The organism is Nocardia sp. AB354, from assembly GCF_049538315.1.
Lineage (GTDB): Bacteria > Actinomycetota > Actinomycetes > Mycobacteriales > Mycobacteriaceae > Nocardia > Nocardia nova.
In genome coordinates this window covers 288358-338942 of sequence record NZ_JBMVFU010000007.1, presented here as the reverse complement: position 1 = coordinate 338942, position 50585 = coordinate 288358, and the positions used below count along the sequence as shown (strand labels likewise).

The 50585-nt window shown below is 67.9% G+C and carries 48 protein-coding genes (1 of these 48 running past the window's edge); 23 read left to right on the top strand and 25 right to left on the bottom strand.

Going from position 1 to position 50585, the window contains the following annotated elements; genetic code table 11:
- Positions 1 to 221 precede the first annotated feature (221 nt).
- The 9 genes from ACPCUW_RS13360 to ACPCUW_RS13320 all read right to left on the bottom strand — a co-directional run bounded on the left by ACPCUW_RS13360 (position 222) and on the right by ACPCUW_RS13320 (position 10787).
- Positions 222 to 1070: an NlpC/P60 family protein gene (locus ACPCUW_RS13360; protein ID WP_423425061.1), complete on the bottom strand. Its 849-nt coding sequence runs from the start codon at positions 1068 to 1070 to the stop codon at positions 222 to 224.
- Positions 1071 to 1108: 38 nt separating this feature from the next.
- Positions 1109 to 3574 (bottom strand): hypothetical protein, encoded by a 2466-nt coding sequence (locus ACPCUW_RS13355; protein ID WP_423425060.1) that lies wholly within the window; start codon positions 3572 to 3574, stop codon positions 1109 to 1111.
- Positions 3571 to 6093, bottom strand: a complete 2523-nt coding sequence (locus tag ACPCUW_RS13350; RefSeq protein WP_423425058.1) for an ATP-binding protein — start codon at positions 6091 to 6093, stop codon at positions 3571 to 3573. Before ACPCUW_RS13350 ends, ACPCUW_RS13355 begins: the two co-directional genes overlap by 4 nt.
- Positions 6094 to 6612, bottom strand: a complete 519-nt coding sequence (locus ACPCUW_RS13345; protein ID WP_063010445.1) for a hypothetical protein — start codon at positions 6610 to 6612, stop codon at positions 6094 to 6096.
- Entirely contained in the window at positions 6609 to 6869 is a 261-nt protein-coding gene (locus ACPCUW_RS13340) for a hypothetical protein (protein ID WP_030517937.1), read from the bottom strand. The genes ACPCUW_RS13345 and ACPCUW_RS13340 overlap by 4 nt, the downstream gene beginning before the upstream one ends.
- A gap of 17 nt (positions 6870 to 6886) precedes the next feature.
- Positions 6887 to 7846, bottom strand: coding sequence for a conjugal transfer protein (locus ACPCUW_RS13335; RefSeq protein WP_423425057.1), 960 nt, complete (start codon positions 7844 to 7846; stop codon positions 6887 to 6889).
- A gap of 119 nt (positions 7847 to 7965) precedes the next feature.
- On the bottom strand, positions 7966 to 9114 hold the full coding sequence (locus ACPCUW_RS13330; RefSeq protein ID WP_423425055.1) for a GAF domain-containing protein: 1149 nt from the start codon (positions 9112 to 9114) through the stop codon (positions 7966 to 7968).
- Between the two features lie 254 nt (positions 9115 to 9368).
- Positions 9369 to 10262, bottom strand: coding sequence for an ROK family protein (locus ACPCUW_RS13325; protein ID WP_063010441.1), 894 nt, complete (start codon positions 10260 to 10262; stop codon positions 9369 to 9371).
- Between the two features lie 48 nt (positions 10263 to 10310).
- A complete protein-coding gene (locus ACPCUW_RS13320) occupies positions 10311 to 10787 on the bottom strand; it encodes a hypothetical protein (RefSeq protein WP_146100964.1) in 477 nt (158 codons plus the stop codon).
- Between the two features lie 282 nt (positions 10788 to 11069).
- On the opposite strand from ACPCUW_RS13320, the gene ACPCUW_RS13315 reads away from it, so the two are divergent.
- The 3 genes from ACPCUW_RS13315 to ACPCUW_RS13305 all read left to right on the top strand — a co-directional run bounded on the left by ACPCUW_RS13315 (position 11070) and on the right by ACPCUW_RS13305 (position 13836).
- Entirely contained in the window at positions 11070 to 11777 is a 708-nt protein-coding gene (locus tag ACPCUW_RS13315) for a MerR family transcriptional regulator (RefSeq protein WP_030517942.1), read from the top strand.
- A gap of 50 nt (positions 11778 to 11827) precedes the next feature.
- Positions 11828 to 13333, top strand: coding sequence for a phosphatase PAP2 family protein (locus ACPCUW_RS13310; RefSeq protein ID WP_423425053.1), 1506 nt, complete (start codon positions 11828 to 11830; stop codon positions 13331 to 13333).
- 83 nt (positions 13334 to 13416) lie between these two features.
- Entirely contained in the window at positions 13417 to 13836 is a 420-nt protein-coding gene (locus ACPCUW_RS13305; RefSeq protein ID WP_146100734.1) for a DUF6508 domain-containing protein, read from the top strand.
- On the opposite strand, the gene ACPCUW_RS13300 is transcribed toward ACPCUW_RS13305, so the two are convergent.
- Genes ACPCUW_RS13300 through ACPCUW_RS13290 form a run of 3 tightly spaced genes read right to left on the bottom strand, consistent with a single transcriptional unit; the run spans position 13833 to position 16947 of the window.
- Positions 13833 to 14636 carry an SDR family NAD(P)-dependent oxidoreductase gene (locus ACPCUW_RS13300; protein WP_423425051.1) on the bottom strand — a complete coding sequence of 268 codons (804 nt, stop codon included), beginning with the start codon at positions 14634 to 14636 and terminating at the stop codon, positions 13833 to 13835. The genes ACPCUW_RS13305 and ACPCUW_RS13300 overlap by 4 nt on opposite strands.
- Positions 14633 to 15574: an alpha/beta hydrolase gene (locus ACPCUW_RS13295; protein WP_423425049.1), complete on the bottom strand. Its 942-nt coding sequence runs from the start codon at positions 15572 to 15574 to the stop codon at positions 14633 to 14635. The genes ACPCUW_RS13300 and ACPCUW_RS13295 overlap by 4 nt, the downstream gene beginning before the upstream one ends.
- Positions 15571 to 16947, bottom strand: a complete 1377-nt coding sequence (locus tag ACPCUW_RS13290; RefSeq protein ID WP_423425047.1) for a flavin-containing monooxygenase — start codon at positions 16945 to 16947, stop codon at positions 15571 to 15573. Before ACPCUW_RS13290 ends, ACPCUW_RS13295 begins: the two co-directional genes overlap by 4 nt.
- 150 nt (positions 16948 to 17097) lie before the next feature.
- Between ACPCUW_RS13290 and ACPCUW_RS13285 the strand changes: the two genes are divergently transcribed.
- From ACPCUW_RS13285 to ACPCUW_RS13275, 3 genes are all read left to right on the top strand, one after another.
- Complete coding sequence (locus ACPCUW_RS13285; RefSeq protein WP_063010429.1) at positions 17098 to 17727, top strand: TetR/AcrR family transcriptional regulator; 630 nt, start codon at positions 17098 to 17100, stop codon at positions 17725 to 17727.
- Between the two features lie 125 nt (positions 17728 to 17852).
- On the top strand, positions 17853 to 18560 hold the full coding sequence (locus tag ACPCUW_RS13280) for a hypothetical protein (protein WP_396930549.1): 708 nt from the start codon (positions 17853 to 17855) through the stop codon (positions 18558 to 18560).
- Between the two features lie 118 nt (positions 18561 to 18678).
- Complete coding sequence (locus ACPCUW_RS13275) at positions 18679 to 19335, top strand: Uma2 family endonuclease (protein WP_423425045.1); 657 nt, start codon at positions 18679 to 18681, stop codon at positions 19333 to 19335.
- Positions 19336 to 19424: 89 nt separating this feature from the next.
- On the opposite strand, the gene ACPCUW_RS13270 is transcribed toward ACPCUW_RS13275, so the two are convergent.
- Positions 19425 to 21500 (bottom strand): ArnT family glycosyltransferase, encoded by a 2076-nt coding sequence (locus tag ACPCUW_RS13270; protein ID WP_423425043.1) that lies wholly within the window; start codon positions 21498 to 21500, stop codon positions 19425 to 19427.
- A 152-nt stretch (positions 21501 to 21652) separates the two neighbouring features.
- Here ACPCUW_RS13270 and ACPCUW_RS13265 point away from each other — a divergent pair, with 152 nt between their 5' ends.
- Together ACPCUW_RS13265 and ACPCUW_RS13260 are read left to right on the top strand one after the other, a co-directional pair.
- On the top strand, positions 21653 to 22600 hold the full coding sequence (locus tag ACPCUW_RS13265) for an erythromycin esterase family protein (protein ID WP_423425041.1): 948 nt from the start codon (positions 21653 to 21655) through the stop codon (positions 22598 to 22600).
- 112 nt (positions 22601 to 22712) lie between these two features.
- Positions 22713 to 23513, top strand: a complete 801-nt coding sequence (locus ACPCUW_RS13260) for a class I SAM-dependent methyltransferase (protein ID WP_423425040.1) — start codon at positions 22713 to 22715, stop codon at positions 23511 to 23513.
- Positions 23514 to 23635: 122 nt separating this feature from the next.
- On the opposite strand, the gene ACPCUW_RS13255 is transcribed toward ACPCUW_RS13260, so the two are convergent.
- Genes ACPCUW_RS13255 through ACPCUW_RS13245 form a run of 3 tightly spaced genes read right to left on the bottom strand, consistent with a single transcriptional unit; the run spans position 23636 to position 27819 of the window.
- Positions 23636 to 25534, bottom strand: a complete 1899-nt coding sequence (locus ACPCUW_RS13255) for a glycosyltransferase family 39 protein (RefSeq protein WP_423425039.1) — start codon at positions 25532 to 25534, stop codon at positions 23636 to 23638.
- 10 nt (positions 25535 to 25544) lie between these two features.
- The gene (locus tag ACPCUW_RS13250) at positions 25545 to 27137 is read right to left on the bottom strand and encodes an ATP-binding protein (RefSeq protein ID WP_423425038.1); all 1593 of its coding nucleotides are present in this window, start codon (positions 27135 to 27137) and stop codon (positions 25545 to 25547) included.
- Entirely contained in the window at positions 27115 to 27819 is a 705-nt protein-coding gene (locus tag ACPCUW_RS13245) for a response regulator transcription factor (protein WP_062963626.1), read from the bottom strand. Before ACPCUW_RS13245 ends, ACPCUW_RS13250 begins: the two co-directional genes overlap by 23 nt.
- Positions 27820 to 28058: 239 nt before the next feature.
- On the opposite strand from ACPCUW_RS13245, the gene ACPCUW_RS13240 reads away from it, so the two are divergent.
- Positions 28059 to 28742 carry a hypothetical protein gene (locus ACPCUW_RS13240; protein ID WP_423425036.1) on the top strand — a complete coding sequence of 228 codons (684 nt, stop codon included), beginning with the start codon at positions 28059 to 28061 and terminating at the stop codon, positions 28740 to 28742.
- Positions 28743 to 28867: 125 nt separating this feature from the next.
- Entirely contained in the window at positions 28868 to 29422 is a 555-nt protein-coding gene (locus ACPCUW_RS13235) for a GNAT family N-acetyltransferase (RefSeq protein WP_104363819.1), read from the top strand.
- Between the two features lie 20 nt (positions 29423 to 29442).
- Here ACPCUW_RS13235 and ACPCUW_RS13230 read toward each other — a convergent pair whose 3' ends face one another.
- Positions 29443 to 29898 (bottom strand): DUF4345 domain-containing protein, encoded by a 456-nt coding sequence (locus ACPCUW_RS13230; RefSeq protein ID WP_064902235.1) that lies wholly within the window; start codon positions 29896 to 29898, stop codon positions 29443 to 29445.
- An 89-nt stretch (positions 29899 to 29987) separates the two neighbouring features.
- Between ACPCUW_RS13230 and ACPCUW_RS13225 the strand changes: the two genes are divergently transcribed.
- Positions 29988 to 30590 carry a TetR/AcrR family transcriptional regulator gene (locus ACPCUW_RS13225; RefSeq protein WP_423425033.1) on the top strand — a complete coding sequence of 201 codons (603 nt, stop codon included), beginning with the start codon at positions 29988 to 29990 and terminating at the stop codon, positions 30588 to 30590.
- A 14-nt stretch (positions 30591 to 30604) separates the two neighbouring features.
- Here the strand turns inward: ACPCUW_RS13225 and ACPCUW_RS13220 are convergent, their stop codons facing one another.
- Together ACPCUW_RS13220 and ACPCUW_RS13215 are read right to left on the bottom strand one after the other, a co-directional pair.
- A complete protein-coding gene (locus tag ACPCUW_RS13220; protein ID WP_423425073.1) occupies positions 30605 to 31357 on the bottom strand; it encodes an ABC transporter permease in 753 nt (250 codons plus the stop codon).
- A 2-nt stretch (positions 31358 to 31359) separates the two neighbouring features.
- Positions 31360 to 32637 carry a glycosyltransferase gene (locus tag ACPCUW_RS13215; RefSeq protein WP_423425032.1) on the bottom strand — a complete coding sequence of 426 codons (1278 nt, stop codon included), beginning with the start codon at positions 32635 to 32637 and terminating at the stop codon, positions 31360 to 31362.
- 65 nt (positions 32638 to 32702) lie between these two features.
- Here ACPCUW_RS13215 and ACPCUW_RS13210 point away from each other — a divergent pair, with 65 nt between their 5' ends.
- Complete coding sequence (locus ACPCUW_RS13210; protein WP_423425031.1) at positions 32703 to 35315, top strand: cytochrome P450; 2613 nt, start codon at positions 32703 to 32705, stop codon at positions 35313 to 35315.
- On the opposite strand, the gene ACPCUW_RS13205 is transcribed toward ACPCUW_RS13210, so the two are convergent.
- Positions 35312 to 35824, bottom strand: coding sequence for a mycothiol transferase (locus ACPCUW_RS13205; RefSeq protein ID WP_030517972.1), 513 nt, complete (start codon positions 35822 to 35824; stop codon positions 35312 to 35314). The two genes, ACPCUW_RS13210 and ACPCUW_RS13205, sit on opposite strands and share 4 nt — an antisense overlap.
- Positions 35825 to 36193: 369 nt before the next feature.
- On the opposite strand from ACPCUW_RS13205, the gene ACPCUW_RS13200 reads away from it, so the two are divergent.
- The 3 genes from ACPCUW_RS13200 to ACPCUW_RS13190 all read left to right on the top strand — a co-directional run bounded on the left by ACPCUW_RS13200 (position 36194) and on the right by ACPCUW_RS13190 (position 39441).
- Positions 36194 to 37402, top strand: coding sequence for a cytochrome P450 (locus ACPCUW_RS13200; protein ID WP_051757032.1), 1209 nt, complete (start codon positions 36194 to 36196; stop codon positions 37400 to 37402).
- 10 nt (positions 37403 to 37412) lie between these two features.
- A complete protein-coding gene (locus ACPCUW_RS13195; protein ID WP_423425029.1) occupies positions 37413 to 38630 on the top strand; it encodes a cytochrome P450 family protein in 1218 nt (405 codons plus the stop codon).
- 103 nt (positions 38631 to 38733) lie between these two features.
- The gene (locus tag ACPCUW_RS13190; protein ID WP_423425027.1) at positions 38734 to 39441 is read left to right on the top strand and encodes a cyclase family protein; all 708 of its coding nucleotides are present in this window, start codon (positions 38734 to 38736) and stop codon (positions 39439 to 39441) included.
- Positions 39442 to 39498: 57 nt separating this feature from the next.
- Here ACPCUW_RS13190 and ACPCUW_RS13185 read toward each other — a convergent pair whose 3' ends face one another.
- Positions 39499 to 39900: a nuclear transport factor 2 family protein gene (locus tag ACPCUW_RS13185; RefSeq protein ID WP_423425025.1), complete on the bottom strand. Its 402-nt coding sequence runs from the start codon at positions 39898 to 39900 to the stop codon at positions 39499 to 39501.
- Between the two features lie 71 nt (positions 39901 to 39971).
- Here ACPCUW_RS13185 and ACPCUW_RS13180 point away from each other — a divergent pair, with 71 nt between their 5' ends.
- Positions 39972 to 40916 (top strand): LysR family transcriptional regulator, encoded by a 945-nt coding sequence (locus tag ACPCUW_RS13180; RefSeq protein WP_423425023.1) that lies wholly within the window; start codon positions 39972 to 39974, stop codon positions 40914 to 40916.
- A 36-nt stretch (positions 40917 to 40952) separates the two neighbouring features.
- Here the strand turns inward: ACPCUW_RS13180 and ACPCUW_RS13175 are convergent, their stop codons facing one another.
- A complete protein-coding gene (locus ACPCUW_RS13175; RefSeq protein ID WP_423425021.1) occupies positions 40953 to 41798 on the bottom strand; it encodes an SDR family oxidoreductase in 846 nt (281 codons plus the stop codon).
- A 157-nt stretch (positions 41799 to 41955) separates the two neighbouring features.
- Between ACPCUW_RS13175 and ACPCUW_RS13170 the strand changes: the two genes are divergently transcribed.
- From ACPCUW_RS13170 to ACPCUW_RS13150, 5 genes are all read left to right on the top strand, one after another.
- The gene (locus tag ACPCUW_RS13170) at positions 41956 to 42855 is read left to right on the top strand and encodes a cation diffusion facilitator family transporter (RefSeq protein ID WP_064902241.1); all 900 of its coding nucleotides are present in this window, start codon (positions 41956 to 41958) and stop codon (positions 42853 to 42855) included.
- Positions 42856 to 42989: 134 nt separating this feature from the next.
- Positions 42990 to 43874 carry a transcriptional regulator CynR gene (gene cynR / locus ACPCUW_RS13165; RefSeq protein WP_423425019.1) on the top strand — a complete coding sequence of 295 codons (885 nt, stop codon included), beginning with the start codon at positions 42990 to 42992 and terminating at the stop codon, positions 43872 to 43874.
- A gap of 99 nt (positions 43875 to 43973) precedes the next feature.
- Positions 43974 to 44297, top strand: coding sequence for a carbonic anhydrase (locus tag ACPCUW_RS13160; protein WP_423425018.1), 324 nt, complete (start codon positions 43974 to 43976; stop codon positions 44295 to 44297).
- 51 nt (positions 44298 to 44348) lie between these two features.
- Positions 44349 to 44819, top strand: coding sequence for a cyanase (gene cynS, locus ACPCUW_RS13155; RefSeq protein WP_423425016.1), 471 nt, complete (start codon positions 44349 to 44351; stop codon positions 44817 to 44819).
- Between the two features lie 38 nt (positions 44820 to 44857).
- Positions 44858 to 45358, top strand: coding sequence for a nucleoside deaminase (locus ACPCUW_RS13150; RefSeq protein ID WP_064911434.1), 501 nt, complete (start codon positions 44858 to 44860; stop codon positions 45356 to 45358).
- Positions 45359 to 45414: 56 nt separating this feature from the next.
- Here ACPCUW_RS13150 and ACPCUW_RS13145 read toward each other — a convergent pair whose 3' ends face one another.
- A complete protein-coding gene (locus tag ACPCUW_RS13145; RefSeq protein ID WP_174554944.1) occupies positions 45415 to 46008 on the bottom strand; it encodes a TetR/AcrR family transcriptional regulator in 594 nt (197 codons plus the stop codon).
- Between the two features lie 254 nt (positions 46009 to 46262).
- Between ACPCUW_RS13145 and ACPCUW_RS13140 the strand changes: the two genes are divergently transcribed.
- Positions 46263 to 47828 carry an FAD-dependent monooxygenase gene (locus ACPCUW_RS13140; RefSeq protein WP_423425014.1) on the top strand — a complete coding sequence of 522 codons (1566 nt, stop codon included), beginning with the start codon at positions 46263 to 46265 and terminating at the stop codon, positions 47826 to 47828.
- A 115-nt stretch (positions 47829 to 47943) separates the two neighbouring features.
- On the opposite strand, the gene ACPCUW_RS13135 is transcribed toward ACPCUW_RS13140, so the two are convergent.
- Both ACPCUW_RS13135 and ACPCUW_RS13130 read right to left on the bottom strand, forming a co-directional pair.
- Entirely contained in the window at positions 47944 to 49470 is a 1527-nt protein-coding gene (locus tag ACPCUW_RS13135) for a flavin-containing monooxygenase (RefSeq protein ID WP_423425013.1), read from the bottom strand.
- 99 nt (positions 49471 to 49569) lie between these two features.
- The gene (locus ACPCUW_RS13130) at positions 49570 to 50196 is read right to left on the bottom strand and encodes a TetR/AcrR family transcriptional regulator (protein WP_063010364.1); all 627 of its coding nucleotides are present in this window, start codon (positions 50194 to 50196) and stop codon (positions 49570 to 49572) included.
- A 346-nt stretch (positions 50197 to 50542) separates the two neighbouring features.
- Here ACPCUW_RS13130 and ACPCUW_RS13125 point away from each other — a divergent pair, with 346 nt between their 5' ends.
- A protein-coding gene (locus tag ACPCUW_RS13125; RefSeq protein WP_423425010.1) for an alpha/beta hydrolase crosses the window boundary here: on the top strand, positions 50543 to 50585 show its start. It continues 737 nt past the right edge of the window; only the first 43 of its 780 coding nucleotides appear in the window; it begins with the start codon at positions 50543 to 50545; the stop codon falls past the right edge of the window.

Here is a 50585-nt window from a genome sequence, read left to right as displayed (position 1 = left end):
CGGAGCCGGACCCGGTGGCGCAGGCGGAGAAACCCCCGGAACAGACGACGACGCCGCTGGAGCATTCCCCCCGGACGGCACTCCCGGGAGCGACGGCGTCACGGCCTTGTCTGGCTTCGACCGTTGTTCCATCGGGCGCAGCGTCCACGGCGTCGTCCCGTCGGACGGCTGCTCCTCGTTCGGCTCGCCGGTGACCCCCGGCTGCACCTCGGCGGGTGATGTCATGCCCCCGCCCCCAATACCCGTTTGACCTGTACGCCCCGGCTCGTCGGAATCGTCTGCTGCACAAGTCTTCCCGTCGTCGCGTCGGCGGTGATCATGGTCCCGTCGCCGAGTGCCACACCGGCGCGAGCCGGCCCGCGCGAACCGTACTCCCAGAACACCACATCGCCCGCCGATGCGGCGGAAAGCTGTACGCGCTGGCCGCAGATCGCCTGACCCGCGAGGGTCGTCGGAAGGATCACCGCGCCCGAGTTGCTGCCGCGGATGGCGTCCGTCGACGTCTGGCAACCGTTCCCGGTGGGGGCGGGTATTCCGTCGAGCGACGTCTTCTCACATCGCTGTGTGGTCGCGGCCACCGACGCTTGGTAGATCACTCCTCGCACCAGTTCGGCCATATCGGCCGCCTCGGAGCGATAGCCCGCGGCGAGCGCACCCGCGCAACGGCCGGCGAAGCCGGTATTGCCGTAAGCCAACTCCGGCATTTGATAGGGCGCCGACTGCATCGGTCCACTCAGGCACGACCGGATCCAATCGGAGACGTCGGTGTCGCTCGGGTCGACGGTCACGCTCCCGTACGGATTGGTGGACGGGATATCCGATGCCGCAACCGTGCCCCCGCCCCCGCACTTCGAGCCGGTGGTGGCCGTGGGCGTCTCACTGGGGTCGTCCCCGATCGCGCTCGCGCATTGGCACTGCAGGTCCGACGCCGACGAACCCGACTGTGCCGCAGTAGGAAACACCGCTCCCATGAGTACTACACCGCACAGCGCGACGACGACCACGAGACCCCAAGCCCACCACGGTACGAATGCCAATGCTGTCCGCAGCCCGTCCGGCCGATTGTTCATCGACAGCCTCCTCACAAGCCTCTCGGTTAATCCGCTGCTCAGCGCATCTGCCGGCCGACGCGGCCCATTTGGCGCCGCCAATTCGGATTGGGTGGGTTGGTACCGGGCGGTTGCGGAGCATTCCAGGGCGTCCGGTGGACTCGAGAAGCCCAGAGATCCGTATCCGCCGCATGGGAAATGACTCGGCGAACCTCTCGAATATTGTGCGGATCCCCCGGGTCGTCGACCAATCGGTCGACCGCTGTGGATACGACACGGGCGTGCTCGTTACCGATCCACATGAGCATGCGGTCGGCACTGGTTTCGTCGATTCCGGCGAGGGCCGGCAGTGTAGATGTGCCGCCGCCGGCAACCAGCTGCAGTTGTTCGATCTGATCCTGACTGGGAGCCGCCATGTATCGCTCGACGAATGCTCGCTCTTGGCCGTAAGCCGCACCACCGTCCAACGTGACACCGCCCGGATTGGCACGCCGGAAGCGGAAGGTCGCTGCCTGTAGGGTCGCCAGGTCCGCTGCCGCCTCTTCGACCGACCCCTCCCCCCGTAGCACACGATTGGCGGAATGCTGGGCGCGCGAGATAGCCGAGACCACATGACCGAGGTGTTTGTCGGTAAGCGTCTCGTCTTCGGCATTCTGCGCGACGATGCCCCAGGAACGAATGGCATTCGACATGATCTGCTCATCGGTGAATCCGGCGCCGAGCATCGCGCCCCACGCATGGTCCAGACCACCGCCGTAATCGAAGATGCCCTGGATGGCCGCTGACGCACCCATGACGGTGTCGATACCGCCCGCGGCCTCGGCGGCTTGCCGTGCCGCGAACGAGTACTGGTGCCGGTTCATGTAGGACTGCGTATACAAACCGTCGGCACCACCGAAGTTCTCCCGGCCCCACACCCCCCACTGCGCGAGTTGCGCCTGACGCTCGGTGCGCGAGAATGGGCGCAGCGGGCTACGCGTGCGTCCCCACATCCATTCGGTGAGCGGCGAATTGCTCACGGTGCTGAAACCGGCCAAGGTTGCCAGCATCGCCGCGCCGCCCAGCTTGTGCTTGGCTCCGGCCTGTCCCATACCCAATGCCGCACCCGAGCCGCCGCCACCCCCGCCACGGGACACCCCCTGCATCGCGAGCGCGAAGCGATTGGCCACCCATTCGTTTCCGCTACTGAGCCCATTGCTCAGCCGTTGGAGCTGGAAGATGGCGATGATTTCCACGATGGCGCCGACGACGAAAATCGCCATCACATCGTTCTGCGCCTCCTTGAACAGGTTTCCCAGAAAGAGAACGTAGACTCCGAGAAATATCGTGTAGCACGCCATGCGTGCGCCCGCGATGAAACCGTCGACGACATTGCGGACCAGGAAGGTCTGAGTCGGACCGTAAACGAATCCGCCTGCGGCGAAACCGAATATCGACATGAGGCCGTGGTAGATGGTGTCCAACGCGGCTTTGATGATCTTCAGCGCCAAGTAGACGGCGAACAGCAGCAGCACGGTGCCCGCGAGCAGGAGGATCAGCCCCGCTCCGATCTGCCCCACGGTCGGCTCCCGGGTGGCATCGAAGGCCGCGCGGTCACAGTTCTCGAGACCGTCTTTCATCCTCTTGTCGCTGCCGGACATGACGGCCGAGGTCCACACCGACTTGCACGCCGGGTTGGTATCCACGACGCGTCCGAAATTCCAGACCTGCAGCGGCCGCCGCGCGAAGTTGTCGGCCAGATCCGACTGCATGTGTGGAACCATGGCCGCGGCATCGGGGCGACTGTTGCCGTTGAGACCTGCGGCCACCGAGATGCCGATGTCCCGTCCTTGGGCCAGCAAGCCGTCGGAGGACAGTACGTCCGCGAGCGGCTCGGCCAGATAGATCGGACCCATGACGGCGATCAGCAGCATGGACACCACCTGCATGGTGGCCTTCGCGTGGAAGCCCCGGACGGTGAACCAAGCGACGAAGAACGCTCCGATCGTGACGGCGACCGCTAGCAGCATGGGTGTGGCGATCTGACCGCTCAGACTGTGGGCAACCCCGTTGAGAGCCCGGCTGAAGAGGTTGAGCCATTCGAAACTGAGGGCGTAGCCGATGAGCCAGATCGCCGTTGTGACGATGACGATCCAGCCGGCGAACTCGAGGCTGATCACGAGGGATATGGCGGTGTTTCCCGGATGCAGGAGACCCCCATGGTTGGTCGCGAAAAGGTAACTCGCCAACTCCGCGCCGGACGAATCGCGCACATGCATCCAGCTCAGTCCACTGTTGACCGAGGACCCCTCCGCATCCCCCTCCCCCGTCTGCGCCGTCGCCACCGCGCCGAGCACCACCGGCAGCACGACCATCACGACGAACACAGCCAGCGCCGAGACACTCCAACGCCGCCGCCGGGTGGCCGACATCCAATTCCAGCATCGGCGGGCCACCGCGCGCGGCTGCCACCGAGCCGGGTCGAAGAATTCGAATTCCCAGTCCGGACCGAACCGGCCGTGCACGGTGCCCGTATCGCCGATCACAGCACCGCCTGTCTCTCCAGTATCGCGCGCTTGGGTGCGGCATTCGGCGTACTGCTGATGGCCTCGGCGCGATCGGGGCGGGCGGGCCCGAGCACCTTGCCGCGACCGATGCGGTTCAACGCGTCTCGCATGAACATCTCGCCGCGCCGCTCCTCGGGCACCTGCCGTCCGGGGCCGATCGGCGGGGAGGTCTCCTCGCGCAGAATCTGGAGCAGGAAGGGCGCCTCGTCGAGGTCCACGCCCAGCCATTCCAGGCTGTTGCGGGCCAGCGTCTCGTCGCGCTGCCGGAAGACGAACCGGTTCGGGATCAGATTGTGCGCCGCGCCCTGGAAGTCGGTGGCCGGATCGTGTGAGGCCAAACCGATCGCGGCCAGATGCTTTCGGCCGTCGCGACTGAAGTCGCTGGTCACCGCGGATCCCACCTGAGTCTGAGTGAAGTGGTGCGCCTCGTCGCCGACGAGCAGCCCGAACCGGCCGTTGTCGGAGAGGAACGCCTCTCGCGCGGTGACGCCCACCAGTTCGTACAGCGCGGTGCCCAGGCGCTTGGTCAGCGGCAACCGGTTGTACAGGTGGGGGGTGACCAGTTCTTCCGCCGTCGGCAGCGCCAGGTTGTGGCTTCGGATGACCGTGGCCGCGGCGTCGAGTCGCAGCGGTCGCAGGCCGGGATCGAACAGGACCGGCACCCGCTCCACGATGGCTCCCAGCCGGGCGGCGAGATCGGCGTACTCCTCGGCACTGCCGTGCTCGTCGCGCAACCGGCACACCACGCGATAGAGATCGAGCAGACTCCGAATGCCGTGCTCGGCAATACCTTTCGGAGTGAGCATGCTGCCGATGAGCGCACCGGCACCGCTGGTGGGCGACAGGTCCAGCAGCGGCAGGATCGAGTCCAGTGCGCGTTCGCCGGCGACACGCGGATCGAACAATCGCAGCGGATCCAGCGACACGGTCGGATTGCTGAGGTCGATGACGACCGCGTTGTCGATCGAGGAGGCGAAATGTTCCCACTCCCCGACCTGACTGCGGTCGATGGCGAGGAACTGCCCGCCCATATCGTGGACCAGCACCGCCATAAGTTTCAGGAAATACGATTTACCCGAACCCAGTTCGCCGGTCACCGCGAACGAGGCCGACAGGTCGTGCAGCGCCGCTTCCATGATGCCGAAGTGAATTGGCTCGAATTGGCCGGAGAGCAAATTGACGCCGATCACCGGACCGCTGTCGTCACCGATCTGACTGGTCGTGAAGGGAACGAAACCCGACCACATATCCGACGGCACGATATGGGCGAAGTCGTCGTAGGCGCGCCGGGGCGGACTGCCCGGAATCATCATGGACCACAGGTCGACCTGAGCGCCGACGGGTGCCGTCATCTCCACCTGAAAGCGTTTGTATCGGCGTTTGAGGGTATTGACCGCATCCATGGTGGTGTCGTGCGAGGAGCTGCCGACCGCGATCACGGTCGTGAACGACACCTCCGATTCGCCACCGTTGACCTCGAAGTGATTGTTGTATTCACCGAGCATCTGCACCTTCGACATCAACGTGTTCTGCGCGAACGACACCTCCTGATCGCGCTGATCCATCTGCTCACCGAGACGGCGCAGATTCTGCTCGTTGTTCTTCAGCACCGCGTCCGCGGGGCGCGTCGAAATTCGCATCGCCCAGTCGATGGTGACGTTCTCCATACCGTCGAGGACGCTGAGGAATTCGCTGCCGCCCGGAAAATTCATCCCGGAGTACGGGAACGAATGGGGGGTCAGGATCGCCTGATAGGACGGCCGGAATTCGAAGTCGGGCTGAACCACCTTGATCACCGGCACGAACGACGGACGCAGGCGGCGGTTGCTGTCGGCCTGGGCGCCTTCGTCCAGGGCCGCGGACCGGAAGACGGCGGCGGTGGCATCGTCGAGAACGCCCGCGCGGGTCGGCGCGACCGGATCGCCGACCGCACCCCGGGACAGATAGTGCTCCCACAGCCACTGGAACAACGCCGCCGGCACCGGCACCGGTTCGAAATCGCCACCGATTCGCGAGAGGATCTCGTTCGCGGTGTCGTCGTAGGCCTCCAGATCGGCGCGTGACAGCGCTGTGGCATCGATCGTGGTGGTGCTGCCGCGCCAGATCCGCGACAGTCCCGACAGTGCCGGACCGCTGGATCCGACGGGTATGGACAGCAGGAAGATCCGGGTCTGCGGCACGATGGCACGCACCCGTTCGTAGGCGGCGACCACCTCGAGCGCGTAATCCTCGCATTCGTCGAGATCGACGCCCTCGACCATCTTGCCCAGCACGTCGATGGTGTTGAGCCGCGCCTGAATTCCCAGCAGGAGCGAGCCGTTGGGCAGGTTGTTGATCAGCGCGTGGTGGGCCGCCTTCACGTCGAACTTGTCACCGGCCTTGCGCAATCCGTAACCGAGCGGATTGATGAAATAGGTCGCGGTGACCAATCCGGCGTGCGTGAATTGCAGGTTGCCCCGAATGGCCGCGGTGGGCTGAATATCTCGCTCGAACGCCATTCAGTGCACTCCTCCTGCCACTGCGCGGCTACCCTCGGCACGAAGCGAAGTGGACTGGGTAGCAAGCAACTCGGCGACATTTCCCGATCCCGGCCGGCCGACCGGCGCGGCCTCGGGCGCCGACCCGTCCGGGAAGATGATGACCACGGATTCCTCGATGAACAGGGTGTGCCGGGCGGATTCGGCGGTGACCGGAAAACCCGAGGCCGACACAGGTTTACGGACGAAGACCAAACGGCCGAACCACATGGCCCGCGAGATCATCCGTACCCCGGTATAGGGCAGCAACCCCAGGCCGAACACCGCCACAATCGTCAGGATCAGCCCCACCACGAAAGTGATCGCCGGATTCACCGGCAGGATCATGGCGAGGACCGAGGTAACGAGAATGACCGCGATACCGCCGGCCACCTGTGGAAGTGTGTACGGCCCGAATGGCAGTTTCTGCCCGTTCTGCGCTTTGCCGATCATGGTGGGCACCCGTTTGATCGGCGTGTACACCTTGATCAGCTGAGTCATCGGTATCGCCCGACCGGTTGATCGGGCACGACGCTGGTGGCATCGGATCGTGCGTAGTTGACCAGTGTCGGCAGCATCCAGAACAGCACCGCCGCGAGGATCGCCGAGCCGACCACGCCGAGCACCTTCGTCGGCGACAACTTCGACTTGGCCGCCTCGGAGATGAGGATGCCCATGGCGAGGATCGTGATGACGATGATGCCGAGCGCGCGGACCACCAGCAGGATGTAATACAGCAGCGCGTTGAGATTGTGCATGAGCGTCCCTTCTCGGATCAGTTCTGCGTCGCCGGCGGGATCTGCACGGTCGTCGTCGGTGCGGCGGGTTGGCTACTGCTCGGCGCCGGTGCGCCGGCGCCGCCGGGACCGGTGCCGTTCACGACCGTGAGCGGATTCGTCAGCGCCGGAACACGATCGATGGCTTGTATCTGCCACTGTCCGGAGGGGCGCACCATGGTGAGCGGATAGGACAGCGAGACCGAGGCGCCACCACTTCCCTTCGGCGCCACCGTGGCGAGCACTTTCGCGGCGTTTCCGCTACTGCCGCAACTGGATTCGTCCGCCGTGACCGAGACGCTCTCGAGGCCGGTGAACGGAGCCGGGCGCAATGCCGTGATCCCGGCGCCGACGGCCGTATAGCGGGCGACATCCCCCGATCCGGTCAGATAGGCAGTCAGAAAGCCGGTGGCGACATCGGCCAGCGGCGTATCCGAGGGGCAGGGCGTGCCGTAGGCGAGGGCGATATCCGGGCCACGCCCGGGCGGCTCCACCGCGGCCGGCAGCGACAGCGCGCGCCTGCGGCCGTCCGGTGTCACCGATACCGCGACCTGGTAGTACTGGCGGGCGTCGGTCACGCTGCCGGTCCGACCCGGGTGCACCGATATCGTGACCGCCCAGATCTCGACGCTCGCAGTCGATTCGGTGCGGCTGACGTGGACGACCATCGGGTCGCTCACCGGATGCGCGGTGGCCGGCAAGCGCATCTGCTGGCCCGGATCGACATAGTCGGCGATCCGATCCTGCTGCCCCGCGCTCGAACCGAGGTAGCTCACCACGAAGTCCTCGGCGAACGATGCCGCCAGCTGAGCATGGCCGATCAGGGTCGTCGTGTTCGCGTCGGACGGCCCCTGCGGCGGCTCCGAGAACCAGGACAGGACGGCATGTCCACCGCCGAGGACGGCTAGTACGGCCAGTACCGCGACGAGGATGTTGTCGCGGCGGCGTCGCGCGGCCATCCGGCGAAGCAGTGCTTCGCCCGAATCCGCCGATCTACCAGCAATTGCCCGCACTCTCGGAATGGTAGAGAGGACAAGGGCATTCACCCTTCGGACTGTTCCCTGCCGTGGGAAGGCGATCAGTACGCGGGGCTGCGCTTCATCCGGCCGGCCAGACGATGCCGCAGCTGGTCGTCGTAGCCGATCGGGGTGTGCAGATGCGGAAGCCCCGAGGACTGCCGTTGCGGCTCCATCACCGGGAGATCGTCGGCGACGCGAACCATCTGGGCGATCGCCAATTGCCGCGCCGAATATCCCGGATAGGGGTACAGCAGCAGGGAGGTCGGGGTGTACCCGCCACCGTAATTCAAAGCCCGGACGGTCACCCCGGCGGTGTCGCCCGCGCGCAACCGCTCGTCGAGGGCGAGCAGGCGATGGCGATCGTCGGGATGGAAGACGTCGATCGGCCGGAACAGATAGTCCCACCTGATCCAGGGCGCCGGATCGGTCAGCCAGTGCGAAATGCTCGTGTATTCGAGTTGCACCACAGCCAGATGAGTGCCGGCACGGCGATGCGCTTCCCGCAGACCGACCTGCTCCAGCGTCGACCACGACATCGACGCCCGCTCGGCGCCGATCTCCTCGATCAACAGCCATGCGCCCCTGGATCGTTCGTCGTTCCGTGCGCGCATCGTGATGCGCCAGCGGCCGGGACGTTCACCGTCGGCGCGGACGGTCACGTCGAACTGCATCTTGGCGCCGGCCGTCGGCTCGTACAGCAGATCGAGCACCTCGGTGTGCCGGTCGAATCCCGACATCCGGTGGAACAGTTCGGCGATCGATATCCGCGGCACGTACTCCTCGGCGGACATCCCCGACAATCGCGCGATACCGCCCGGCAGCTGGATGGTCTGTGTCGACAGATCCCAGATCGCTCCGACCGCCGGACGCAGCGCCGGCACCTCCGCGGTCGCCGGACCCAGCCACAGCCGGATGGCATGGACGTCACCGGCGGGACCGAAGACGGGTTTGATCAGCAGCCGATGCGGACCCGAGCGGGTCGCGATCCGCAGATCGACCTCCTGCGCGTGATCGCGGGCCGAGATCATGGCCTCGGCGATCCGCGCGGTCGTCAGGCCGTCGTAGATCGCGGGCATCTTCGCCAGCTGCCGTTGCAGCACACGCTGCCACGCCGCGAACTCGCGGGGCGTTTCCCCGACCGAGGCGACCGACATCGTCTCCGGCGTCAATGTTTCGATCGTCGTCCATCCGATCACCGCGTCACTCATCGCACTTGCCCTGCACCAGCCGTTCCTCCGCACTCATGACCGACGGGTTCAGACGATCATCGTGACCTAGACAATGTACCGTTATCCAGCGGTGCGATCAATAGGAGAAGAACAACTGCACTGGTCAGCAGTCCGACCACTGCAAGTGAACCATGTTGAACGAACGCCCATTTCGTAAACAGACGTTGAACATGCGAAATCACGGCCGACGCCCGCATCCTGCGCGCCTTCGGCCGTGATCGACGACGGTGCCGCTAGTCCTGGGCCGCGATCAGGGCGAGAACCCCCGCCCCGGCCAGGACGCCGAGATCCTCCAATTCCGAAGGGACCACTCGCAGTGCGGCCAGGAAGCCGGCCCGGGCATGGGTGGCCACGGCCGTGTTCAGCGGCTTCCACAGCGCTGGGCCGGCCGTGGCCATCGAACCGCCCACGACGACGAGACCGACATCGAGCAGCGGCGCGATCGAAGCGATGGCCCGTCCCAACGCGGTACCCACCCGTTCGAACGCCGCGACCGCAACCTCGTCGCCGGACTGCGCCGCCGAAACCAGTTCCGCCACCGTGGCTCCCGGCCAGCCCCTGCCCCGAGCCCACCGCACCGCGGAGAGGCCACCCGCGACGGCTTCGAGACAGCCTCGACCACCGCATTCACACGGTTCGTCGTAACCGGGAACGAGCAGATGGCCCAGATGACCGGCATTGCCGGTACGCCCCACGACCACCAGGCCGCCGACCATCACCCCGGCACTGATCCGATCCGATACGGCGATCGACACCGCGTCCATCACCTGACCCGTCGCGCCGAAATTCTGTTCGGCCAGCGCGAGGCACACACCGTCCAGCCCCAGTTGCACACTGGCGCCCGGGAACGCCTTCTTCACGGAATCGACCAGCTCGAAACCGGTCTGCCACTCCTTGACCGCGGTCGGCGCGACGACGCCGGCGGTCATGTCGATCGGCCCTGACGATCCGATCCCGATCGCCGCCACATCCTCGCCGCCGGCGGTCTCGTGCAGCAGTGTCCGGCAGGCTTCCCAGGCGCCGGCGGCGGGGATCGGAGCCCGGCGAATATCGTCCGTACCGACATCGTCTGCCACGCGAGTCGCCGCGAAGCCCGCCGGGCCGATTTCCAACGCCAGCACAGTCATGAATTACCCACCGTCACAGTAGTTTTCGCCTGTCGATGGTGACGGCTCTCAGCAGCCACCGGTCGCTGCCGGTCGCAACCGGCGCCCCAGCACGATACGACGACGCGGCGTCGCGGGCGCGGGTTCCACACAGACCGGCCGGGCGCCGGTCCGGATGATCCGCAGCGGCCGTTTGTGATCCAGCGGGGCCGTCCGATGCCGATCGAGGTTCTCCACGATCTTGCCGGCGCTGTCGTAGGCGACTCCGGCCCAGATCATGGCCCGGGGACCGTCGCCACGAGCGATCAAAGCCTCTGCGAGCTGGGAACATTCGGTCAGCAGCGGGCAGCTCGCGCAGATCCGGACCGCGGCGCGCCAGGAGTCGGGGGTGCCGACGTCGAGGTCCCAGTCGTCGGGTCCGTCGGCGCACGGCGGGCGGTGCGCGGCCGCGACGGCGACGGTCGCTACGGCGGGCGTGGGAACAGTCGAAAGCGGCGGCGCCACAGGGGATCCGAGGGGTAGCCGACGCGAGTGAATTGTGCTCATTTCCGTCTCCGGGGATGCCGAGGACACACGTGTGCAATCACCGTGTGGTTCGCAGACGTGGCCTATGGGTCGGGCGGGCATCGGGGCTGCTCAACAGTCCCCGGCAACCAGCAGCGAACTGCTGTACTCGGCACGTTAACCCACGATTTGGCTGTCAGCAACCACTTTCGCCGCTATTTAACGGCACATTGACCAAGTCGTTGCACGGATGTATCGTCACTTAACGGGACGTTTTTGTACGGTCCGTTTTTCTACGGGGTAAGTTGTGATTTCCTAAGAGGTATGGCTGTGCACTCGGAGTACACGATCGACGAGCTGGCGCGGGCAGCAGACACCACCGTGCGCAGTGTCCGCGTGTACCACGAACGAGGGCTGTTGCCGTCACCGGAAGTCCGGGGGCGCATCGGCTACTACGGATCCGATCATCTGGAGCGGCTGCATACGATCAGCCGGCTGCTCAGCCGAGGTATGAAGCTCAACGGGATCCGCGAACTGCTCGAGGCATGGGATCGTGGCGACGGGCTCGCCGACGTCCTCGGGGTCAGCGACAGTCCGGGCGAGCGCGAACCCGTTGCGGCACAGGAGAAACCGGTCGGCGACGATCCGCTCGCCGATCTGCCCGACTACGTCAAGCAGGCGCTGGCCGGCAGTTCCGACCCGCTGGAGGCCTACCGGGTCGCCAATCCGCGCTGCGGCGATCTCGCCGCGCGCCTCATCGACAGCGGGGTGCCGGACGCCACCGCCTTCCAGCTCGTGGAGCGGCTGCGCGCGGACTGCAATCAGATCGCCGATCGCTACGCCACCGAATTGTTCTACTGCCTGGCCGGGCAGGCCTACGAGCGCTCGCAGCGCGACAGCAAGGACCGCGCACGGCTGGAAACCGAGGTGGCCATCGCCCGCCTGATCGTCACCCGGGCGGCCTCCGAGCTCATCGACCAGGCCTTCGCCCGGCATGCCGAACTGCCCGCCCCCAACGAGGCTGCCCGATAAGTCCGGTTGTTCGATGTGCCCGGCGCGCCGTGCCGGGTACGCTCGGGTGAATGCGCAGGCCTCTCGTCCCGCGGCGGGTTCGCGGAATCAATACTCTGGATCGGCGACTGGTCGACCGGAGCGCACGGTTGCGCCCGAGTACCGCCGACACCGTGCTGCGTTCGCTGAGCCACGCCGCCAACGCCAATCGGCTGTGGATCGCGGCCGGTGTCGGTGCGATCGCCGTCGGGACCACGACTCACCGCCGTGCCGCGGCGCGCGGACTCGTCGCCGTCGGCATCGCGAGCGGGCTGGCCAACGGTGTCGGCAAACCACTGTTCCCGCGGCGCCGGCCACCCGCCGAGGCGGTGCCGCAGATGCGGCGCCTGATCTCGCCACCGATCTCGTCGTCGTTTCCCTCCGGCCACGCCGCCTCGGCGGCGGCCTTCGTCACCGGCGTGGCGCTGGAATCACCGGCACTGGCGGTTGCGGTGGCGCCCGTGGCAGCCGCGGTCGCGTACTCGCGGGTTCACGTGGGCGCGCACTGGCCCACCGACGTGCTCGCCGGCGCGGCACTCGGCGGCGCCGTCGCGGTCGGCACCAGGCGGTGGTGGGCGGTGCGTCGCGACGAACCCGCGACGGTCGGCCCGGCACAGCGGATCGAACCCCTGATCGGCGGCGACGGCCTGCTGTTGGTCGCCAATCCGAACTCCGGCAGCGGCGACGGCGGCGGACTGCTGGCCGATCTGATCCGCAAGCTTCCGGCCGCGACGCTGCTCGAACTCGGCGACGACATCGACCTGGACGCCGAGATCGACACCCGGGTGAGATCCGGATCGATCCGCGCGCTCGGCGTCCTGGGCGGGGACGGCACGGTTTCGGCGGTCGCGGAAGCGGCGGTGCGGCACGGACTTCCGCTGGCCGTCTTCCCGGGCGGCACCCTGAACCACTTCGCCCGGGACATAGGTGTCGAGGACATCGCCGCCACCCTCGCCGCACTGTCCTCCGGACAGGTCGCGCTAGCCGACACCGCGCGGGTGCGCCTGGACGACGGCAGCGAACGCACCCTGGTGAACACCGCGAGCCTCGGCGGTTATCCCGATTTCGTCCGGTTGCGTGAACGCTGGGAACATCGCATCGGCAAATGGCCGGCAGCGGCGGTGGCGATGGTGTGCGTGCTCGTGCGCGCCCAGCCGCTGCGCACCACCATCGACGGCGTTCCGGCCTCGGTGTGGATGTTGTTCGTGGGCAACGGAGCCTACCGCCCCCGCGATCAGGTGCCCACTGCCCGAACCGATCTGCACGGCGCCGGTCTGGATATCCGGTATCTGCGCGCGGACCGGCGGTTCTCCCGGTTGCGGCTGATCTGGGCGTCGCTCACCGGCACCCTCGGCGATTCGCCCACCTACGTCCACCGGCATGCGGACAAGTTGCGGGTACGCGTGGACGGGCCGCCGATCTCATTGGCCACCGACGGCGAAGTCGACACGCGCGGTGCGGAATTCGAGTTCATCGGCGATCCTTCGACACTGCCGGTGTTCCTGGTTGCCGACGGTGATGCGGAGCCCCGCCGCTAGCCGGCATCGGAGACTGCGCCGAGAAGAACTACACACCTCATGGTATGAAATTCCTAGTTTTCACATGACGGAGGTGTCGGATCGTGACGCAGGCCAACCCCATGACGGTCGAATCGGCGGAGGCCGCTTTGGCGCGGCTGACCGCCCACGATCGCGGCGTGCTCACCGATCTGGTGTGCCGAGTCGACAAAGCGGCCTCCGGCTCGGCCTGGTCGCGGAAGGCGCCGCTCGTCGACGAGGTGGTGCGCTTCCTGGTCGATAGGCATCTGCTGCTGACCCACTTCAATTGGGGCGCTTGGGAAGAGGGACAGCAGGCGATCCAGCGCCGTGACCGCGCGGCGCTGGCGACCTGCACCGCACAGCAGTGCCTGCAATACCTGACCCTGCTGGTGCGCGCGGACCGCTTCACCGAGGGGACACTGGCGTCGGCCTTCGAGTCGGGGCTGATGCAGGCGCTCCTGCACCGCCTGCATCAGCACACCTACCCGCACGCGGCGCGTTAACCCTCGGCCAGCGCCCGCACTCGGGCCAGGACGTCGGGATAGCGCTTCAGATGTGCGCCGCCGTTGAGATCGATGGCCGCACCCGTCATCCACGCCGCCCGGTCGGAGGCCAGGAAGGCTGCCATCTCGGCGATTTCCTCGGGTCGGCCGCTGCGTCCGAGCGGGGTGTTCTCGAGGTACTCCTCGGTCAGCCCTGGAACGAAGGCGATACCGGCGACCAGCGGAGTGTCGACCAGGCCCGGACTGATCGCGTTCACCCGGATGCCGCGCTCGGCCAACTCCAGCGCCGCGACCTCCACCAGCATCAGCACACCCGCCTTGGCCGAACAGTAACCGGCCATCCCGGTTCCGGGCTGGCGGCCGTTGAGGGAGGCGATGCAGGTGATGGATCCGCCGTCGGCCAGGTGGCGGCCCGCGTATTTGATCGCCAGGAACGATCCGGTGAGGCAGACGTCGACCGTCGTTTTCCAGTGTGCCAGTTCGAGTTCGGTGATCGGGCCGGGTAGCGGCAGCCCCGCGCAGTTCACCACCGCGTGAAGGTGGCCGCTCGCTTCGAAGCAGGCTGCCACCGACGCCTCGTCGGTGACATCGAGCGCCACCGCGCTCGCCGGATCGCCGATCTCCGCCGCCACCCTCCGCGCCGCCTCGAGATTCACATCGGCGACCACGACGCGAAACCCGTCGCGCGCCAGCGCATGTCCGGTGGCGCGGCCGATGCCGGAGCCACCGCCGATCACCATCGCGCCCCGCGTGGTCGGCGCTGCCTCCGGGGCATTCGCCGCTTCACCGGCTGTACTCATCGCTGTGCCCCCTCGGCGATCGCGCGGTCGGCGGCGAGATGGCGGGTCAGGAAGTGCACCTGATGGTCGACGGCGGGCTCGAACCAGTCGTTGCCGGCGAAGATGTCGAAGTGGTCGCACGGGTAGTGGCGAACCTCGGCACGTGCGGCGAACGCGGCCTTGGCCGCGGCGTGAGCGGGCGCGGCGCGGTCGAAGTCGGCGATCTGCATCAGCACCGGCGCGGTGATGCGCGCGGCCCGTCGGTCGGCGCGATAGCTGCCCAGTTCCAGACCGATCGCCGCGTCCACCTCGTTGCGCCAGGTGGGGCCCGCGAGTGCGGTATAGCTCTCGTAGTAGCCGTCGGCGGTCAGGGCGGCATGTTCGCCGGGCCTGCCGACCAGCGGCATCATCACCCGATTACCGCCGAACCGTCCGGCCAGGGCGCTGCGCACACTCGACACCGTGGATTTCGCGATCGCCGCGGCGCCGACCTGCGCGAAAGCGACTCGGCCCGCGGCCAATCCGTTCACCAGCGGCACGAGCGCGACGACCGCGCAGATGTCGGTCCGGTCCGCGGCGACGGTGAGGGCGTGGCCGCCGGACAGTGAGATGCCCCAGGCGACCAGTCGATTCGGATCCACGCCGGGCTGCCGTGCGGCCGCGGACAGCGCGGCACGGTAGTCCTCGGCCTGTGCGGCCATCGAGACCCGCTGCCGGGGTTCACCGGCGGAGGCGCCGAAACCCCGGTAGTCGAAAGCGAATACGGCCAGTCCGGCCGCGGCGAGGTGCTGTGCGAACGGTTCCAGTCCGGAATCCTTCGTCCCGCCGAATCCGTGCGCCATCACCACGACCGGACGGCCGGCGGAACCGTCGAACGGCCCGTCCGGCGTGCCCTCGAAAAACCATGCGTTACAGGTGGTTCCGGCCGAGGTGAACTCGACCTGCCGATACGTCGTCACTGTGCCACTCCCACCGGTCGATCCGTCTCCGCCACGCGCGCCCACGGGGGCGGCCCCGACAGCCGCGCCCGCTCGGCGCCGGCCGGAATCTCACGCACCCGCATATCGTGTTCGTAGAGGAAGTAGTCCACCTGCTGGGTATGCCGGGCGCTGGGCACCATATGGCCGGTGTAGTGGTGCTGTTCGGCGACGATCACCCGCCGCATCTCGTCCGCCGACGGCAGCCGGTAGCGGCCCACCGCATAGGCCCCGATCAGTCGCGCCTGGCATTCGACGAACGGGAACAGGGTCGGGGTGGACTGGGCGAATCCGGCGAAGGCCAGATCCTCGAAACCGGGCAGGAACATCCGCTTGTACAGATCGATCTTGTTGTCCGGAGCGCTGATGAACTCCGGATCGAAGAACGGGAACGTGATGTTGTAGCCGGTGGCGTAGATGATGATGTCGAAATCGTCGGCGGTGCCGTCGGCGAAATGCACGGTGGCGCCGTCGAATCGGTCGATATTCGGTTTCGGGATCACGTCGCCGGAACCCAGCCGCAGCGGCAGTTCCACCGATTGGGTCGGGTGCGCTTCGAAGAATTTGTGATTCGGTGTGGGCAGGCCGTAGTTCTCCGGACGGCCCGCGGTCAGCGGTTGTCCCCACTGCGCGATCTTGCGCTGCCAGGAGAACGGGATGTAGGGGCTCGTGCGGTAGTACTTGTCGGCCGGCTTACCGGCGATGTACTTCGGCACGATCCAGGCGCCGGAGCGAGTGGACAGCGTCAGCTTGTTGCCCAGCGCCTTCGACGACAGCTCTACCGCGATATCGGCGGCGCTGTTGCCCAGTCCGACCACCAGGATGCGCTGATCGGAGAAGTCCATCGGGGTGCGCGGGTCGATGTAGTGGTGGGCGTGCATGGTGCGGCCGGTGAATTCGCCCGGGAATTCCGGATAGCGCGGGTCCCAGTGGTGCCCGTTGGCGACGACCAGGAAATCGAAATGGCGCACCTCGTTTCGCTGCGTGCGCAGTTCCCAGCCGCCGCCCGGCAGTCGCCGCGCGTGTTCGACACCGTTGCCGAATTCGATGGAACGGTAGAGGTCGAAGGCGGCGCAGTAATCGTCGAGATACTGCTTGATCTGGGTGTGGTGCGGGAAGTCGGGGAATTCCTCCGGCATCGGGAAGTCACGGAACGACAGCTGATGTTTGGAGGTGTCGATGTGCAGGGAGCGGTACGCGCTGCTGTGCCCGTTCGGATTGCCGAAGGCCCAGTTGCCGCCGACACGGTCCGAGGATTCGAAGCACACATACGGCACCCCGTAGTCGCCGAGCATCTTGCCGGCGGTCAGACCGCTGATTCCGGCGCCGATGACCGCGGTACGCGGTTGATACATCACCACTCCTTTCACGCCATGGGCGTGTAGACAGATTCTCGATAGTGTCTACTAGTAGACACATTCTCAGATCTGTCCACACATTGCTAGGGTTTTCCCGAAACCGGTCGACAGCGAACCGGTACGGGTGTGCGGCGAAAGGGGCGGCGGATGAGCGACACGACGACCACGACGGTGGTCGACCGGCTGTTGGAAGCGACACAGAAATTGCTGGCCGCCAAGGGAATTCGCGCCACCACGATGATGGAGGTGGCCGAGGAGGCGGGCGTCTCGCGCGCCTGGCTGTACCGGCACTTCCCGGACAAGCCCGCGCTGATCGGCGCCGCGATCGTGCGGCTCACCGACACCTGGTGGAACGACGCCCGCGCCGAACTCGACCGCATCGACACCTTCGCCGAACAGCTCACCATCGGCGTGCGTATCGGCCGCGGCGCCTACGACGATCCGGGCGCGCTGCTCATGCGCCTGCGCTCGTCCGAACCCGAGGAGTTCGCGGCCTGCGCCGGCGCCGGCGTCACCGCCCTTGTCCCCGCGCTCGCGGCATTCTGGCGGCCCTATATCGACCGCGCCGCCGAACGCGGAGAAGTGCACCCCGGCCACGATCTGGCCGAGGTCGCCGAGTGGGTGGCCCGGGTCCTCATCAGCCTCGGCACCGTCCCCGGCGACACCTTCGACCCCGACGATCCCGCCGCGGTGTCCCATCATCTGCGCACCTACCTCCTGCCCGCGCTGACGCACGCGCCCGCCGGCGCTTCCGAACGGAGCCGCCGTTCCAGCTGATTACGAGCTCACCCACTTCACACCACTCGGCTCGCCCGCCGAATGGAAAATGGAAATCATTTCCGTTAATGTCTGATGCCGCTCCATCGAGCGCTGCGCAGAACACAGAACGGAACAGAGATCAGATGAACAAGATCACCCGCATGACCGTCACGGCGATCACGGTGGTGAGCGCGTTGGGCGCCGGTTCGGCTGTCGCATCCGCCGCGCCCACGACGGCGGCAGATCACGTCCTGAGCACCGAGATCATGCCGGGCGTGCAGTACACGAGCTCCACCGCGGATCAGTCCGTAGTGATCGAGACCGCGACGGCCACGCTGGTCGCGGCGGGCGGGCAATTCCAGGTGCGCGACGCCTCCGGCGCCACGGTCGCCGGTGTCCCGGCCTTCCCGACCGAGCCGAAGGCCCTGACCGCCGTCCACGCCGCACCCGAGGTGCGGGCGGCGGCACGCGCGGCGACGCCGGAACTGCACCTGGAGAATATCGACGGCGACCCGCAGACCGAGCGATTCGATGCGGCGATCCAGGCCGCCATCAACGAATTCGGCCTGGCTACCAGCGTCGGAACGATGACCGGCGGTCTCATCGGCCTCGCCGTCGGCTGCGGAGTCGGCGCCGTAGCGGGCGCGGTGTTCGGCGCGCCCGTCCTCGACGCCGCCGGACTCACCCTCATCGCCGGCTGCCTGGCCGGAGCGGGCGTCCTGGGCGGTATGGGCGCCATCCTCGGCGCCGCGCTCCTCGGCATCCCCGTCGGCATCGCCTCCGCAATCAAGTTCCAGCACACCATGAACCAGCCCTACGAACAGCACACCCACGACAGCGAGAGCGACTGAGGACGGAACTCGGGCGTGGGCGGACCACCGCCCACGCCCCTGCCCGCTGGACGACCGCCCTCCGAATCCGCACGTCGAGCCACTGAACAGCACGGTTCGGCCCGCTACGATGGGCATCATGTCCTGCCCGGATGTCGCGCGACCGGATCTTCCCGAGTACATGACCTGGGAGGAGCTGGAGCAGTTGCCCGAAGACATCGCAGCTCGCATCGAGCTGTGGGAGGGCCGGGTGGTGTGGCTTCGTCGCGGCCCCGGTGAACACCAGGAGTTCACCAACCTGTTGTGGAGCGGCCTTCGACGCTGCGCTCGGAAACAGATGTCCGACGATCCCGAACAGTGCTGGAGTGTGCGCACGAAAACCAACGTGTTCTTCGGCAAGTCCGGCAAGTCCGACTTCGTAACACCGGATTTCATGGTTCACCGCTGTCTCGAACAGCCGTACCAGCATGTCCGCTCCCCCGACGTCGTGTTGGTGGGCGAGGTGCTGTCGCCATCGAATTCGGATGCGGATATGGAACTGAAGAAGGCACGCTATGCCAAGGCGGGGATTCCCTGGTATTGGGAGGTCACCCTCGCCACGCAACGCAGCGCCATCGCGCACGTGCACGCGTACGTTCTGGCCCCGCAGGTGGGGCCGCTGCCGCCCGGAGTATCGGTCCTGCACCAGGCGAACTACGTCCTGGCGGGCGCCTGGTCACCCACCGCCTCGGAATCGGTTCGCATCGACCATCCGTTTCCGATCGACATTCCCTGGTCGGAACTCGAATTCGGCTGAGTGTACGGCCTTTTGTAGCAGCCGCGACTCGCGGAGTCCGGAACGCGAATCGGGGCCCTGCCATCTATCGCAAGGCCCCGATTCGGTTGTCAGTCGATGGGTTGAGTCAGGTCGTAGACCGTCGTTCCGCCCACAGTTATTGCGGTGTAGTGGGATTCGACCCAGCTGGTGATCTCGCCGGCGCTGCCGGAGCCGCCGCCCGGGCCACCACGGCCGCCGGGGCCGCCGCCCGCGAAGAAGTAGTGGATGTCGCCGTTCTTCACGTAGTCCTGGAATTGGGCCAGGGTGGGCGAATTGTCGCTGCCGGTGAAGCCGCCGATCGCCATGATCGCTGTGCCCGTGGACAATTCGAGGCTGCCCGCGGATTGCGAGCCGACCGTGGCCGCCGCCCAGCGGTTGTTCGCACTCTTCAGCAGTTCCCGCAGGGCGGTGTTGCCGGAGTTGCCTCCGCCGGGACCGCCGTCGCGGGTGCCGGTCGAGTCGGCACTCGCCGGTGGTTGCGCGTTCGTCGCGCCGCCGGATGTCGAATCCGTTGTGCCCGAATCAGTCCCATCAGGTGCGGTGGCGCCGGACGCGGTTACCGAAGCACCCGGGGCATTTCCGTCCGGAGACATACCTCCGGGTCCGCCACCGAATCCGCCCATGCCGCGGCCAGTGTCGGGGCCGGAGGTCGGAATCGACCCGCTGTGCGCGGTCGCCGCTGTCTCCAGGGCGTAGGCGCTCGTGCCGGCGAAGCCGAACAGCAGTGCGGCGGCCGCGACGATCACGGTCATCCGGCCGAGGGCGTGCGCGCCGACGACGAGGACCGCCGCGACCACGATCGAGCCGATCAGGACGATCCAGCGCAGCGCCGGGTACCAGTCGGGCGTGCGGTCCAGCAGGACGAAGTTCCAGACCCCGGTCGCCGCCAGCATGAGACCCAAGGCCGCACGCGCAGAGGCGAATTCACGTCCGCGCCACAGTTCCACCACCGCGATGCCGACCAGCGCGGCGATCGCCGGCGCCAAGGCCACGGTGTAGTAGGGGTGAATCGTGCCCTGCATGAAGCTGAAGACCACGCCGGTGACCAGAAGCCAGCCGCCCCACAGGATCAGGCTCGCGCGGATGCGTCCGGTGCGGGGTGTGCGCCGGGTGAACCACAGGCCGGCCACCAGCCCGATCAGTGCCGCCGGGAGCAGCCACGAGATTTCGGTGCCCATCGAGTCGCCGAACAGGCGGGTGATTCCGGTGCTGCCGCCGAAGCCGATGTTGCCGCCCCCACCGGGACCACCGCCGCCACCGCCGTTGCCTTCACCGCCCATCACGCGGCCGAGACCGTTGTAGCCCAGGGCGAGTTCGAGCAGGCTGTTGTCCGTGGAGCCGCCGATGTAGGGCCGCGAATCGGCGGGCCACAGGCTCACCAGCGCGACGAACCAGCCACCGGAAATCACCAGCGCGACAACGGCTCCCAGGAGTTTCAGGATCCGGGCCCGCAGTGCGATCGGCGCGGCGACGAGAAACACTAGGCCGAGTGCCGGCAGCACCAGGAACGCCTGCATCATCTTGGTGAGAAAGCCGAAGCCGACCGCCACCCCGGCCGCCGCCAGCCAGCGACCACTCCCCTTCTCGGTGGCCCGGACCGTGCAATACGCCGCCGCGACCAGCAGCAGCACCAGCAGGGCGTCCGGGTTGTCGAACCGGAACATCAGCGCCGCGACCGGAGTCGACGCCAGCGCCGCACCCGCGATCAGTCCGGCCGCCGGACCGCTCCAGCGCCGCACCGCCCCGTACAGCAGCCCGACCGACGCCACACCCATCAATGCCTGCGGCAACAGCAGCGAGAACGAACCGAATCCGAGCAGCCGCCCGGACAGCCCCATCACCCACAGCGCGGCGGGCGGCTTGTCGACGGTGATGGCGTTACCGGAGTCTAGCGATCCGAACAGCAGCGCCTTCCAACTCTGCGTGCCCGCCTGTACCGCGGCGGCATAGAAGTCGTTGGCCCACCCGGAGGCGCTCAGTCCCCACAGATACAGGAACGCGGTCGCGACCAGCAGCACCAGCAGCCCGGGCCGCGCCCATCGCGGCTGGTCGGGCGGTCCCGAGAGGAACGCGCCCCACCGCGCCGGCTGCGGCGGCGATCCGGTCGGCTCGGCCTGCCGACGCGGCGCCTCTGCGATCGTCATACGGTTCTCCTCCGCCTCGGTCGCCGGGCTGTCTGCCGCGGCCGTTGCATCGAGGATCGCGCCCGGAGGTGGGTCGGCTCTTTGCCGAACCTATGCGCCGACTGTGAGGAGCTTCTTGACCTCAACCATGGTTGGGGTACCAGAGTTGCCGCATGACCACTTCGATCGACACCGTGACGCCATGGGTCGAGCAGCACGCTCATCCGCTCTCCGCCTCGGCCCCGGAGCATCCACTCACCGATCTGGCGCCACTGCGCCGGTCGGCCGGCGCCGCACGCGTCGTCGCGCTGGGCGCCGCGACCCGCGACACCCACGAGCTGTCGGTGACCGCCCATCGGATCCTGCGTTTCCTCGTGGAACACTCGGGACTTCGCAGCCTCGTCCTGGAGGGCGACGATGCGACCAGCGCCGCGCTCGACGAGTACGTGCGCACCGGGGCCGGCGACCCGCGCGCGCTGCTGGCCGGGGCCCGATCGTTCTGGCGAACCGAGGAGATATTCGAGGTCGTCGGATGGATACGCCGATACAACCGGCAGCACCCCGACGATCCGGTTCGTATCGCCCATCCGGAGCCCGAGCGCCGGGTCACAGCGGAATCCGGCGACCTCGGCGATATCGAAAAGATGCTGGCAGACACTGTGATCCGCTGGCACGAGCGCACCGGGCACAAGGTCGTCTATTGGGGCGGCACGACGCATACGGTCGCCGCCGCGGCACGAAATGTGCTCCTCGGCGAGAAGCGGGTCACTCATCGCAGCGCGGGCGGCCATCTTCGAGAGCATTTCGGTTCCGGCTATCTGTCCGTCGGCCTGACGTTCGACCACGGCTCGACCGCGCACACCTTCCCATCCCCACCGGTCGACTTCGCCGAAGCCGTACTCGGCCGCGTCGATATCGCCACCTACCTGCTGGATCTACGAACCCCGGGCCCGGACTCGGTGCGAACCTGGCTCACCGCGCCGACGAAGACCCGCGTGATCGGCCCCGTGTACGCCCCCGAGAACGACGGCGCGTTCCACCTCTCGGGCGGCTCCCTGAGCGAATGGTTCGACCTCGTCGTCCACCACCGGGCCGTGACCCCCGCGCGGCCGCTCGTCTAGGCCGGGGCGCACCGCTACACTCGGCAGCGGGCGAGAGGCGCTGCGACGGAACGGTTTCCGCCACGCTCGTCCGCCGATACGACCAAGGGCGCCTTCGACGACGGAGGCGATGGTGGACGATACGGCAGCGACTACGTGGGGGTACGGCGACTATCCGGCGATGGCGGCGCGGTTGTACCCGGCGGCCGTGGCCGCGATCGAGGCGGCAGCGGTATCGCCGGGCGATCGGGTGGTCGACATCGCCACCGGTACCGGCAATGCCGCGCTGCTCGCGGCCGCGCGCGGCGCCGAGGTCGTCGGCATCGACTTCGAACCGACGCTGCTGCGGATCGCGGCGACGCGGGCCGCCGAACACGGTGGCCGAATACAGTGGCTGCGCGGCGATGTGGGCGATCTCCCGCTCCCCGACGCCTGCGCGGACGTCGTCGTCTCGGTGTTCGGTGTGATGTATGCGTCCGGCCATGACGCCGCGGTAGCCGAAATCGCCCGCATCGCCGGCCGCGGCGCACGGATCGTGCTCGCGTCGTGGCTTCCGGGCAGCGCCCTGCCCGCGATGGGCCGCATCCTCGCCCCGTACCTGCCACCACCCCCTGCCGGTGCCCCACCGAGCCGCTGGGGCGACCGCGACGCACTCGCAACACTCCTGCAGCCCCACGGCATGCTCATCACCACCAGTACGCGGGAACGCATCACCCTGCGCTTCGAATCCCCCAGCGCCGGAGCGGATTTCCTCATCCGCACCGCAGGCCACGTCATGCACGAGCGGCAGGCCTCGATCGACGAGGGCCGCTGGGACCGATTGCACACCGACCTCACCACTTTCGTAGCCGCACACGCCGAAACCATCGACGGCACAATCGAGCTGCCGCTCGATTACCTACTGGCCACCATCACCAACCGGCACATCTCGTGATCGGCGATCCGGTTCGCTGGCGAGTAGATCGAGTTTCCGCTGAGCGGTTGCGAAGTCCGCATCGGTGAGCGATGCCAACCATTCGGCCACTTCTGCGCGCCGGGCGGCACGGCATGCAGCCCCTACTCGGCGGGTGTGGTCAGGTCGTAGACCGTCACTCCGTCGATGGTTCGGGCGGTGAAGTTCGCGGCTACCCACTGGGCGATGTCGGACGCCTCGTGGCTGCCGCCGCTGGGGGCACCGCGCATTCCCGCCATACCTTCACCGCCGATGAAGTAGTGGATCTTGTGCCGGCCCACGTACTCCTGGAACCGGGACAGGGTCGGTGACGGGTCGGTGCCGTTGAAACCGCCGACGGCCATGACCGGGTCGCCGGTGTCGAGCTGGTAGGCGGCGGCGCTGTTGGAGCCGACCGCGGCCGCTACCCAGGTGTAGGCGGCGGCGTTGTCGCGCAGTGCCGCAGACAGAGTCGAGCCGACGGAAATACCGCCGAGGAGGCCGCCCATCGGACCACCGGCATGCGCGCCGGGACCGCCGCCGGGCGGCATCCCGCCTGGGAAGCGCCCGCTGGACGGGCCGGCGGACGGAATCGCTCCGGTGTGCGGAGTCGACGCGGTCGCCAACGCGTAGGCGGTCGGCCCCGCCAGGCCGGCGGCCAGCGCCACGGCCACCACCGCCGCACCCAGTGCCCGCGGCAATCGGGAGACCACCAGCAGCAGTGCCGCGGCACCCACACCCACCACCGCGACGACGGGCCGCAGCCACGGATTCCAATCGCTGGTGCGCGCGAGCAGGAGGCAGGCGAGAACGGTGGTCACCACCAGCGTGCCCGACAGCACCGCCGTGGCTCGAAGGTCGTTGCGCCGCAACCACAATTGGCAGGCGCCGATCGCCAGAATGCCCGCAGTGGCCGGAGCCAGCGCCACCGTGTAGTAGGGATGCAGGATGCCGCTCGCGAAGCTGAAGATTCCGCCGGTGAGTATCAGCCAGCCCAGCCACAGCACCAGCGCTGCCCGCGTCGGATCGGTGCGGGGCGCGCGACGAGTGAGCCAGAGACCGGCGACGCCGATGATCAGCGCCGCCGGGATCAGCCAGGAGATCTGACCACCCATCTCGGAGCCGAACAGTCGCGCCCAGCCGACGTCGTAGTTCATATTGCCCAGACCGCCCACCTCGTCACCGGTGAGCCGCCCGAAACCGTTGTAGCCCAACGTCAATTCGAGCACGCTGTTGTGCTGTGAGCCGCCGATGAAGGGCCGCGAGGAGGCGGGCCAGAGCGCGACCACGGCCAGATACCAGCCCGCGGACACCACCATCGCGAGCACAGCCGCCACCGCGCGGATAATCCTCGTTTTCCAAGTAACTTGGGCCGCAAGCAGATAAACCACCGCGAAAACCGGCAGCACGATGAACGCCTGCATCATCTTCGCCAGGAATCCGAATCCGACGGCCGCCCCGGCCAGCGGCAACCACCACGCGGCGCTGTCCTTTTCGACGGATCGAAGCACGAAGTAGGCGGCGGCGGTCAGCAACAGCACGAGCAGGGCATCCGGATTGTCGAAGCGGAACATCAGCGCCGCGGCCGGTGTGAGCGCCAGAACGGCACCGGCGAGAACTCCCGGCCAGTGCCCGGCGACCCGGCGCACCGCGGCGTACAGCACGGCGACGGCGGCGACGCCCTCGAGCGCCTGAGGCACCAGCAGACTCCACGAGTTGAGGCCGAAGATCCGCGCGGAGATATCCATGACCCACAGCGCGCCGGGCGTCTTGTCCACGGTGATCGCGTCGGCGGCGTCGCTGGATCCGAAAAGCATCGCCTTCCAGCTCTGCGATCCGGCCTGTACGGCGGCGGCGTAGAACTCGTTGGCCCAGCCGCCGGCACCCAGGTCCCACACATACAGCAGCGCGGTGGCCGCCAGCAGCGCCACCAGCGACAGCTGCCGCCACCGCGGGCTCGCGGTCCGCGGCGGCGGCGGTCCGGTCACCGCGGCCGGGGGCGTTTCCAGCACAGTCGTCGTCATATGTCGATCGTCATCGACCGAGGTGGTTGCTGCCTTGGGCTTCGCTGTGTGCCCGCTGTGAGGTCTCCTCCGGCAGCCGGACGGTGAAAACCGTATGTCCTGGTGCACTGTCGAGGCTGATCGCGCCGCCGTGCGATTTCACCACCGCCGCGACGATCGCCAGCCCCAGACCGCTGCTTCCGGCCCGCCGCGAGCGCGAGGAATCGCCGCGCGCGAAGCGTTCGAACACTTCCGGCTGCAGTGCGGCGGGAATACCGGGACCGTTGTCGGCGACCTGCCAGATCGCGCGGCCGGCGCCGTCGCGTTCCAGCGAGACCGTGACCGTGGTGCCGGGGCCCGTATGCACCCGCGCGTTGGCGAGCAGGTTGGCCAGCACCTGGTGCAGTCGCGCCGCATCACCGGTGACGACGACCGGTTCGCCGGGCAGATCCAGATTCCACCGGTGGTCCGGGCCCGCGATGTGGGCGTCGCTGACGGCGTCGACGGTCAACCGGGTCAGATCCACCGGCTCGTGTTCGAGGCCGCGCCCGGAATCGAGCCGGGCCAGCAGCAGCATGTCCTCGACCAGCGCCGTCATCCGCCGCGATTCCGAATCCACTCGGTTCATCGCGTTGGCGACGTCGCCGGGCACCTCGGCCCGTTTCCGTTGGGCCAGTTCGGCATAGCCGCGAATCGCGGCCAGCGGGGTGCGCAGTTCGTGACTGGCGTCGGCGAGGAACTGCCGCACCCGCGTCTCACTGGCGTGGCGGGCCGACAGCGCGCTGTCGATGTGATCGAGCATGCGGTTGACCGCGGAACCGAGCTGTCCGACCTCGGTACGCGGATCGGCGTCGTCGGCCGGAACCCGCACCGGTAACGCCACTTCGCCGCGATCGAGCTGCAGATCGGCCACCCGGGAGGCCGTGGCGGCCACTCGGTCCAGCGGTGCCAGCGCGCGGCGGATCACCCAGATGCCCACGGTGATCGCGACGACGAGCACCACTGCGGTGACCACCACCAGGATCAGCAGGACCCGCATCAGCGTGGCGTGAACCGCGGTCAACGGCATACCGGTCACCACCGTGGCGCCCGACCAGGTCGAATTCGCGACCACGCGATAGGAGCCCTGCCCGTCGAGGTCGACGGTCACCGGATCGCCGTCCGACGCCACCCGGGCCAACTGCTGCCGGGCGGCCGCGGACAAACTGGTCTGGGTCCCGTCGGCATCGATCTTGGCGGCGGTAACGTCGGCGCCGTCGATACTGGCGCCGACGGTATCGGCTTGAATGCCGCGCCGGTCCAGGAAATCCGGCCCGGGACCGCCGTGGTTCGGTGGCGGCCGATAGCCGTGGTCCGGATCGCCGGGTGGCGGCCCGAGACTCGGCCCACCGCCGGCCTCGCCGAGGGAACGCTTCTGCACATCGACCAACTCGGTGTCGAGCTGATGCACGAGAAACTGCTGCAGCGCGAATTCCGTTGCGGCGCCGATACCCACGACCACGACCACCAGCAACAGCAACTGTCCGACCAGCAGTCGCGCGCGCAGCGACCAACCACGCGCCGACCACCAACGGCGAGACCGCGGCTCGCTCGCCGGGGCCTCAGCCGGCGGGTTTGAGGACATATCCGGCGCCGCGCAGGGTGTGGATCATCGGTTCGCGACCGCTGTCGATCTTCTTGCGCAGATAGGAGACATAGAGCTCGACGATGTTGGAGCGGCCGCCGAAGTCGTAGCTCCAGACCCGATCCAGAATCTGCGCCTTGCTCAGCACGCGACGGGGATTGCGCATGAAATAGCGCAGCAGTTCGAACTCCGTGGACGTCAGCGTGATCGGCTCGCCCGCGCGCGTCACCTCGTGGCTGTCCTCGTCGAGCATCAGATCGCCCACCACGATCTGAGCGTCGTTGTCGACAGTGGTGATGCCGGTGCGGCGCAGCAGTGCGCGCAGGCGCAGGACCACCTCCTCGATGCTGAACGGTTTGGTGACGTAGTCGTCGCCGCCGGCGGTGAGCCCGGCGATGCGATCCTCGACCGAATCCTTCGCGGTCAGCAGCAGCACCGGCAGATACGGCAGATCGCGGCGCAGCTTCGCGAGCACCTCGAGCCCGGTCATATCCGGCAGCATCACGTCGAGAACCACCACGTCGGGGCGGTTCTCGCGGGCCGCGGTGACCGCGGTGCGGCCGTCGGCGGCGGTGACGACCTGCCAGCCTTCGTAGCGCAACGCCATCGACACCATTTCCGCGAGCACCGGCTCGTCGTCGACGACGAGGACGGTCACGGGGCTGCCGTCCGCGCGGCGCATCACGACGCGCTCGGCCGGGGTGTTCGTGGTGGTCATGACCCCAGTCTGGGAACGGCGGCTAGGTGTCCGCTGTGCCGTGTCTGGGGGTCGGCTGTGAGTGCCGCGGTCGCGGCGCGTTCACCACAGCGGGTACCGAACGAGTCCACAGCGCAGACCCAGCTTCGCACCGCAGGGTTGACCGAGCAACGCGATCGCGGCATCGACGGCCCGCGATCGCATTCGACGACAAGGAGTACGCGATGACCGAGCCCACCCCACAGCCTCCGGCCGAGCCGGAACACACCTGGGGCGCGCCGCAGACCCGGCCGGCCGCCACCTGGTCGACGAAGAAGTCGCTGGCCGCGGTCGGTATCGCCGCGGTGATCGCGGCGGCCGGGGGCGGCGTCGTCTACGCGGCCACACATTCCGACGGCAGTGCGCACGGTGGTCCGGGCGGGCCCGGGACCAGCTGGGGCGGCGGGCACAACACCGCGGGCCCGGGCGGTATGGGCATGACCGGCCAGAGCCTGCACGGCCAGTTCGTGATCAGCGACGGCAACGGCGGCTACACCACCGAGATCACTCAGACGGGCACGGTGACCGCGGTATCGGACACCTCGATCACCGCCGAGAGCGCCGACAACTTCACCCAGACCTACACGATTTCCGGCAGCACCCAGCATTCGGCGGTGAAAGTCGGTGACACCGTGCGCATTCAGGGCACGGAGGCGAACGGGACCGCCACCGCGACCGCGATCACGAGCGGCACCGAATCCGGGCAGATGGGTGGTCGCACCGGACGGTCGGGCCGCTTCGGCGGAATGGCGCAGGGCGGCGATCCGGGGCAGAACGGTCCCGGACCGGGAGGCGCGGCTCCCGGACAGGGCGGCGGACCCGGGATGGCACCGCCGATGGACGGCGCTCCGAATCAGCCCAACGGCTGATCGCAGGAACGTCGGCGGGTCCATGCCCGCCGACTCGCGGCGCGTCACGCATGCGCGGCGCGACGCGCCCCACCGGCGGAATCCACAACACCCGACGGTCGGCACACCTCTGGCAAACTGGGCGGATGGATGGCGATGCGGTGATCGTGCCCATGGGTCTGGGGCATTTGCGGCAGGTGCTGGATCTGGGTCACGAAGTGTTCGACACCAGCGTCAAGCCCTACACCTCGTGGTCGTTGACGTCGGTGGCCGAACATTTGGATTCGGCGGACAACGCCTGCTGGGTGGCATTGGATTCGGATCGGGTGGTGGGATTCGTGCTCGGGTCCATGGAATTCGAATTGCGGGACGACTGGGGATATCTGGAGTGGGTCGCGGTGGCGCCGGATATGCAGGGGCGCGGGCTGGCGCGGCGACTGGTGGATATCTGTTCGGAAGCGTTGTTCGCGCGGGGAGCGCGCCGCATCGTGACCGACGTGGAGCAGAGCAATACCGCCTCGGCCACCCTGATGACCCGCAGCGGATTCAGTCCGGCCGCCTCGGTCACCCTGTTCGTCCGGCCCAATCCCGCTGAGCCGGAACTGGATTCGGAAGCACCGCTGCCGCCGATCGCGCCGGGCGCCAAACGGGCGTTGATCAGGCGAGGCCGTCTCGCGGGCGACAATCGCAGCACGCACTGAGCCGCGCGAGCCGCCGCACGCTATCCGATCCGTCCCTGCCGCAGCGCGGGCGCTGTGCCGAGGATGCCGACGCCGGATGCACTGCCGTCGCGGGGCGCACGGTCGACGCACACCGCCCGCACCAGGAAGTAGTTCAGGACCGGAATCAGCAGTTCCACCGGCGTCATGAGCACGTAGAACCAATTGGGTTCCCCGCTCACCACCCATGCCAGCAGCCGGGCGATTCCGCCGGCGAAGAAAACGGCGCCGAGCGCGTTGATCGCCGGCCCTCGGTGCTCCACATCGCGCGCACACCACGCCACGGCCAGTCCGTAAGCGCCGAACACGACCGCGTAGAAGCGCATATCGGAATCGATGGTGGCGTTCACCGGTCCCGCGCCGATGACGCTGGCGGTACCGAAGAACAAGTGCGCCAACGCAATTCCCGCACACACCAGCCCGAACACCAGTAGCCAGATCTGCAGCACTCGTCGCATGCCGACCCCTATTAGACGGTTGTTGAATAAGCTCAACGGTAGGCCGCTGCCGCCGCTCACGTCAACCACCGCACGCCTACGATGAGCAGATGCCGAGCCGACGCCGCCTCACCCCCGAGCAGCGCCGCGACGAATTGATGGATGTGGGCGCGCGATTGTTCGGCGAACGCTCGTTCGACGAGGTCGCGATGGAGGACATCGCCGCCCACGCCGGCGCCTCCCGCGCCCTGATGTACCACTACTTCCCCACCAAGGGCGAGTTCTTCGCGGCCATCTGGAAGCGCGCTCACGATCGACTGCTCGCCGAACTGCGCATCGACCCCGAGGAGCCGGTTCGCACCGCCGTCTATCGGAGCCTGGTGGCGCATCTGGATTTCTACCGCGCCCACGTTCCGCTGGTTCTCATCGCCAACCGCGCCGCGCCGGCCACCGATCCGGCGGTGCGTGGACCGGTGGTCGAGGACCTGAATGCCCTGTGCGAGCGCGTCCTCGACGCGTGTGGCGCCACGGGGCACACCCGAGAGGTTGCGGCCGCGGCGCTGAGCGGATGGATCGCCTTCATTCGCGAGGTCGCCGTCGAATGGCTTGCCCATCAGCGCATTTCGCGTGACGAAGTGTTACGGATGTGCATGGCGACCCTGGACGCCACCGCGGGTGCCCAGCTCGATCTGACCGCGCCGCCGCGGCGGTGAGACGCCGTGGTCCGCTATCGCCGGGAGAGCCGATCGAACACCGCGCTCGCCGCGCCGAAACCGAGCACCCCGAGCCCCGCACACCAGACCAGGGCCAGTGCCGCGCTTGCGCCGGTTCCGCTCGAATTCAGCAGACCGCGCACGGTATCCACCACGGGCGTGGCGGGCTGGTAGGCGGCGAAGCCGCGCAGCCAGGCGGGCATGGTGGAGGTCTGCACGAACGCGCTGCTGATGTAGGGAATGAACATGATCGCGTAGGTCATCCCGCCGGCCGCCTCGGGATTCTTCGCCACCAGCCCGAGCGCGACCGCGATCCAGCAGATCGCCACCACGAACAGCACGATCATGGCCAGCGCCCCCAGCCAGCCGAGTACGTCCGCCCGCGGGCGATAGCCGAGTAGGACGGCCACGATCACCGCGATCGCGATGGCGGCGAGATTGCGCGCCACCCCCTCCCCCACGTGTCCGGCCAGGATCGCCTGCCGGAACATCGGCAGCGTCCGGAATCGGTCGATACTGCCCCGGGTCATATCCGCCGAGACCGCGGTCGCGGTGATCGACGCACCGAAACCCGTGCACAACAGCATGATTCCGGGCACGACGTAGTCGAGGTAGGAACCACCGACGTCGATCGCGCCGCCGAAGACGTAGGTGAACAGCAGCATCACCAGGATCGGCATGAGCAGCGAGATGATCAGCGTGTCCGGACTGCGCAGGGTATGCCGGGCGCACCGGCGGAACATCACCGCCGAATCCGCGGCGATCATCCTCACCGGGCTGCCGCCTCGACGATATCGGCGGCATGGGCGGCGGCGCCCTCGGTGCGCAGGGTAGCCGCGAATTGCCTTGCACGGGCGCGACGTTCGGGTTCCAGCAGCGTGGTCACGCCGCGAACGAGTCGTTCGGTGGTGAGCTCGGTGAAACGCAGGTGTGCGCCGAGCCCGAGCCGATCCACCTGCCCGCCCCACATCGGCTGTTCGAACGACACCGAACACACCAGTGTCGGCAGACCGGCCCGCAGACTTTCGAACAACGTGCCTATCCCGCCGTGATGCACCGCGGCCGCGCAGTGCGGGAACACGAGGTCGTAGGCGAATGGGCCGACCACTTTCACCCTCGAATCACCCTGGGTACGAGCGGTTTCCATACCACTCCAGCCCGCGCTCACCAATGCTCGCACCCCGAGTCGCCGCGACACCTCACCGACCATGGCCAGGACGGCGGCGGGATCGCTGATCGGCATACTGCCGAATCCGAAGAACACCGGCGCCTCCCCCGCCCGCACCCAGGACAGGATGTCGGTGTGGTCGTCGCCGAGTTCGCCCACCGCGTGCCGGGTCTGCTGATCCAGCGTCAGGAAGCCGGTGAACGGGCGCCGGCCGTCCCACTGCGCCGGCAGCCCGGGCACCAGTGCCGGATCGTAGATCTGCACCTCGGGGACCCGCCGCCGTGCCAGCACCGCCGCGATACTCGCCCGCGATTTCGGCAACCCGAGCATGCCGCGCAGATCGTTCAGATAGCGCATGAACACGATCCGCCGCAGGTTCTCCGCCACCGCCCACGTCGCGCGATTCACCGGAGCGGGCGGCGCCCAGCTCGCCGGCAGCGCGCCCGGAAACGGATAGGCCCCGTTCACCCGGGCCGGGTAGTAGTGCAGGCTCACCAGCGGCACATCCATCGCCTCGGCGACCGAGCACGCGCGGTCCTCGGTGACGGTGCTGGCCACGATCAGGTCGGCGCCCGCGCACACCTCGACCACCTCGCGGTTCATCCGATCGGCATAGTCGGCCATCTGCCGGGCGACCAGCTGCATCAGCCGCAGCGTATTGCCCGCGGCGAGGGCGCGCTGCCCTGCCTCCGAGCTGTAGAGCTGCTGCACATCGGGCCCGCAGGCGCGCGCGGCGAGCCCGGCCGCGGAGGCGAAATCGACCAGATTCGGCGGCGCGCCCAGCACCACGTCGTGGCCGCGGCGCCGCAATTCCAGCCCCAGGGCCAGCACCGGTTGCACGTCGCCGCGGGTGCCGGTCAGCGGAATGGCGATTCTCATGTCGAGTTATCTCCCCTTTTCCCGAGAGCGCAACACTTTCGGCCGAGAAACCCGATGGGGACACCATGGGATATCGAACCAACGGGCGCATGGGTAACGTGCCGGGCGTGCACATCGCCATGTTCATGGACTATCACCCGGCGACGCTGGGCGGGGTGCAGACCGCGGTGGCGGCACTGCGCCGCGGCCTCGAACGCGCCGGGCACCGGGTGACACTGTTCGTGGCGCCACTGTCGGGCACTCCGTCCCCGGCTACGGAAGCCGACGACGGGGTGATCGAACTGGCTCCGCTGGCCGGCGCGGTGGTGAACGGCTTCCCGATGGTGCTGCCCACCGCACGCAACGCCGCACTGATCGATGCCGCCTTCGCCGCCCGCGGCCCGGTCGATCTGGTCCACACCCACACCACCTACGGGGTCGCCATCTCGGGAATGAAAGCCGCACGGCGGCACCGGATTCCGCTCGTACACACCGCACAGAGCCGCGACGACGCCTTCATCGAGCACACCGCACCGGCGCCCTACCTCTCCGCGCTGGCGCTGCGAATCCTGCACGGCCGCTTCGTCAACCACCCCGCACGGATGCCGCGTGGCGCGCAGAGCCGGGCCGCCCGCCATGCGTGGCACACCATCGTGGGTCAGGGGCAGGCCGCCGACCGGGTCATCGCACCGACCCGCCATTTCGCCGATCTGCTGCTCGGCCACGGCCTCACCCGGCCGATCCGGGTCGTGTCCAACGGCGTCGACGACACACTCGTCGACAACCGGCGCCCGGTCGAGCGCGACACCGACGGCCCGCTGCGGTTGATCTGGTGCGGCCGGCTCTCCGCGGAGAAGCGACTGCTCGAATCGATCGACGCGGTGCGCCGCGTCCCCGACTGCACCCTCGACGTGTACGGCGAGGGTGAACTGTTCGATCGCGCCGCCGCGGTGGTCGCCGAATACGGCCTCGCGGACCGAATCACTCTGCACGGCAGGGTTCCTCAGGAGCAATGCCTCGACGCCATGGCCGCCGCGGACGCCCTGCTGTTTCCGTCGTGGGGTTTCGACACCCAAGGCATGGTGCTGCTGGAGGCGATCGCCACCGGGCTGCCCGTGCTGTACTGCGATCCGGACCTGGCCGAATCCATCCCGGCGGGCGGCGGTCTGCGCGCCGACGACACCTCCCCCGCAGCCCTGGCGGATGTGATCGCCCGGCTGGCGACAGATCGCGGCGAACTGCTCGCGATGCGCGCCGAGATGGCCGGGCATCGGGATTCGGTGCGACAATCCGGCCACATCGACGCGATCGTCGAGGTCTACCGGCAGGCACGGGCCGATACCGAGCCCGCCGCGCAGCCGCCGGTGCCGCGACGACTCTCCGATATCCCCACCGCGCCAGGCGCCCTGCCGTTGATCGGCCACAGCCTGCGCGCGCTGCGCGACGCACCGGGTTTCGTGACCTCGCTCGCCGACCTCGGCCCGATCGTGCGCATCCGGTTCGGCCGCAAAACCGGCTATGTGCTCACCACTCCTGAGCTGGTACGCGAGGTCGGCCTCGGCGACGCGGAACTGAATCGCGACGACCTGCGGGAAGCGATCGCCGATGTGGCGGGCGGTTCGGTGAACGTGCTGCGCGGCGCCGAACACAAACTGCGCCGGCGCATGATCGCGCCCGCGCTGCGGCAGAGCCGGCTCGCCGAATATACCGTCACCGCGGCCGGATTGGCCGATACCTGGTCGGCCGCACTGCCCGCCGGTGGCCGGGTCGACCTGATGGACGAGGCGCACGGACTGATCCTCGACACGGTGTCCTCTACGTTGTTCACCGCCGAATTCAGCGAGACGGCCCGCCGCCGGATTCGCGACAACGTGCCGTGGCTGCTGAGCCAGGTCATTCTGCGCACCGCGCTGCCGCCGCAGATCCGCCGCCTCCGGGTGATCGCGAATCGACGCTGGCAACGCAAGGCACACCATCTGCGTGCCGCGATCGGCGCCGCGATCGCCGAGTACCGCCGCCGCGACGAGGATTTCAACGACGTGGTGTCGGCGTTGATCCGCCATACCGATCCCGAGACCGGCGCGCGACTGTCGGACGAGCACATCATCGACGAGGCCATCCTGATGCTGGCCGGTGGGGTCGGGTCGATGGCCTCGCTCACCGGCTGGCTGTGGCACGAGGTGATGCGGCGCCCCGATATCGCCGAGCGGATACGTGCCGAACTCGACGAGGTGGTGGGCGCCGGCCCGGTGCGCGCGGAGCATATCGCCGAGCTCACCTACCTGAAACAGGTTGTCTCGGAGACTCTTCGGTTCTGGGGGCCGTGGATCAGCGCCGGTAACGCGTCGGGGCCGGTGACCGTCGGTGGACTCACCATTCCCGACGGCACCGCCATCATGTTCAGCCCGTATCTGGTCCAGCACGACCCGCGCCACTTCCCGAATCCCGAGGCCTTCGATCCCGACCGCTGGTCGCCGGACCGCACCGGCGAGATCGACAAGCAGGCGAACCTGTCCTTCGGCGTCGGTCGCCGGCGCTGCCTGGGCGATCATTTCGCGCTGCTGGAGATCACGCTGGCCTCGGCGGCACTGCTGGCCCGGTGGCGACCCGAGCCGGATCCGGCCTACGTCGTGCGGGCCTCGAACCGCGACTTCGTCCTCTCACCCTCCGCGATTCCGGTGACCCTGCACCGGCGTTAGCGACGGCGCAGCAGCACCCCGCGGATGAACGCCGCCTGCCCGGAATGCTGGATGTCGTCGTCGACCACGCTGATCAGCCGCACGCCGAGGGTCACCGGCGGATCCCAGCGGGTGTCGACGATCCGCGGCAGGTCGGCGTCGGTGAGGGTGCGGACGTACTCGACGGTGCGGTCGTGGACGGCGTCGTGATAGCCCAGCAGCGACTCGGCCGGAACACCGTCGAGGGCCGCCACCGCGTCCGGACCATCGCCGTATCCGGTCGCTGATTCGTCGAAGGGCAGATCGAAGCGGCGAGCCCAGCCGGCCGCCGTCCACACCTGTTCGGTGCCGGCCACGTCGGCGACATGGTCGTCCTGCACGCGGGTCAGATGCCAGATCAGCCAGGCGATGGAATTGGCCCCCGGATCCAGCCGCGCGGCCAGTTCCTCCTGGGTGAGCCCGGCGACCGCGCCGTGCACGTTCTCCTTGATCCGTCCGAAGGCGTCTACCAGCAGATCGGTGCTCGTCATGCTGGTATGCAAGCACATCACATCGACAGTTCGGTGGAACCGGTGTGAATATGCCCGCTCACAAGGTGTTTCACCGTGGTTCACCGGCCCGGTCCGCCCCGGCGAACCGAGAGTGGAAGACGGACAGAGAGTTCGGCACGTTCCTGCTACCCTGGTCGACAGTCCGGTTACGGATGTCCGGCCGGGCGGCTAACCAAGCCTCTTGTCCTACAACAGATGTGGGGTGACGCTGTAGGACCATACCGACAGCGGAATTCTTCGTCGCGCTCGACAGTTCATTCTCTGGAGTCACATCTTTTGACCACACCACGTTCTGCACTGTCCGCACTGCCCGGCGCGGGCGGTCCCGCCACCTGCCCGGTCCAGCACATGGGTTCCCCGGTCGACACCGACGGCCCCCGGATCCTGCTGGACACACCGGAATTCGCCGCCGATCCGCACGCCAAGTATCGGGAGATGCGCCGGCGCTACGGTTCGCTGGTCCCGATCGAGTTGTCCCCCGGCGTCCCGGCCACGCTGGTGATCGGCTACCACACCGCGTTGCGGATCCTCAACGATCCCGAGCACTTCCCCGCCGACCCGCGAGCGTGGCAGGACACGATTCCCGAGGACTGCCCGGTGCGGCCGATGATGCAGTGGTATCCGAACGCGCTGCGCAACGCGGGCAACGTCCACCTGCGCTACCGGCAAGCCTATACGGCGGCCGTCGACGGTATCGACCTGCACGCGCTGCACAGCACGGTGGAGAAGATCGCGATCCCGCTGATCAACAGCTTCTGTGAGGCCGGATCGGCGGATCTGGTGTCGCAGTATGCCTTCCCGCTGGTCTTCGAATCGCTGAATCGCATGGTGGGATGTTCGGCCGAGCTGGGTCAGCGCGTGGCCACCGGTATGGCGGCGCTGTTCGACACCGTGAACGCGGCCTGGGGTATGGAACATCTCAGCCAGGCGCTGATGGAGCTGATCCACCTGCGCCGCGCCGAACCCGGCGACGACGTCACCTCGCGGCTGGCCCACCACCCGGCCAACCTCAGCGACGAGGAGATGCTCTACAACCTGATCAGCTTCTACGGCGCCGGCATCGAGCCCCAGCAGAACCTGATCGCCAACACCCTGCTGCTGATGATCACCGACGACCGGTTCGGCGGCGGCATGCTCGGCGGCAGCCTCTCCACCCGCGACGCGCTGGACGAGGTGTTGTTCAAGGATCCGCCGATGGCGAACTTCTCGATCAGCTATCCGCGCCAGCCCATCCTGATCGACAACGCCTGGCTGCCCGCGCATCAGCCGGTGGTCATCAGCCTGTCCGCGTGCAACAACGATCCGGTCATCGCCGGCGGCGACCGCACCGGCAACCGCTCGCATCTGGCCTGGAGCGCCGGACCGCACGCCTGCCCGGCCCGTTCGGTGGCCTACCTGGTGGTGCAGGACGCGATCGACCAGCTGCTCGACGCGCTGCCGGAGATGCGCCTGGCCATCGAGCCGAGCGAAATCACCTGGCGCCCCGGCCCGTTCCACCGTGCGATGGCAGCGCTACCGGTCACCTTCCCCGCATCTCCTCCGTTGAATTTGCTGTAAGGAGCTTCCGATGAAGCAGGAACCACTGGTGCTCGATCTGACCGGCGCCGATATCCACGCCGAGAACGAGCGCATCCGGGAACGCGGTCCCGTGGCGCTGGTGGAGTTGCCGGGCGGGGTGCCGGCCTGGTCGGTGACCGATGCGGTCGTGTTGAAGAATCTGCTGTCGGATCCGCGCGTGTCCAAGGATCCGCGCCGGCACTGGTCGGCCTATATCAACGGTGACATCAACGAGTCGTGGCCGCTGCAACCGTGGGTGGCCGCGCAGAACATGTTCACCGCCTACGGCACCGAGCATCGGCGACTGCGCAAACTGGTCGCGCCGGCGTTCACGCACCGGCGCACCACCGCGATGCGCCCGCGGATCGAGGCGATCGTGGCGGATCTGCTCGAGCGGTTGAGCGCGACCGCGCCCGGGGAGGTCGTGGACCTGCGCCCGAACTACGCCTATCCGGTGCCGATCCGGGTGATCAGCGAACTGCTGGGGGTGCCCGATCATCTGGACTCGGCCATCCACGCCTGTGTCGACGGCTTCTTCGACACCTCGTTCACACCGGAGCAGGCGCAGGCGAACTTCATCGAAATGGGCCGGCTGATCGGTGAATTGGTGGCGTTTCGCCGGGAGAACCCGGGCGACGACATCACCAGTGTGCTGATCGCGACCCGCAACGAGGACGGCGCCCAGCTCTCGGAGACCGAACTCGTCGACACCCTGATGCTGGTGATCAACGCCGGCCACGAGACCACGCTCAACCTGATCGATCAGGCCATCGTGGCACTGCTCACCCACCCGGAGCAGCGCGCCGATGTGGTCGAGGGCCGGGTGCCGTGGGCGGAGCTGGTGGAGGAGACGCTGCGCTACCAGGCGCCGGTCGCGCATCTGCCGCTGCGCTATGCCGTCGAGGACATCGAGGTCGGCGAGACCCGGATTCCGAAGGGTGAGGCGATTCTCGCCTCCTACGGTGCGGCGTGCCGCGATCCGAAGGTGCACGGCGAGACCACCGCCGAGTTCGACGTCCATCGGGCGAACAAGGAGCACCTCGCCTTCGGCCACGGTGCGCACCACTGCCTGGGCGCTCCCCTGGCACGGATGGAGGCCGCGATCGCGCTGCCGGCGCTCTTCGAACGCTTCCCGGATCTGCGGCTCGCGGTCGATCCGTCCGAGCTGAAGCCGCTGGGCAGTTTCATCTCCAACGGGCACATCTCGGTTCCGGTATACCTGCGATAGTTCGGCCGGTTCCGCGCCGGCGCTCGTCGGCGCGGAACCGCCTACTGTGGGATCTCGTGCGGGCGGCGTAGGACCGGGCAGTGCCACACCGGGAGGCGAACCGATGGCGTATTCGGACGTGCGGAACCTGTCGCATCCACTGTCCGCCGAGGTCGTATCGGTGTTCCCCGGCGATCCCGCGCCGCGGATCGACACCATCGCCACATTCGACGACCACGGCTTCCACCTGCAGGCGGTCACCGTCGGCGAACACACCGGAACCCATTGGGGCGCACCGGCCCACTTCACCGCCGGTGCGGCGACGGCCGATCGGCTCGATCCCGAGGATTTCGTCCTGCCCGGCGTCCGGATCGATATCAGCGCGCGGGCCGAACGCGATCGCGATTACGCGGTGACGGTCGACGATCTGCTCGAATGGCAGCAACGGCACGGCCCCTTCCCCGCCGAGGCCGCTGTCCTCCTGCGCACCGGCTGGGAAAGATACTGGGGCACCGACGCTTTCGCGTCGGTCGATGCGCAGGGCCGCATGCATCACCCCGGGTTCTCGGTGGCGGCGGTGCACTGGCTGCTCGACCACGGCGTACTCGGCCGGCGCGGCGCCCTCGGCACCGACGCCTTCAGCCCCGATATCGGCACCGACGACAGCTACCGGGTATCGAAGCTGTTGTACCGCGAACACCGCCTCAGCCTCGAAATCCTCGCCCACCTGGCGGACCTGCCGGATCGGGACTTCACCGTCGTCGTGGGCGGATTCGTCACCGAGGGTGGGTCGGGATCACCGGCGTCGATATACGCGTTGATCGGATCCTGAACAGCCGATGGTGGTCACGGCCCCGAGTCGCCCGGCTTCTCGGGGGATGTCCGGTACTCACCGCAGCGGTTCGAGAACCCGCTCCACCAATGCGGTGTCACAGTATTCGGTCACCTCGAGCAACTGCCCGGCGTCGACCCGGAATACGAAGCAGTAGTACTGGCCGTAGGCCTCGCCGCGGATCGTCGTCGCCGCACTGTGGGCCTGCACGACCACCCGATCACCGTCGGCGTGAACGGCGTCCGCGCTGATTCGGTAATCGGTGAACTGCGCCATCAGGGGACGCAGAAGACCCTGTACCGCAGTCGTTTTCGGCTCCCAACTGCCCGACCACGACCAGTGCCCGGGAAAAGTCCAGCGAAACTCCGGGGCCATCGCATCGCTCAGCGCCCGGGTCTCGCCGGCGGCCATCCGCTCGAAGATGTTCTGCAGCAGCGCTCTGTTCTCGTTCACACTCACTCAGCCGACGCTAAACACGGCCGACCTATGCGACAAGCGACGATCTCGCATCTCTGGTATCAGTATTTCGCATGGGTGAGTTCACCGTTCTCGGCTTGCGTGTCGTCCGCGAAGCCGCCCGCTGCGGCTCGTTCTCGGGCGCGGCGGACCGGCTGGGCTACACCCAATCCGCGGTCTCCCGGCAGATTTCGCTGATGGAGCGGGCGGCGGGGCATCCCCTGTTCGAGCGGCACGCGCGCGGCGCCGCGCCGACCGCGGCCGGGCAGATCGTGGTCCGGCACGCGGAAGCGGTCCTGGCCGAACTCGACAGCACCCGCGAGCAACTGGATCGCCTGACCGCGGGCCCGCCCGCGACCGTGCGTGTCGGCGCGTTCTCGACCGCGATGGCGGCGCTGGTGCCGAGAGCGGTGGCGGCGACGTCGGCGCGGGTGCCGCTGCGAGAGGGCACCAGTCCTCGGCTGCTCACCGCGGTGGCGCGCGGCCGGCTGGACCTGGCCGTCGTCACCGAAACCGGCACGCTCGCCGACGATGTGGAGGTGGAATTGCTGCTCGACGATCCGCTGCTGGTCGCGGTCGCGCCGAGCCACCGGCTGGCCGGGCGGATCAGTGCGGCGCCGGCGGAATTTCGCGGCGAGCGCTGGATCGCGGGCAGCACCGAGCACGGCAGCACCCTGCTCGGCGCGTGGCGCGATTCGCGGCACGAACCCGATATCGCCTTCGTCGCGCGGGATTGGGTCGCGAAATGGGGTCTGGTCGCGGCGGGTTCGGGCATCACCGTCGTGCCCGGTATCGCGGTGCCGGTGGTACCCGCGAATATCGCGTTGATCCGGATCGATCACCCGGAGGCGGTGCGCCCCACCCGCGTCGTCCACAGCTCGGCGCGCAACGCCGCGACCTCGGCGGCGACGCGGACGTTCATCGAGGCGTTGCGCGATGCCGCGGCGGTCCTCACGAATGAGATGCGGGGACGGCTGCGCCCGATCGCCTCGGGGTCGCGAACGAGCTCGCAGTCATAGCGCTCGCGGGTCCGTCGCGGCGAAAATATCTGCGTATCAGCGGAATTGGTCGCGGTGACGCTCGCACCATTCGGCGAAGGTGCGCGGTGCGCGGCCGAGCAGCCGCCGCACCGTATCGGTCCGCAGGCCGACGGTGTCGGCGCGCATCACCGTGAATCCCTCCAGAATCGCTGCCGCGAGCGCCGGGGGCGCGCCCTGGGGATAGCGGGACCGGACGGCCTCCTCGGCCGTCGTGGCGGTATGGACCGGGATCGGCCGGCCGATCGCGCGGGCCAGCACCTCGACTTGCTCGCCGATGGTGAAAGTCTCCTCGCCGGTGAGACAGTAGGTGGTGTGGTGCCCCGTCTCGGTGAGCGCGATCGCCGCCACCGCCGCGATATCGGCGGGGTCGATCGGCGCATAGCGGCCGGGGCCGGTCGGATCGAACACGGGCCGGCCGGCACGGATATCCGGCGCCCACTCGAGGGCATTGGTCATGAATCCGCCGGGACGCAGGATCGTCGCGGAAATGCCCGAACCACCGACGATTTCCTCGCGTTCGTGATGCCAGCGCCCCATGGCCGGCATCGGATCGCCCAGCACGTTGTACGACGACACCAGAACCAGATGTCGCACCCCCGCTCGCCGCGCCGCCGCCACCGCATGCCGCGCGGGCTCCACCGCCAGCCCCGGAACGAGCAGGAACAGCGAGTCGATCCCCTCGCACGCCGCTCGCAACGCCGCCGGATCCGCCAGGTCGCCGGCCACACGTTCGGCGGAGGCCGGGAGATCGGCGGCGCGAGCCGGATCGCGTACGAACAGGCGCATCGCCGCACCCGCGCTGTCGAGCCGCGCCACGAGCTCTCGGCCGATATGTCCGGTCGCGCCGGTCACCAGTATCATTTCTACCTCTAATCGTTAGCCGCCTATCGACAGACATTAGGCGGCTAACGACACTCGGTCAATCCGGGGCCTCGGCGAACGAACGCGGGCCGCGACACCCACCCGGTCGGCGGGCGGAATCGGTCCGTCGGCGACGGCCGGGTCGTAGCGTGAGCGCATGCGCGCGCTCGTGTTCTCGATGTGGGCCTCGGTGGTGTTCGTGGTGGTCTCGCTGGCGTGGGGGCTGGCCGCGGGATCGCAGATGATCGTGTTCGACGGACTGTATTCGCTTGTGGGCATCGCGCTTTCGGCGGTGTCGGTGGCGGCGCAGCGGACCGTCGCCAAGGGGGCCGACGCGTCGTATCCGTGGGGGCGCGAGACCTGGGAGCCGGTCGTCATCGTGGTGCGCTCGACCGCGCTGGGCGGGCTGTGTGTCTACGGATCGGTGAACGCGGTGCGCGAGATCCTGCACGGCGGCCGGGCCGTGTCGGCGGTCTCCGCGCTGGCGTACGCGATCACCGCGTCACTGCTCAGTGTGCTGGTGGCGCTGGTGCTGTGGCGGGCCGCACGCTCCGGTTCGGGACTGGTGCGGGCCGAGGCCGCCGAATGGGGCGGCGATGCGGCCTTCAGCCTGGTCACCCTGGCCGGATTCGGCGCGGCGGTGGCATTGGAGTCCGCCGGTCGCGGCGACATCGCCCGCTACGTCGACCCCACGCTCGTGATCATCGTGTCCCTGGCTTATCTCTGGATCCCGATCCGGTTGTTCCGCTCCGCTTTTCGCGAAATTCTCACCATGGCCGCCCCGCGCTCGGTGGTCACCGACGTCGAGCGACTGTGCGACCGCGTCCGCACCACCCACGGCTTCGCCGAATCCTTCGTTCGCGCCTCCACCGTGGGCAGCCGCCTCGATCTGGAACTCGCCTTCGTCCTCGGTCCCCGGACGCCGGAACGCACCGTCGAATCCTTCGACGCCATCCGCGCCGATATCGACGCCCAGCTCAACGCCCGGAACTACCACCACTCGACATCGGTGGTCTTCACCGCGGATCGCCACTGGGTGGAGTGGGCAGTGACGTGAACGACGTTGCCGGGCCGACGGTTTCGGCATAACGCCGAAACGGGGCCAGCGCCTCCTCCCCCGCGCCGAACAGCAGCGATAGTGTCCAAGACACTGTCCCCATCAGCGCGATTGGTGCGACCTATAGTTGGTCGATGGAGCTGCGCCACATCCGGTATCTGCTGGCCGTCGCCGACCACGGCAACTTCACCCGCGCCGCGCAGTCCCTGCACATCTCGCAGCCGACGCTGTCGCAGCAGATCAAACAGCTCGAGCGGGTCCTCGGCGTGGTACTGCTCGACCGGTCCGGCCGCACGGTCCGGCTGACCGATGCCGGGCAGGCGTACGCGCGCTACGCCCGGCTCGCACTGCGCGATCTGGAGGCCGGCGAACGCGCGGTGCACGACGTCCAGGACCTGTCACGCGGTCATCTGCGGGTGGCGACGACGCCGACCTTCACCGCGTATCTGATCGGCCCGCTGGTCCACCGGTTCCGTTCCGAACATCCGGGAATCAGCCTCACCCTCCGCGAGACGACCCAGGATGCGATCGAGGCGGATCTGCTCGCCGATCGGCTCGATCTCGGGATCGCCTTCGCCGGCGCGCACGCCGCGGGGGTCGAGCACACCGCGCTGTTCACCGAGAAACTCGGCCTGGTCGTCGGCTCGGACCATCCGTTCGCCGCTGCCGCGCAACCGCTTTCGGCCGGGGAACTCGCCGGCGTGCCGCTCGGGTTGTTGAGCCCGGACTTCGCGACGCGGCTGCACATCGACCGATATTTCGACGAGTGCGGCGTCGCTCCGGATATCGCGGTGGAGGCGAATTCGATCAGCGCCCTGCTGGAATTCGTCCGGCGCGGCTCGCTCGCCACGGTCCTGCCCGATGCGATCACGCGGGCACATGCCGATCTGCACCCCATCGCCCTGGACCCGGCCCTGCCGATCCGCACCGTGGAATTACTGCGCCGCCACACCGCCTACCATTCCGCCGCCGCCCGCGCGTTCACCCGGGCGATCCACGCGACGGCGCAGGACTATTGACCCAATCTATAGTCACGATCCCATACAAGTATTGGACCCTATAGCCACTGGTCATGCAGGCTGGTCTCAGTCCCCCAGCCACTCCGAACGGAGCGCTCCATGCGACGCGTCGTCCCCGAACTGATCACCAGCAGTGAACCCGGTGAGCTGTTCGTGATTCGCACCGCGGGCAATCTCGTTCCCGCCTACGGGCCGGGCGCCGACGGCGTGGCGGCCAGTATCGATCGCCCGGGCTCGGAGGCGACCGCGGCCCTGATTCGCGCGAATGTCGTTGCCCAGCAGGCGAATCTGGCCACCCACCCGGCGGTGGCGCGAGCGTTGCCGACCGGCGCCGTCACCGTCGAGGGCTGGGTCTTCGATATCGGCACCGGCGCCGTCACGGTGATCGATCCAGCCGGTGGCGACCGAACCATCGCCGCCTGAAACCCCCCTGTGCCGCCGGCAGATCCGGCGGTCGAAAGAAAGGAAATCACTATGGTGCACGCGCAATTCGATCCGGCCGCCCGCCAGGAGCTGGCCGTCACGGCGGTCGAGGCGAAGATCGCCAAAGATCTCACCTGGCAGCAGATCGCCGATACCGCCGGCTATTCGACGGCCTTCGTGACCGCGGCGATCCTCGGCCAGCATCCGCTGCCGAAACAGTCCGCGGAAGCCGTGGCCGAGCTGCTCGGCCTGGGCGACGACGCGGCGGCGCTGCTGCAGACCATCCCCACCCGCGGGTCGATTCCGGGTGGCGTGCCGACGGATCCGACGATCTACCGCTTCTACGAAATGCTGCAGGTATACGGCACCACGCTCAAGGCCCTGGTCCACGAACAGTTCGGCGACGGCATCATCAGCGCCATCAACTTCAAGCTCGACGTGCGCAAGGTGCCCGATCCGGAGGGCGGCGAACGCGCCGTGATCACGCTGGACGGCAAGTACCTGCCCACCGAACCCTTCTGAGCAGCCACCGCTCCGACATCGACTCATCAAGGAGTGCAATGGATTTCGCACAACACACCATCGATCTGGCCCGCCGCAACGTCGAGGAGGGCGGCCGGCCGTTCGCGACGGTCGTCGTGAAGGACGGGGAAATTCTCGCCGAAAGCCCCAACCTGGTCGCCCAGACCGCCGACCCGACCGCCCACGCGGAAATCCTCGCGATCCGCCGGGCCTGCACCACCCTCGGCACCGAACATCTGACCGGTGCCACGATCTACATCCTCGCCCTGCCCTGTCCGATGTGCCTGGGCGCGCTGTACTACTGTTCCCCCGACGAGGTCGTCTTTCTCACCACCCGCGAGGCCTACGCTCCGCACTACGTCGACGACCGGAAGTACTTCGAGCTGGGCACCTTCTACGACGAGTTCGCCAAGCCGTGGGATCAACGCCGCCTGCCGATGCGCCACGAATCCCGCGCCGACGCGGTCGACGTCTACCGCCGGTGGCAGGAACGCAACAACGGCGAGCGCCGGGTGGCGGGAGCACCGACGGGCCGCTGATCCCGCCGCGGCACGATGCGCGTCGGTAGCGGAGTCGGCGTTCACCCGAACGCCGATCAACCGGCGGCGGGGATGGCGCGCTCCACGATCGTGCGGACCAGTTCGGCGGCCCGCTTCTCGTCGAAAATGCCGGGGAGCGTGAGCCTTTCGAGAATGAGCCAGTTCAGCGCGAGGTACAACAGCACCACGGCGTCCTCGTCGCCGGGCAGCTGCGACTCCCGGAAGTTGCTGATGTTGAAGTCCAGATCCGCGCGCACTCGCTCGGTCAGCAGCGCCTGCAGTTCGGGACGACGGGTTGCCTCCAACCGCAGTTCGAGGATCGCGAGATAGCCGGTGCGGAAATGGAAGACTCGCTCGACCACCTCGGTCATGAGTTCGGTCATGGTCTCGCGGGTCTGCGGTCCACGCGATTTCGCCATCGCTTCCTCGCTCGGGATCAGCCGCTCGTAATAGCGATGGCCGACCTGAACGAGCAGCGCATCCCGGTTGGGGAAGTAGTTGGACGCCGTTCCCGCGGGCACTCCCGCCTCCTGATCCACCGCCCGAAAGGTCAGCCCGCGCGCCCCCTCCCGGGCCAGGACCTCGATGGACGCGTCCAGTAGAGCCTGCCGGCGTTCCGGATTCGTGCGCACCACTTGACACCACTCCATTCGTAGTACTATGGTTCAAAACACTTCGTTCAGAGTACTACACCTGAGGCGGTAACGATATGCGAAAGCACCACACCACCTTCCCTGCCCAGGCCGACCAGCGGCGCTTCGTCACACGTCCCGTGCCTCCGCGCGCAGTCATCAATTCCAAGGGCGGGTGGCCCCGGCACAGCAGGCACGGGGCCCGGTAACGGCCGACAGTGCCGGATGTCCGAATCGTTCGACCGGCCGGAAACGGCCGGAACAGGAGTGGAATGCATACCGACGTGATCATCGTGGGCGCGGGCCCGACCGGTCTGATGCTGGCCGCCGAACTGCAGGCGGCCGGAGTCCGGCCGCTGGTGCTGGAACGGCAACCGCGACCCCGTGACACTCCGAAGGCCGGAGGGCTCGGCGGGCAGATTCTCGAGTTGTTGCGCTACCGGGGCCTGCTGGACCGGTTCGAAGCGGCCTGCACCGACCCGATACCGGCTCCGCGGTTCCCGTTCGGCGGTGTCCATGTGGACCTCACCGGGCTCGCCGAGTCGCCGATGCACGCCTTGCCGCTGCCGCAACAGCAGCTCGAGCGGGTGCTCGGCGAACGCGCCGATGAACTCGGCGTCGACATCCGGCGCGGACATCAGGTGCTGGACGTGACGCAGGGCACCGACGCGGTCACCGCCCACGTGCGGGGCCCGGACGGCACCTATCGGGTCACCGCCCGCTACCTCGTGGGCTGCGACGGCGCCCGCAGCCGGATTCGCGAGCTGGCCGCAATTCCGTTCCCCGGCACCGTCTATCCGGAGGTCAACCGGCTGGCCCAGATCACGGTGCCCGATTCGGTGACCCGGCACGACAACGGCGACCTCGACGTCGACGGTTTCGGAACCATCAGCGCGGGTTTCACGCGGACCGACCGCGGGCTGTTCGGGATGGGCGTCTCGCCCACGTCGGAGGTGTTGTCGGTCTACACGATCGAGGACGAGTCCGTCGAATACGACGACGACGTACCGCTGACCGTCACCGAACTGCAGGACAGCATCCGCCGCGTGCTCGGCGCGGAACTCCCTGTGGCACAGACGCATCGGCTGTCACGTTTCACCTTCAAGGCCCGGCAGGCCGAACGCTGTCGCGAGGGCCGGATCCTGCTGGCCGGCGATGCGGCCCATCTGTTCCCGGCCACGGGCGTGGCCCTCAACGCCGGCATGCTGGACGCGGTCAACCTGGCGTGGAAGCTGGCCGCCGAAGTCCAGGGCTGGGCGCCGGACGGACTGCTGGACAGCTACCACGACGAACGGTATTTCGCGGCGGCGCGCACCATGCTGCACACCCGTGCGCAGGTGGCGCTGCGGCGTGGGCACGACCCGGCGGCCGAGGCGCTGCGGGCGGTCTTTCAGGAGCTCCTCACCGACGATCAGCCCCTGCGGCGCATGGGTGCCCTCATCGCCGGCGCCGATATCCGCTATGAGCTGCCGAACCCGAACGGCCACGCCGCGACCGGCACCTTCGCACCCAACCTGGCCCTGCGCACCGGCGGAGCCAGCACCGACGTCGCGACGCTGCTGCACGACGCACGGCCCGTCCTGCTCGATCTCGCCGGACGGCCGGAGCTGCGCGCGGCGGCACGAGAATGGGGACACCGCATCGAGATTCGCACCGCCGAGACCGCCGATCGGACCGCCGACGCCCTCCTCATCCGCCCGGATGCGCACATAGCCTGGGCCGCGACCGTCGGCGAACCCGCGGACACCGCGGAGTCCGGCCTGCGCGCCGCACTGCAGCTCTGGTTCGGCGCACCCGTGACGCCCGGTGTTCCGTCGGAAACTCCGGTCGGCGGCTAGTGCGCCCGGCGGCCGCAACGCTCGAAATGTGGCGCCGGATCAACACGCGTCGGGATGGCCGAATTCGATCTCATGACACGGGGAGTATCTTTCGAGCCTGCGCAAGGCCGGATTGCTAGTTGTAGGCGTAATCGTCGAGGGGGAAGGTGCGGCTGGTCCACCAGGCTTGCAGTCCGGTAGTGGGGCGCAAGGAGCTGAAGTCGCCGTGATGGTCGAAGTAGTAGCTGTTGGCCGATGCGCAGTTGCTGATCGCGAGCAGCGAATTGTCGGCCCGCGCGCGAACGAACGCCAGGAAGCGGGCGTTGGCCTCGGGCCGCACGGCTACCCGATCGGCGCCGCGGCGCTCGGCTTCGCGCAGGACCCGGATGATGTGATTGGCCTGCGTCTCGACCATGACGTGATACGAGCCGCCCGACCAGGAATAGGGACCGAACAGCGAGAAGGCATTGGGCAGTTGGGGGAGACTGACGCCTTCGTAGGACTGCAGGGCTTCGGTTTCGAAGAAGTCCGCGAGGTCGAATCCATCGCTGGTCCGCACCGGGGAGATCCGGTAGTTGATCGGTTCGTGAGCGAAGTGGAAGCCCGTAGCCAGGACGAGGACGTCGACAGGGTGCTCGGCCCCGTCGACGGTGCGGACGCCGGTCGGGGTGATGCGATCGATGGGCTCGGTGACGAGACTGACGTTGTCACGGGTGAACGTGCGATACCAGGCGTTGGACACACTGGGGCGTTTGCAGCCGAAATCGTAGTCGGGCGTGAGCTTTTCCCGCAGTCCGGGATCGCGGACCTGAGCGAACAGCAGCGCCCGGCTCGCGGCGGAGAGCCCGCGCGCCAGCGGTGCGACCGATTTACCGTAGGCCGCGACCGCGACGAGCAGCACCTCGACCTGGGCCGTGAAGGCGAGTCGCAGTGCGTCCTGGCTACCGGGGACGGCGGCGATCACGCGCTGCAGCGGGCCGGGGACGGGGATGTCGAGTTTGGGCAGTACGTGGATGGGGCGACGCTGGAAGACGGTGAGGTGTGCCGCGGTTTCGGCGACTTTCGGGACCAGTTGTACCGCGCTGGCGCCGGTGCCGATGACCGCGACTCGTCGAGCCGTCAGGTCCTGGCGGTGATCCCACTGCTGAGATCGCATGACGATGCCGGTGAAATCCTCGAGCCCCGGAATGGAGGGAGTGCGAGGATTGACGAAGGGACCGAGAGCACTGATGACATAGCGGCTGGTGAACTCGCCGTGGTTGGTGTGCACATACCAGACGCGCTCGTCTTCGGACCAACGACGTTCGAGCACTTCTGTACCGAGTTCGATGTGCCGCGCGATGTCGTATTTCTCGACGCAGCGGTCGAGGTAGCGCTTGATCTCCTCGCCCTTCGGAAACAGTCGCGACCAGCCGAGGTTCTTCTCGAACGAGAACTGGTAGCTGAAGGACGGCACATCGGCACCGACTCCGGGATAGACGTTGTCGCGCCAGACACCGCCGATATCACCGGCCCGCTCGAGCACGGTGAAGTTGTCGATTCCATTGCGGCGCAGGGTGATCGCCATTCCGATGCCGGCTATTCCGGCACCGACGATCACGATATGCCGGTCCGGCGGAGTGCGCTTGTCGCGGTGCTGCGTTGCAGTGAGGTCGACGGTCATGGTCGAGGAGTCCTTCCGGGAAGCAGTAAGCGGTAACGCGCGCTTCATCTTGAAACGCATGTTTCAACTTACGGCCGCGCATTGTCAAGCCCCATCGCCTCAGTCGTGTTGCCGCACCGCCTCGAGCTGGGCGAATACTGTTGCCACCGCAGCGGTGGCGAGTCGTTCCCGACTGACCGACAGCCGCCCGTCGACCCATTCGAGATACAACGACACGAGGCTGCCACTCAGGGCCGTGGCCGCGATCGCGAGAGCTTCCTCGTCAGCAGGGACGATCGCACCGGCTTCGGCGCCGAGAACCGGAATGAGCATTCGCAGAAATGTCGGAGCGCGGTCGGCACTGTGCCGGCGCAAGGTGTCGTCGGCGAGCGGTTCGCGCAGCAGGATGCGCGCACGGCCGGGATCCTCCTCGAAGTACTGCGCGCAGATCTCGAAGATCTCGCGGATCGCCGCGCGTAGCCCGTCGGCGGTGCGGACGCCGCGCATCCGTTCGAACAGCCGGGATTCGACCCTGTCGTACACCGCGATGATGAGATCCTCACGGCTGTCGAAGGTTTCGTAGAAGTAGCGCGGACTGAGATTGGTCTGCCGCATCACCGCGCGGGTCGTCACCGCCGATACCCCGCCGGTGCCGAGCAATTCTTCGCCCACGTCCAGCATCTGTTCACGGCGGTCCAGCGAGCGATCCTTCAGGGTCTGCCCGCGCCACAGCTTCGGAGAGCTCATCAGCCGATCCTCTCACCGCGCCGAGACACGGACGGCCGAGCACGTATTGACATCAGGCGTTTCAACATGAAACGCTCGCTTCATCTTCCTCGTCCGGCCGCCCCGCCGCTGCTCGGAACCGCCTTCTCAGAGAGGTGCTGCCATGCCACTCATGCGACGTCACCATTTCGGCGCCCACTCCCGTCACCCCAGCGTGCGCTCGCAGCTGGCGACGGCCGCAGTGCGCGAGCTGGTACGACCGGCACTGCGCCGGGTACCGATCTCTCCGCTCGCGATACGCGTCGGAGGGCTTGTCGACCTCGGATCCCGAGCACTGTGTGTCCGCACCCCTGTGCGGGTCGAAGCGGTGACAACGAGGACGGTGCGCTGTGAGATCGTGCGCGCAGCCG

Coding starts and splice junctions, on each gene's coding strand:
- ACPCUW_RS13280 (WP_396930549.1), top strand. CDS start 17,853: ATGAACAAGATCACCCGCATGACCGTCACGGCGATCACGGTGGTGAGC.
- cynS (WP_423425016.1), top strand. CDS start 44,349: ATGGTGCACGCGCAATTCGATCCGGCCGCCCGCCAGGAGCTGGCCGTC.
- ACPCUW_RS13170 (WP_064902241.1), top strand. CDS start 41,956: ATGCGCGCGCTCGTGTTCTCGATGTGGGCCTCGGTGGTGTTCGTGGTG.
- ACPCUW_RS13150 (WP_064911434.1), top strand. CDS start 44,858: ATGGATTTCGCACAACACACCATCGATCTGGCCCGCCGCAACGTCGAG.
- ACPCUW_RS13315 (WP_030517942.1), top strand. CDS start 11,070: ATGGCTGTGCACTCGGAGTACACGATCGACGAGCTGGCGCGGGCAGCA.
- ACPCUW_RS13275 (WP_423425045.1), top strand. CDS start 18,679: ATGTCCTGCCCGGATGTCGCGCGACCGGATCTTCCCGAGTACATGACC.
- ACPCUW_RS13160 (WP_423425018.1), top strand. CDS start 43,974: ATGCGACGCGTCGTCCCCGAACTGATCACCAGCAGTGAACCCGGTGAG.
- ACPCUW_RS13350 (WP_423425058.1), bottom strand. CDS start 6,093: ATGGCGTTCGAGCGAGATATTCAGCCCACCGCGGCCATTCGGGGCAAC.
- ACPCUW_RS13345 (WP_063010445.1), bottom strand. CDS start 6,612: ATGACTCAGCTGATCAAGGTGTACACGCCGATCAAACGGGTGCCCACC.
- ACPCUW_RS13210 (WP_423425031.1), top strand. CDS start 32,703: ATGGGATATCGAACCAACGGGCGCATGGGTAACGTGCCGGGCGTGCAC.
- ACPCUW_RS13140 (WP_423425014.1), top strand. CDS start 46,263: ATGCATACCGACGTGATCATCGTGGGCGCGGGCCCGACCGGTCTGATG.
- ACPCUW_RS13270 (WP_423425043.1), bottom strand. CDS start 21,500: ATGACGATCGCAGAGGCGCCGCGTCGGCAGGCCGAGCCGACCGGATCG.
- ACPCUW_RS13250 (WP_423425038.1), bottom strand. CDS start 27,137: ATGTCCTCAAACCCGCCGGCTGAGGCCCCGGCGAGCGAGCCGCGGTCT.
- ACPCUW_RS13230 (WP_064902235.1), bottom strand. CDS start 29,898: ATGCGACGAGTGCTGCAGATCTGGCTACTGGTGTTCGGGCTGGTGTGT.
- ACPCUW_RS13330 (WP_423425055.1), bottom strand. CDS start 9,114: ATGAGTGACGCGGTGATCGGATGGACGACGATCGAAACATTGACGCCG.
- ACPCUW_RS13265 (WP_423425041.1), top strand. CDS start 21,653: ATGACCACTTCGATCGACACCGTGACGCCATGGGTCGAGCAGCACGCT.
- ACPCUW_RS13335 (WP_423425057.1), bottom strand. CDS start 7,846: ATGGCCGCGCGACGCCGCCGCGACAACATCCTCGTCGCGGTACTGGCC.
- ACPCUW_RS13190 (WP_423425027.1), top strand. CDS start 38,734: ATGGCGTATTCGGACGTGCGGAACCTGTCGCATCCACTGTCCGCCGAG.
- ACPCUW_RS13240 (WP_423425036.1), top strand. CDS start 28,059: ATGACCGAGCCCACCCCACAGCCTCCGGCCGAGCCGGAACACACCTGG.
- ACPCUW_RS13235 (WP_104363819.1), top strand. CDS start 28,868: ATGGATGGCGATGCGGTGATCGTGCCCATGGGTCTGGGGCATTTGCGG.
- ACPCUW_RS13205 (WP_030517972.1), bottom strand. CDS start 35,824: ATGACGAGCACCGATCTGCTGGTAGACGCCTTCGGACGGATCAAGGAG.
- cynR (WP_423425019.1), top strand. CDS start 42,990: ATGGAGCTGCGCCACATCCGGTATCTGCTGGCCGTCGCCGACCACGGC.
- ACPCUW_RS13135 (WP_423425013.1), bottom strand. CDS start 49,470: ATGACCGTCGACCTCACTGCAACGCAGCACCGCGACAAGCGCACTCCG.
- ACPCUW_RS13225 (WP_423425033.1), top strand. CDS start 29,988: ATGCCGAGCCGACGCCGCCTCACCCCCGAGCAGCGCCGCGACGAATTG.
- ACPCUW_RS13195 (WP_423425029.1), top strand. CDS start 37,413: ATGAAGCAGGAACCACTGGTGCTCGATCTGACCGGCGCCGATATCCAC.
- ACPCUW_RS13320 (WP_146100964.1), bottom strand. CDS start 10,787: ATGAGCACAATTCACTCGCGTCGGCTACCCCTCGGATCCCCTGTGGCG.
- ACPCUW_RS13175 (WP_423425021.1), bottom strand. CDS start 41,798: ATGATACTGGTGACCGGCGCGACCGGACATATCGGCCGAGAGCTCGTG.
- ACPCUW_RS13300 (WP_423425051.1), bottom strand. CDS start 14,636: ATGAGTACAGCCGGTGAAGCGGCGAATGCCCCGGAGGCAGCGCCGACC.
- ACPCUW_RS13145 (WP_174554944.1), bottom strand. CDS start 46,008: ATGGAGTGGTGTCAAGTGGTGCGCACGAATCCGGAACGCCGGCAGGCT.
- ACPCUW_RS13245 (WP_062963626.1), bottom strand. CDS start 27,819: ATGCGCCGCGCGGACGGCAGCCCCGTGACCGTCCTCGTCGTCGACGAC.
- ACPCUW_RS13215 (WP_423425032.1), bottom strand. CDS start 32,637: ATGAGAATCGCCATTCCGCTGACCGGCACCCGCGGCGACGTGCAACCG.
- ACPCUW_RS13220 (WP_423425073.1), bottom strand. CDS start 31,357: ATGATCGCCGCGGATTCGGCGGTGATGTTCCGCCGGTGCGCCCGGCAT.
- ACPCUW_RS13130 (WP_063010364.1), bottom strand. CDS start 50,196: ATGAGCTCTCCGAAGCTGTGGCGCGGGCAGACCCTGAAGGATCGCTCG.
- ACPCUW_RS13255 (WP_423425039.1), bottom strand. CDS start 25,534: ATGACGACGACTGTGCTGGAAACGCCCCCGGCCGCGGTGACCGGACCG.
- ACPCUW_RS13360 (WP_423425061.1), bottom strand. CDS start 1,070: ATGAACAATCGGCCGGACGGGCTGCGGACAGCATTGGCATTCGTACCG.
- ACPCUW_RS13340 (WP_030517937.1), bottom strand. CDS start 6,869: ATGCACAATCTCAACGCGCTGCTGTATTACATCCTGCTGGTGGTCCGC.
- ACPCUW_RS13200 (WP_051757032.1), top strand. CDS start 36,194: ATGGGTTCCCCGGTCGACACCGACGGCCCCCGGATCCTGCTGGACACA.
- ACPCUW_RS13325 (WP_063010441.1), bottom strand. CDS start 10,262: ATGACTGTGCTGGCGTTGGAAATCGGCCCGGCGGGCTTCGCGGCGACT.
- ACPCUW_RS13290 (WP_423425047.1), bottom strand. CDS start 16,947: ATGTATCAACCGCGTACCGCGGTCATCGGCGCCGGAATCAGCGGTCTG.
- ACPCUW_RS13285 (WP_063010429.1), top strand. CDS start 17,098: ATGAGCGACACGACGACCACGACGGTGGTCGACCGGCTGTTGGAAGCG.
- ACPCUW_RS13180 (WP_423425023.1), top strand. CDS start 39,972: ATGGGTGAGTTCACCGTTCTCGGCTTGCGTGTCGTCCGCGAAGCCGCC.
- ACPCUW_RS13310 (WP_423425053.1), top strand. CDS start 11,828: ATGCGCAGGCCTCTCGTCCCGCGGCGGGTTCGCGGAATCAATACTCTG.